Genomic DNA, 54,268 nt, shown 5'->3' on the forward strand with positions numbered 1-54,268 from the left:
GTGTGCAGTTCGGCCTCATCACCGACCGCAAGCTCTGCCCTGACCCGCAGGCCATCGCTGCCCGGTTCCGACAAGAGTTCGAGTCGTTGCTGATGGTGACCTTGATGCTGCCGTGGGGGGATGGGTAGGGCGGCAAGCGACCGAAAAGACCTTGCCGGAAAGGTATCGGCCCCCACTTGGGGGGGGCCGACGGGTGTTGGCGGGCAAGACCGACTGTCCGCGAGCGGCGGAGCAACCGGATGAGCGGGTGGCCTGGAGCCACCGGCCTTCCACACTCGGGTGGACTTGCCCGATGTCAGTATCGGACTTCCAGGGCGGAAGTGGAGCCCCAAAAGTGAGGGGGGCGTGTCATAGATCACGACCTCGCCCCGCGTTCGCCGGAGGCGTTCCTTGTCGCGTCACTGACAAACGAAACTTTCCGCGCTTTCCAGGCTGCCCGAGCCGCTGTAGCGCGCCACCTTCGGGTACGGGCACAACGGGCGGGTGCGGTCAGCGGCCCAGTCGCCCGGCACTTCGGTGTTCGTGCCACCCGGGTTGCCGGCTCCGCGGGCGCTGGCCACGATGCGGTCAGGCGCCACGCCTTGCTCCACCCATTGCACCAGCGGCGTGATCACATCGAACTGGTCGGTGGACGGCCCCCCTGAGCAGTGGCCCATGCCCGGAACACGGAACACGCGCGCGAAGTTGGAGGCGTCGCCGCCATGGTTGGCGCTCAGGGCCTCATACCAGCGCGTGGTGTCGTCCACCGAGAAGATGGCGTCCGACACCCCGTGGTACACGATCATCTTGCCGCCGCGATTGCGCAGTGTGGACAGGTCGCTCGGGTTGGGTGGGGTCATGAAGCTCATGGCCGACTCGGTGTAGCTCAGCGAGGTGCTGTGGATGAACTCATAGAGCGTGTCCACCGGCGTGTTCAGGGCAAAGGCCGGGCCGTTGAAGCCGATCGGATTTTCCGGCGGCGCCTTGAACACGATGCCCACGGCGCCGGAGTCGAGCGCCAGAGGAGCGGTGAACTCCCAAAACCCCACGCCGCTGCCGCGCAGGCCTGGGTCGTAAGGAAAGCTCGCGTAAAAGCGAGTGCCACCGCTGGTCCTCGCACCCTCGAAGATCGAGGCGATCACGGTCTTTTGGTCCGCGCTCAGACAGGTGCCATCACGTGCGCCGGAACAAGTCGGCACGTCGCGCATCAGGTCAAACGCGCTCTGGCAGGCGGTGGTGTCCTGCACGATGCCGTCTTCGGCGCCATCGAGGGCATCGCAGCGATCGAGCACGGCTTGGGAGACGAGCTCACGTTCCGAGGCGGTGAAGGCCGTGGAGAGGTTGGTCGGGTCGGTGGCCACCGTCGCGTAACGCTGAGCGCCCCAGATGTTGGCCACCGCGGCCAGCGGCAGGTTGAAGCCGGGTGCGCCAGCGAGGATCCCGTCATAGTCCTGGGTGTAGCGGGCGGCGGCCACCATCGCGTGGCGACCTCCATTGGAGCAGCCTCCGAAGTACGAGCGATCGGGCGCTTTGCCGTAGACGCGCCGGATGGCCTCTTTGGCCATGGGTGTGAGCTTGCCGACGGCCTGATAGCCATAGTCGAGTCGGGCTTGGGGGTCGCGCCCGAAGGACGGGGTGGGGCCGGCATGACCGGCATCGGAGCTGAGCACGGCAAAGCCTTGGTGCAGTGCATGGGTGAGCGGTCCGCCGCCGAAGCTGCCCGTGGCCGTGACGACGTTGCCATCGAGTCCGCCATTGCCTTGGTGAAAGAAGCGACCGTTCCAGGCCTTGGGCAAGCGCAGCTCGAAGCTGATGGCATAGGTCGCCCCATCGATCGGTCCGATGCGCTCGAACATTCGACCCGTCACACGGCAGTGCTCGGCAACGGCTTGCCCCCCCACAGTCAATGCACCCGCGGCCACCGTCGTGGCTGCGGTGATCGTGGTGTTGGGCAAGCCGGCCAGTGTGGTGGCGAGGGCCTCGCACTCGCCGCCATAGCTGCCTGGAGTGGCCGCAGACAGCCGGGGGATGTCGGGGGCACGGGTGTCGTTGCCGCCGCCGCAGGCGGCCAGGGATGAAACGGCCAGCAGCAAGGCCGATGCCCTTGCGGTGCAATGCGGGGAAGGGTGGCGCATGAGGGTGTCTCCTACTTGATCTGTGACGAGGATCGCCTGGCGTGTTCATTGCCAGACAATTAGTTAACTTAATTAATAAATATCAAAGTAGAAGACGGTGCTTACCCTAGGAGGGTGGCTGAATTCATTCATTCACTTCACCATATGGGCCGTGCCGTGCGGCGGGCACAATCCGGGGCATGCCTTCCAACCGTCCTTCCCGCAACGACATCACCCCGGCTGGCCGGCTCGACGAGGCGCGGCTGCACGACGTGCTGGGCTATCAGATGGCCCAAGCGGCCATCGTCACCGACGCCGTTTTCAGGGACCAGGTGGGGCGTCCCTTCGGCTTGAGGCCGGTGGAGTACACGGTGCTGACGCTGATCGTCGAAAACCCCGGGGGGTCGCTGGCGCGTTTGGCGAGGGCTCTGGCGGTGACGGCGCCGAACATCACGATGTGGGTCGATCGACTGGAATCGCGCGCGCTGGTGCGGCGTGAGCAGAGCTCACGGGATCGTCGTTCGCAGGTTCTGCACGCGACGGCACAGGGCGTCGCGCTGGCTCGGGCAGCCACTCAACGCATTCTCGATGCCGAGCGGCAGGCGCTGGACGCGCACTTGACGGCCGGTGAGAGAGCCATACTGCTGGAGCTGCTGCACAAGGTGGCCTGCGCACGAGCCGAGCGCTCGCGCGGCTGAGTGCGCTCAGCTCAGGCCGAGCAGGCGCTGTGCGTTGGCTTTCAGGATGAGCGGCTTGACCTCGTCGCGGAAGCCGGCTTCCTCGAAGTCTTTCATCCAGCGGTCGGGTGTGATCAGCGGGTAGTCGCTGCCGAAAAGCACGCGGTCTTTCAGCAGGGTGTTGGCGTACTGTACGAGCTGCGCCGGGAAATACTTGGGGCTCCAGCCCGACAGGTCGATCCATACGTTGGGTTTGTGCATGGCCACACTCAGGGCCTCGTCCTGCCAAGGCCACGACGGGTGGGCGATGACGATTTGCATGTCGGGAAAGTGGATCGCCACGTCGTCCAGGTGCATGGGGTTGGAGTACTCCAGCCGCAGCCCGCCGCCGCAACGCATGCCCGATCCGATGCCGGAGTGGCCGCTGTGAAAGATGGCCGGCATCTTGTGCTCGGCAATCACTTCATAGAGGGGCCAGGCCATGCGATCGTAGGGGTAGAAGCCTTGGACCGTGGGGTGGAACTTGAAGCCCTTGACGCCGTGTTCCTCGATCAGCCTGCGTGCTTCGCGCGCGCCCATCTTGCCCTTGTGCGGGTCGATGGAGGCGAAGGCGATCATGATGTCGCTGTTCTTGCGGGCGGCTTCGGCGATCTCCTCGTTGGGGATGCGTCGCCGGCCCAGCTGGGCCTCGGCATCGACCATGAACATCACCAGGCCGATGTTGCGCTCGCGGTAGTAGGCAATGCTCTCGTCGATGGTGGGGCGTCGGCTGGAGCGGAAGTACTTGTCGGCCGCGCGGTCGTATTCCTCGCCGTAGCTGTCATAGGGGTTCCAGCAGGACACCTCGGCATGGGTGTGAATGTCGATGGCGACGAGGTTCTCGGTCTTCACGGATGGGCTCCCGGTGAGGTGGCTTTGATTATAAACATTAACGACTTGGGGTCGCTCTGGACGTGTGAGCCGGCGGTGCTCCGTGGGCGCCAGACACCGGGTCCGATGGTCGATTATCCCTGGGAAATCCCTGATATCTACCGACTTCTGGCGATCTGTTGCCCTTCGATACGAGGGAAAACCCTTGATCTTGAGCCAGGCCAATTGTTTATTCTTCTTAACCAATTGATCGACATCATACCCATGCCCTCCCCACCTTCCGACAACGCCATGCTCGCTGCCCTGGACCTGCTCAAGATCGAGCACGACGGTGCGGTGACCCATGTGCGCCTGAACCGCCCGGCCAAGCGCAATGCCATCAGCGATGCCCTGGTGGCCCAGCTTCATACCTGCTTCATCCACCTGCCCGACAGCACACGAGCCGTGGTGCTCAGCGGCGAAGGCGAGCATTTCTGCGCCGGGCTGGATCTGTCCGAGCTGGCCGAACGTAGCGTGGCCGAGGGCATCGAGCATTCGCGTGCCTGGCATGCGGCGTTCGAGCAGGTCCAGTTCGGTCGGGTGCCGGTGGTGGCCGTGCTGCATGGCGCGGTCGTGGGCGGCGGGCTGGAGCTGGCGGCGGCCGCCCACATCCGAGTGGCCGAGGACTCCACGTTCTATGGCCTGCCCGAGGGGCAGCGCGGTCTCTTCGTGGGCGGGGGAGGCTCGGCGCGCGTGCCGCGGTTGATCGGTGTTGCGCGCATGACCGACATGATGCTCACCGGCCGCGTGCTCGATGCGGACGAAGGGCAGGCGGCAGGCCTGTCGCACTACCGTGTCGGCCAAGGCCAGGGGGTGGCCAAGGCGATGGAGCTGGCGCGCAGGATCGCCAGCAACGCGCCGCTGTCGAATTTTGCGGTGATGCAGGCCCTGCCGCGTATCGCCGAGATGTCGCAGGCCCAGGGCCTGTTCGTCGAGTCCCTCACCGCGGCCATTGCTCAGGGCGATCCGGCCGCGAAGGACCGCATGCGCGCCTTCCTTGAGGGCAAGGCGGCAAAGGTGGGCAAGCCATGACGCGCTACCGCGCCACACCGGTGGGGGGGTGCCTGTCGGCCACCGTGGAGCGGCGAGCCGACGGCAGCGTCGTGCTGCGTTCCACCGAGCCGTTGGAGCCTTATCCGGCGCGCCTGACGGACCGCCTGGAGCACTGGGCCCGGGTGGCCCCCGACCGCACCTTGGTGGCCCAGCGTGAGCGGCGGCCCGATGGCACCCGCGGTGAGTGGCGCCGTTTGAGCTATGACCGGATGCTCGCTCGCGCCCAAGCGGTGGGGCAGGCGTTGGTGCTGCGCGGGCTCTCGCCCGATCGGCCGGTGGCCATCCTGTCGGACAACGACTTGGAGCACCTCACGCTGGCGCTGGGGGCGATGTGGGCCGGTGTTCCCTATGTGCCGGTCTCGCCAGCGTACTCGCTGGTGTCGCAGGACTTCGGCAAGCTGCGCCACATCATGGAGACCGTCACGCCAGGCCTGGTGTTCGCCTCCGATGCGCGATACGGCCGCGCCATCGAGGCGGTGGTCGCGCCGGACGTGGAGGTGGTTCTTACCGAGGGCGAACTCGCCGGGCGCCGCATCACGCCCTTTGCGGCGCTGCTCGATACCTCGCCCGGCGCGCAGGTCGATGCGGCGCACGCCAAAGTCGGGCCGGACACCATCGTCAAGTTCCTGTTCACCTCCGGTTCGACCAAGGCGCCCAAAGGGGTGATCAACACCCAGCGAATGCTGTGCGCCAATCAGCAGATGAAGCGCCAGGCTTTTCCCTTCCTGGCCGACGAGCCGCCGGTTTTGGTGGACTGGCTGCCTTGGAACCACACTTTCGGTGGCAACCACAACACGGGGCTCACGATCTACAACGGCGGCACGCTCTACATTGACGAGGGCAAGCCCACGGCGGCCGGTATCGCCGAGACGTTGCGCAATCTGCGCGAGATCTCGCCGACGATGTACTTCAACGTGCCCAAGGGCTTCGAGGAGATCGCCGCGGCGATGGAAGACGACGCGGTGCTGCGTGAGTCGCTGCTGCGCAGGGTCAAGGCCTTCATGTTTGCCGGCGCTGGCTTGAGCCAGGCGGTGTGGGACCAGCTCGATCGTCTGGCAGAGCGCACGGTGGGTGAACGCATTCCGATCTTCACCGGCCTGGGCATGACGGAGACGGCGCCTTCGTGCACCTTTGCGCTGAGGGCCGGAGAAGTCCGCTCGGGCCACATCGGTCTGCCCTGTCCCGGCGTGGAGGTCAAGCTCGTGCCCGACGGCGATGCCCGCTACGGCAAGACCGAGATCCGCTTCCGTGGACCCAACGTGATGCCGGGCTACTGGCGGCAGCCGGGGCTCAGCGCCGAGGCCTTCGACGAGGAGGGCTACTACCGCACCGGGGATGCCGTGAAATGGGTGGATCCGGCCGACCCGCAAAAGGGCTTGCTCTTTGATGGCCGCATTGCCGAGGACTTCAAGCTCTCCACGGGCACCTTCGTGAGCGTGGGCCCGCTACGGGCGAAGATCATCGCGCTGGGCGCGCCCTGTGTGCAAGATGCGGTGATCACCGGGTTGAACCGCGATGAGATCGGCATGCTGATCTTTCCGCGCGTGGACGAATGCCGCAAGCTCGCCGGTCTAGGGGGGCAGGTGCCGACCCCCGAGGTGTTGCATCACCCGGCGGTGCGAGCGTTCTTCCAGGCGCTCACCGACCGGCTGTGGCGCGAAGGCACCGGCAGCGCCAACCGGGTGGCGCGTGCCCACGTGCTGGTCGAGCCGCCCTCCATTGACAAGGGAGAGATCACCGACAAGGGGTCGATCAACCAGCGCGCCGTGCTGCAGTGCCGTGAGGCGCTGGTCGAGGCGCTGTACCGCGGCGAAGCAGCCGATCCCTATGTGATCTTGCCCCGCAAAGACCGACAGGACAGATCATGAAGATTTTTTCCGGATTGGCAGCACTCGTGACGGGGGCAGGTTCGGGCTTGGGCGCCGAAACCGCGCGTGAGCTGGCGCGGCAGGGGGCCAAGGTGGCTTTGCTCGACATCAACGAGGCGGCAGCGCAGGACGTGGCGGCCGAGATCGGCGGCCTGGCGCTGCGCTGCGACATCACGGACAGCGCGAGCGTGAGCGCGGCGCTCGACGCCGCCCGCCAGGCCCACGGCCCCGCGCGCGTGCTGATGAACGTGGCCGGCATCGGCGGCGCTCGGCGTCTCGTGGGCCGGGACGGCACGCCCATGCCCCTGGAGGACTTCCAGCGCATCGTGAACGTCAACCTGGTGGGCACCTTCAACGTGATCCGCCTGGTGGCGGCGCAGATGCTCCAGCTCGATCCGCTGGACGACGGCGAGCGCGGCGTGATCGTCAACACGGCGTCGGTGGCGGCCTACGACGGCCAGGTGGGCCAGGAGGCCTATGCCGCGTCCAAGGGTGGCATCGTCTCCCTCACGCTGCCTCTGGCGCGCGACCTGGCGCAGTTCGGGGTGCGCGTGTGCACGATCGCGCCGGGCCTCTTCCTCACGCCGCTGCTGCACGAGTTGCCCCAGGATGTGCAGCAGTCGCTGGCCGCCTCCATCCCCTTCCCGAAGCGCCTGGGCAAACCCGAGGAGTTCGCCCAGCTCGCCGCGCACATCGTCACCAACGCCTCGCTCAACGGCGAGGTCATCCGCCTGGACGGCGCCTTGCGCTTGCCTCCGCGCTGAAGCGGCCGTTCGATTCCCTGATGAACCCCCACAGAGGAGACAAACCATGATCGATCGCAGACAGTTTCTGGCCTATGGCGGTGCGGCCGCGGCCACCGGTTTCGGGCTCGCACCCGGGCTGAGCCTGGCCCAAACCCTCGACACCGTGCGTGTGCTGTGCGGCTTTCCGGCGGGCGGCACCACCGATGCGGTGTCGCGCCGCGTGGCCGACAAGCTACGTGGCAGCTATGCGCGCGTGGCCCTGGTCGAGAACAAGCCCGGTGCAGGCGGGCGCTTGGCGGTCGAAGAACTCAAGCGCAGTCCGAACGACGGGGCCCATCTTCTGCTCACGCCGGCGGCGATGATCACGCTGTACCCGCACATCTACCGCTCGCTGTCGTACAAGCCTGAGGATGTGACCCCGGTGTGCACCGCCGGAACCATTGTGTTCGGCTTTGGCGTGGGCCCGGCCGTACCTGAGTCGGTGAAGGACATCAAGAGCTACTTGGAGTGGGCCAAGGCCAATCCGAAGGGGGCGAACTACGGCTCGCCGGGCGCCGGATCGCCGCCGCATTTCATCGGCGCCTTGCTGTCCAAAGAAAGCGGGGTGCCGCTCAACCATGTGCCGTACCGCGGCTCGGCCCCCGGCATCCAGGATCTGCTGGGAGGCCAAGTGGCAGCTTTTTCGTCGCCAGTGGGCGACTACCTGCCGCATTTGGCCAGCGGCCGCCTGCGCCTGTTGGCGACCTCGGGCGCCACGCGCTCGCGCTTTGCGCCCAACGTGCCCACCTACACCGAGCAGGGCTTCAAAGCGCTGGAGATGAACGAGTGGTACGGCTTCTTCCTGCCGGGCCAGGCCTCGGCGGACGTGACGCAACGTGCCGCCCAGGCCATCAAGGCGGCGGTGAGTGCCCCTGACGTGGTCGAGGCCTTCGCCCAGCTGGGCGTGGAGGCGGGCGCGAACACGCCGGCCGAGCTGGCCGCTGCCGTCAAGCGTGAGCATGCTGCCTGGGGACCGATCGTCACGCGCGTGGAGTTCAAGCCGGAGGCTTGATCGCCGATGTGGTCCTACGCCCCACCGCTGCGTGAGCTCCGGTTCGTCCTGGAAGATGTGCTGGAGGCGCCCGCACGGTGGGCGAGTCTGCCCCCTTATGCCGAGGTCGATGCCGCCACGGCTCGGCAGGTGCTGGAGGAGGCCGGCCGTTTCGCCGCCGAGGTGCTGGCGCCGCTGAACGCCGCTGGCGACCGTGAGGGCTGCACCTGGGATGGCGGCGAGGTGCGCACTCCTGCCGGCTTTCGACAGGCCTACCGAGCCTATGTCGAGGCCGGCTGGCCGTCGCTGGCGTGCCACCCCGACTGGGGGGGGCAAGGACTGCCCATGGGCTTGTATCTGGCGCTTAACGAGATGCTGCACAGCGCCAACCATGCGTGGGCCATGTACCCGGGCCTGGCGCACGGCGCCTACGAGTGCCTGCTGGCGCATGGCACGCCCGAGCTGCAGCAGCGCTATCTGCCGCGCATCGTCAGCGGCGAGTGGCTGGCCACGATGTGCCTGACCGAAGCCCAGGCCGGTTCGGACCTGGGTCTGGTGCGCACGCGGGCCGAGCCGGTGGGCGCGCGTGCCGACGCCATCGAATCCGGCGGTGAGGTGAAGGTGAGCGGTAGCAAGATCTTCATCTCGGGCGGCGAGCACGACCTCGCCGACAACCTTGTGCACCTGGTGCTGGTGCGCCTGCCCGAGGCCCCGCCGGGCAGCCGGGGCCTGTCGCTGGCCCTGGTGCCGAAGATCCTGCCCGATGGCCGTCGCAACGCGGTGCATTGCGACGGCATCGAGCACAAGATGGGCCTGCGTGGCAGCGCCACCTGCGTGCTGCGATTCGATGGCGCTACCGGCTGGCTGGTGGGCGAACCTCATCGCGGCCTGGCCGCGATGTTCCTGATGATGAACGCCGCCCGCCTGCTGGTGGGCGTGCAGGGCTTGGGACACCTGGAGATGGCGCGCCAGAACGCCTGGCGCTATGCGCTGGAGCGGCATCAGTCGCGTGCGCCCGGCAGCCGCGAAGGCCCCAGCGCGATCGCCGAACATCCTGCGGTGCGGCGCACCCTGTGGCGCCTGGAATCCCTCGCCCAGGGGCAGCGCCTGCTGGCCATGGCCACGGCCCTGTGGCTGGACGAAGCCGAACACCATGTGGAACCGGCGCTGCGCGGGCGTGCCCGGCGGCTGGTGGAACTGCTCACCCCGGTGGTCAAGGCCTTCTTCACGGACACCGCCCACCAGGCCGTCGATGCGGCACTGCAGGTCTGGGGCGGCCACGGCTACCTGCGCGACCACGGCATCGAGCAGGCCGTGCGCGACAGCCGCATCACGATGATCTACGAGGGTAGCAACGAGATCCAGGCGATCGACCTGCTGCAGCGCAAGCTCTTCGAGGACGGCTGCCATCGCTTTGCCGAAGCGATGGGGGTGATCGATGCGGAGCTGCAGGCCGCTCGCGCCGAGCCGGTGCGGACCGGCTGTCCCGAGCTGGAGGACTTGGCGGCCGCACTGCAGGCGCAGGTGGACGCTTTGCGTGAGGCGACGGCCCGGCTCTACGTGGGCCGGCAGGACGACCCGACCTGGGCCTACCGTGTGGCCGACGATTACCTGCAGGCCTTCGGCTGGGTGCTGATGGGCTGGGCTTGGCTGCGCACGGCGCGCTTTGCCGCACCCCGACGGGCCGACGCCTGGTACGCCACCCAGTTCGACGCGGCGCGCTACGGCCTGGAGTGGCTGCTGCCCGAAGCGGGATGGCGGCTGCAGCAGGTGGGGCGGCGCCAGGCCGTGCTGCCGGCGTCCCGGTCTGGGTGAAGACCATGGTCTGGGACCGGGACTGGGCCCAGTACACTGGCGCGGCCATGACCAGCCCGCCTGTCAGCGACCCCATCCACCACGGCCTCGACGCCAGCTGCCTGAGCCATGTGCTGGGCTACCAGCTCGCCCAGGCCGAGGTGCCCACGCGCAAGATCTTCTTCAAGCACATCGGCGAGCCGCTGCAACTGCGTCCGGTGGAGTTCACCATCCTGATGCTGGTGCTGCACAACGCCGACGTCACGCAAAAGCAGCTCGCCCAGGCGCTGGCCGTGTCGGCGCCCAACACCACCATCTTGCTCGACCGGCTGGAGGAGCGCGAGCTCATCATCCGCGTGCGCAGCGAGGCCGACCGCCGCGCCCAGTACGTGCGCCTGACCCGCAAGGGCCAGGCGCTGGCGAAGAAGGCCCATGAGGTGTCGCTCACGATGGAGCAGGACCTGCTGCGACACCTCAGCGAGGCCGAACGCGCCATCCTGATCGAGCTGCTGCAGAAGGTCGCTCGCCACCGGCGGGTCTGATGGCCCTTTTCTCGGGGCAGCGGGCGGCGTAACCAAACCTTGCTTCCTGTAAACGCTGGTAATTCCCTCGAGTGAGTGTCTTCCGACGCCACTCGGGGATGCGCATACTGCGCGGCACTTAGATCAACAAGGCTTCCAGGGAGGAGCCCGCTCATGACCAACCTGTCCGACCTGGCCGAGGTGGCGCGAGCTGCGCAGGCGGGATTCAGCCAGAACGCGCGGCTGCTGCGCCTGCACACGCCGCTTGGGCCGGACGTGCTGCTGGCCGAGCAGGCGACGATCACGGAAAGCATCGGCCCGAGCGACGGCGTGTGCGGCTTTCGGATCGAACTGACGGCCCTGAGCGTGAGTGCCTCGCTGGCGCTGGACGAACTCATCGGCCGGCCTGTGCGGCTGGACCTGCTCACCGCGGCCAGCCGCACCGAGCCGCGCCCCTTCCACGGCCACGTGACCCATGCCAGCCTGCTTGGTTCGGACGGTGGCTTGGTGCGCCATGCGCTGGTCATCGAACCCTGGCTGAGCCTGCTGGCCCACCGCGTGGACAGCCGCTGCTTCCAGCGCTTGAGCGTCAAGGGCATCGTCGAGCAGGTTTTTGCACGTTACCAGGCCCAGGGCGAGTTGATGCCCGCGTGGCGCTGGGCCCTGGCCGACGAGCCGCACTATCCCGAACGCTCGCTGTGCATCCAGTACCAGGAAAGCGACCTCGACTTCGTGGCCCGGCTGCTGCGTGAGGAAGGGCTGTTCTGGTGGTTCGAGCACCAGGCCGAGGCGGACGACAGCCTCGGGCGGCACACCTTGGTCATTGCCGACCACAATGGCGCGTTGACCCCGGCGCGGCCTGAACACGTGCGCTACACCCAGACGCTGGCCAGCGTGAGCGAAGAGGGCCTGCAGCATTGGGCGCAGATGCGACGCACGCACGTGGCGCAGGTCAGTCTGGCCAGTTGGGACTACCGCAGCGTGGGCTTGCGCCCCGTGCACACGCATGCGGGCGACGCCTGTGCCGCAGCTGACACTCACTGGATCGACGTGCCCGGCCTGTACGCCTACGAAGACAGTTCCCAGGGCGAGCGATTGGCGTGCCGCTGGCTCGAAGCCCTGGCCTCCCGCTCGCATCTTGCACAAGGGCGTGGCAGCGTCCGACATCTGCACGCCGGCGGTCACTTCGTCCTGACCGACCACCCAAGGCATGCCCAAGGGCCTGCCGAAGCCGCCCGCTACGCCGTGCTGCGCGTGGTGCACCGGGCACGCAACAACCTGCGCGCTGACGCGCGCGCGCATGTGGATGTCGAGAAGGGGCAGACGCTGGCCGACGCGGGGGAGTACGACAACGACATCGTGGCCTTGCCGCTGAGCCACCCCGTGCGCGCGGCGGTGCTCGACGACATCGAAGGCAAGGTGCTGCTGCAGCCGCGCCCCACCATCGTGGGGGCCCAGACCGCCGTGGTCGTGGCCGAGGGCGAGGCGCCGGTGCACACCGACCGCGACCACCGCATCAAGATCCAGTTCCACTGGCAGCGCGGCAGCCGCTCCAGCCACCGGCTCGACAGCGACGACGGGCGCGACCACGCCCCGGCCAGCGATGCCAGCGGCACCTGGGTGCGTGTGGCCGAGTCCTGGGCGGGCGACAACTGGGGCACGAACTTCCTGCCGCGCCGGGGCCAGGAAGTGGTGGTGCAGTTCCTCGACGGCGACATCGACCGGCCGGTCATCGTGGGCGCGGTGTACAACGGCCGCGGATGCGAAGACGCCCAGGGCAACCAGGTGGGCACGGGGGCGGCCGGCACCACCGGCAACGCCCCGGCCTGGTTCCCTGGCGGCGCCGCGCCCACCACCACCAATGCCCAGCCCACCCTGCACGAAGGCCACCAGCATGCGGCCGTGCTGTCGGGCTACAAGAGCCAGGAACTGACCCACAGCCAGGACGGCACGGGAGGCTGCAACCAGCTCGTCTTCGATGACAGCGCGGCCCAGGGCCGCATCGAACTGAGCAGCACCACCGCCCACAGCCAGCTGCAGCTCGGCCACCTGCTGGACCAGCGCGACAACCAGCGGCTGCACCCCCGAGGCCATGGCGCCGAGCTGCGCACCCAGGCCTGGGGGGCCGTGCGCGCCGGCGCGGGCCTGCTGCTTTGTGCGCATGCCCGCCCCAGCGGCTCCACACAAGCGACCCACCAGCTCGACACCCGCGAAGCCCAGGCCCAGCTCGGCCGCGGCCAGCAGCTCCAGCGCAGCCTCGCGCAAAGCGCCCGCGAGCACCAGGCCCACACCGAAGCCCAGCCGCAAAGCGACCAACTGGCCAACCACACCGCCTGGCAGGCCGCCCAGGCCAGCCTGGCCGCCACCGACACCGTGGGGGCCAGCGCAGAGGCCCTGATCGACGGTGGCCACGGGAGTGTGAGCGCCTGGCGCCGCCCCGAGCTGCTGGCCTGCGCCCCGGGCGGGCTGGTCTTCACCACCCCGGCGCACCACCTCGCGAGCGCCGGCGCCAGCTTGAGCCTGGTGGCCGGGCAGGACCTGCAACAGCTGGCCCAGCGCCACCACAGCGTGATGGCCGCGCAAGGCATCGTGGCCTACACCTACGGGCGTGCCAGCAACCCGCGGCGCCCCGTGCAAGACACCGGCATCCGCCTGCACGCCGCCAGTGGCAGCGTGATGAGCCGCAGCGCCAGCGCCGCCACGCGCATTGCGGCGCAGGGCCGCATCGACGTGGCCAGCACCCACGCGGGCATCCGCCTGCAGGCGCCCAAACACCTGCTCATGACCGCCGCCGGCTCGGGCCTGAAGATCGAGGGCCCCAACATCACCCTGACCACCCCGGGGCGGGCGCAGTTCAAGGCCACCTTGCGCAGCCTGGAGGGGGCGGGGAGTGCCGAAGCGTCGTTGCAGATGCCCCAGACAGGGACGCTCAAGGCCTGTGCGATGCGCATGGATGAGGCCGCCGAGCAACATGCGGCGGTGGTGTGGCCATGATCGAAGACGAGGTGGAACCGGTGGTGCCGTGGCTGAGCGCCGTGGTCGACGACCACTTGCGCGAGCGGGGAGCGGTGTATGCCTTGATCGACCGCTACGTTGCGTTGCCAGCGCCGGTCGGGGACTCCGTGAATCGATGCCTGCAAGGTCAGCGGCAGACGGCGCAGGTGTTGCGGCACGCGCTATTCGGGCAAGCCACTCATCGTGCACCCGTGCTGCTCAGCTTCCAGGAAGAAGACAGGGAACTGATGGAGCAGTTGATCACGCTCACGGGGCGCCCAAGGCAGGCAGACCCACCGCATTGGCCTGGTCATTGGCTGCTTGCTTCACCGCACGTCTCGATGGTGCAGCTTCGCGCACACTTGCAAACCCTGCTGGACGTGCGCCTTCATGGATATCCGCGCGCTGCGTTTCTACGCTACTACGACCCGTGGGTGCTGGATGTGCTGTGGCACTGGTTGAACGAATCCCAGCGCGCCCGGTGGATGGGACCGATCGAGCACTGGCATTTTGTGCGGCGTGACGGTTCACTGCACAAGCTCAGTGCCCCGCAGGAGCTGCAGGAGCCGCGATCGCAAGACTCCATGCTGGTTCTCGATGACCGTGCATCAGCAGCCTTGCTGCGTGCGGAGGTTGTCAACGCCGCGTATCAGGTGTTGTACGCGTGGCAAAAGCCGGCCGCCGCCTTCGGCTACCCCGCCGTTGATGCGGCTGTGGTCGCTGTCCAGCAACTCGGTCTTCGAGACACGGCCAATCTTGCAGCAGGCGCTGCGGCAATGCTCAGTTGGCCGCAGGTCGGACATGGAGCATTCTGGGACCACCCACAGGTCTTGCGAGCAATCCAGGCCAGCCGTGAGGGAGTTCCCTTGAGGGACTACATCGAAGAGCACCTGGCGCATGTGCTGCTTGCACCGGTGCACGACACAGCCGATCTCACATGAAAGACTGCAAATTCTGCGACAAGAAGGGCCTGCTCATCCTGCCCTTGCGCTACGCGGCCGTGGTGGGAGAGCGAGCCGCTGCCTTGCTGCCGCCCCTGCCCCCGAGCCTCGGCCAGGGCGTGAGCGACATCGCGTTGAGCCGGGCCGTCTACGCACCGCGGTTGCTGCGCGAAGGCTTCCTGTACGTCCTGGTGCAACGCATGGGCATCAAGTCGTGGCAAGCCTACGCCGTCAACGAAGAAGGTTTTCTGTACACGTTTCCGGCGGATCGGCCGCCCAGCCTCAAGCCTGAATTCAACTGTGAGCGCAATACCTGCGGCATCGATGCCAGCTGTGTGGCCATCGAGCAGGTGGACAAGGTCGAGAGGGCGTGGTTTCTGTTCAATCCGGTGGCCCTGACGCCGGCCAAGCTGCGTGAGTACAAGCACAACGCCGCGGCTTACGAAGCCCAGGGGCGTTTGCAGGCCTTCGATCCGAGGGCCTGGGCCAGAGCACGCGCCCATGCGCAGCCTCATACCCTGCGCCCGGACCTGCTTGACACCCACGTCCCCGAGTGGCTGCAGGCCAGAGGCGAGCACGCCAGCGGGACTGAACTGGGCCGCCTGATGCAGGCGCAACTGTTCCCCCATCCCGCCACGCCTCAAGCCCGCAGCGACGGTGCCGCGAACGGGCGGCTGGCCAAGCTGGCCGAGAAACTGCGCAAGCTCGAGGGTGCGGTGTTTGTGGTCCACGATGCCCTGGGTATCGTGCAGGAGCTCAACAACCACCGCAACGCCGCGATCGATCCCCTCAGGCCGTGGCTGCAACAAACCGATCCGGCCACGGGCGCCACCAACGAACGCAAGACCCACGTGCTGGGAGCGATGGACGATGTACGCGAAGCGATGATCCGGGGGGCCATCGGGCGGCAGCAGGACTTCATGGTGCAGCATGAGCGATCCAGCGAGCAGTACATGAAGCGACGGCTGAACACAGCCCGCCAACTGCGCTCCATGGGGCGCGACGGTGATGCACGCGCCGTCGAGGACGACGTCGCTCGAGCCCGTCAAGCCCGGCAAGCCAACTACGAACGCGCCATGGCGCGCGTTCGCGAGCAAGCGCCCCAAGCGTGGCAGAAATATGCCAGGCGCCTGCCCGGGATGGAGCCGTTTCGGCAGGCCTACGAGCGCATGGCTGCTGCGGTGCATGACCAGGTGATCGCCCGAGTCGACGACCATCTGGCCTGGCTGCAAGGGCGCCCCCTGCGCGAAGCGCTGCATGCCTTCGACCGCACCCACCCGGCCTCGGGCCAGGCGTTCGCCGACCAGATCGGGGCGGCCCTGCACGGCATGAACTACACCGAGGCGGGGGCGGCACTGGTCATGCGCTGGGCGGCCGATGAGGGCATCGACGCAGGCAATCTGCTGATGCGGGCCTACTGCCTGAACCAGGAGGACATCGAGGCGGCCGTGCGCGCATCGCTGGCCTCGGCCCGGCAGGCCGCCATGGATGCCACCGCGCAAGGCCGCTCAAGCACCTGGTGGCGCACGCTCGACCTTGCCCAGAGCGGCATGCAGCGGGCGGTGGACGCCTTTGCCAAGACGCAAGAGGCCCTGGCGACACAGCCCAGTTCCCCGTCTTACAACGGGGTGTTCGTCAGCATGGGCGCAGCGGTGTACACGGCCATGGGGCAGGCGCTGTTCAAGCTGGGCCTGAACGGCCAGGCCAATGCGGCGATGGCGCGCTACATGGCCTTGCTGTCCGCCAGCCTGGGGCGGCTGAACGCGAGGGTGAGGTTGTCGGAGCTGGCGCATGCGGCGACCAACCTCACGCCTGACGCACAGCGGGTGCAAAGCCAGGCGGTGCGCCGGGTGCGCGAGGCGCTGCAGCACGAGGTGGCGCAAGGAGCCGCCGGGGACGCCTACAAGCTCAGGGCCGCCGGAGTGATCGCGCTGATCGAGGCGGTGGGGCTGCTCGTGCGGGCGCGGGAGATGGGGCAGGACCAGGCCGGCAGCCGCGAAGTGGCGCTGGTGATGGGCTCCGCGCTGGCACTGGTGGCCGCGGGCTTCGAAGGGTTTGCGGTGGGGGTGGAATGGGTGCAAAAGCACTACCGCAGCGTGACGATGAGCGCGCGCGGTGCGGCCATCAGCCTGGGCGGGCTCAAGCTGTTTGCCGGCAGCCTGGCCGGCTTCGCCGGGGCGATTGGGGCGGCTTATGATTTTGTGGATGCGAGTGAGGCGAGGCAAAGAGGTAGAACCGCCTTGGTGTTCGCACTGCGGGTCCGTGGCACCGCGCAGATGATGAGCGCCTTCCTGGGCGTGGCCATCGGGTTTTCGTTTTGTGGGCCGTTGTTTGAGTATTTGCATAGATTGGCTGTCCAGCGAGGGTTACCGATGGTGGTGTCCAGTAGCGCGGCCGGATTCGCTCGGGCAGCCCACTGGCTGGCGCGCCCTGCGGCAGGCGCCACGGTGGCGCGGGTGGTGATCCTGCTGCGTGTGGTGAGCTGCCTGACGTGGGTGTCCCTGGGGCTGACGGTGTTGATGTTCGTGTTCCTGGAGGATGCCTTGGAAGAGTGGTGCGACCGCAGCGTCTTCCGGCCCAACCCGCGGGTGTCGGACCCATCCTTCACGGCGCTGGAGGTGGAGTTGCAAGAGCTGTATGTGGCCTTCCAGGAGGTGAGCTGAGATGTACCTCGTGGAATGGCATACCCATTCAGCGCAACGGAGGTTGCCTGAGGAGTTCTCCAAGACGTACAAGCAGTTTGCACAAGCGAGACAGCGGCAGGCCCAAGGGCTCAGCAGCGACTTTGATAAGGCCGGAAACTGGCGAGAAAAGGCCTGCGACGACCCTGACGGCGGTCACTCGGTGTACGAGATGAACGACACCTACATCGAGCTGAGGACGCCGTTTGATGAGAAGCGGGGGATGGTGACGGCGGGGGCCTTGAGCTTCTTGGTCCCGATGGTGGGAATCGCCCTGCCGACGTTGTTCGCGCATGACATTCCCGATCTGTATTGGTGGTTCACTGGGCAGCAGGATCGGCTAGATCATGTCTTTACCGGGATAGACATCCTTTTCATGGTGCTGTCCGTGCTGCTGCTGGTCGGGGTGACCATCGCAGCCTTCTACTTCGGCTGGAAATACTGGCGCCTGGAGGCCTTTGTGCAGCGCCGCCTGCTGGTGAGGTTCAACCGCAAGACGCGCAAGGTGTATGTGCACCGGCCGGGGTATGCGGGCGGGGTGGTGGCCTTGGATTGGGAAGAGTGCTTGTCCACAGAGCGCGATCCGAGCAAGCTCAAGCCAAGAAACCGTCCGGATTCGGCGATGCCACTGATTCTGACGTGGCCTCCGGATCGGACGGGCCATGACCTCATGGAGATGATCTACATCGGTCGCTGGCCCCGGCGGGTCAGGGAGTCGTTGCAACTGTGGGAGTTCATCCGCCGCTACATGGAGGAGGGGCCTGAGTCGGTGCCGCAGCCCAAGCGGCTGGGTCGGTTTCCGTGGCCGTGGAAGAGTGTGAGCGCGGCCTTGTCGCTGATTTGGCCTTTGCTGTCGGGGATCTCGCTGCGCTGGACGGTGCCGCTGCTGGTGCTGATCAGTCCGGCCATTGCGATCTTTGCGACGGCGCAGTGGGTGGCGTTGCTGACGTGCTGGGAGCCGGTGTGGCCCAAGGCCATCCGGCAGGCCTGCGAAGACGGTGCCTGGCCATGGCTGCGCGACCGGCTCATCGACCTGGGCGCCTGGGCGATGCTGGCGGCGCTGGTGTGGGTGGTGCTGCGCGGGGTGTATGGCGTGGGGTGATGCGCGGCCGTGCGCTGAACTTTCTGCCGCGACGGGGGCAGGAAGTGGTGGTGCAGTTGACATGCCCCTGACCTTCGACCGCACCCACCCGGCCTCGGGCCAGGCGTTCGCCGACCAGATCGGGGCGGCCATCCATGGCATGAACTACACCGAGGCCGGCGCGTGTCAAGATAGTTGTCGCCTCGTTCACTCAGCCAATGGCTGTTTGATGGTGGCCGGCACGGCGCCCCGTTCATCCACGTTTTCGGCATTCTCTTCAGCCCCATCGTTACTGTGCTGGGCCTTACCTTTTCAGTCTTCGCCGCGATGATGATGCTGGTCTACCCGGCCAAGATCGTCGCTGAGACCGGCAAGCCGGTGCTGGTAGACATGATGACTCCGGCCGACGCTCCTGTTCCGGACGCATGCCCTTCGGCGAGCCAATGATGGAGGCGCAGACTGACCCATGGCGGCGCGAGCCGGGGTATCGGGATGAAGAAGCCATTGCCGCGGTGAAGGCGGCGACCGCGGGTGCGCCGCGCAATGGCTGAAGACCGGGTGGCACCAGGCATCCTGGCCTTCTTCATGGAAGACGCGAAGGACAACAAGTTGCAGGCCTGGCTGAGGCGTTGCCACTTTGGCACCTACGCAGACAAGTATCCGGATGCGCGCACGCAGCTCGAAGAGTACGGCGTGGCGCTGGGCTCAGCCAGTTGAGGAGTTGTCGGGTGCCTTTGATCAAGAATGTGATCCATCGCTTCCATGTGAAGCGCCCGCTCACCGCGCGCGAGCGCGAGCTCCGTCTGGACATTCGTAAGCCGGCGGGCGACGCTCCGCACTACCAGTTGTCGCTGATCCGCCTGAACTCGACCTTTGTCGAATGTGTGGACAAGTGGTATGCGGAGAGAGGGTTTGGGGCCATGGTGGGGGGTGTGCTGTGCGCCGTTGCACTGTGGGGCAGCGTTGCATGGCTCCGGATGGAACTGGAAGCCCAAGAGTCGCTCCTGTTTCTGCTGGGCCCGCTACTTGGGTTGGTGAACCGCACTGGTTCTTGAGGAGGCTCCAAGCTTTGAGTAGATGGTGGAGCCATGAACCAGTCGACTCTGATGCAACGTCAGGGGGTGCCCAGCGACCAGCGCTGTTGTCGCCGCTGCGCCTGCTCGCGTACCGCCGCGCGCACCGCCTGCAGGGCCGGCGAGGGTTGTGCGTCGCTGCGCATCAGCCAGCCCACCGGCTCCTCGGTGCCGGATAGCGCCAGCGGCAAGGGCACCAGCACACCGCGCTCGAGGTCGGCTTCGGCCGCGCCCAACGGCGTGAACCACAGCGCATCGCTCGTGGCGGCGAGTTCCCGCCCCAGCGACACCGACAGGGTCTCGAATACCATGGCCTGCGGCACCACCCCCTGGCTTTGCAGCCAGCTGTCGGCGTTGTGGCGGATCATCGTGTCGGCCAGCGGCAGGATCCAGTCGTGGGCCGCCAGTTGCGCGGGGGTCGGTCGGCGCTTGCGCCGCAACGGGTGGTCGGGCCGCATCGCGACGATCAGCGGCTCGGCGTAGAGGTGCTCGAAGGTCAGGCCCTGCAGGCGATCGGGTTCCGACAGTCGGCCTACCACCGCGTCGAGCTCGCCTTGTTGCAGCCGGGCCAGCAGCTCGCGGTTCGCCCCGGTCTCGATGCGCACCGTGGTGTGGCCGGGCAGGCCCGGCGAGCGCAGGCCGGCGGCCACGATGGCGTTCACCACCGTGGGCAGCGCCCCCAGGCGCAGCACCGGGGGCGTCTGGCCGGGGGCCACGCTCTCCAGCGCCTGGTCCAGTGTGGCCATCACCTGGCGGGCGTGGCGCAGGAAGCTCTGGCCGACCGGCGTGAGACGCGCCCCGCGCCGGCCCCGTTCGAACAGGCGCAGGCCCAGCAGGTCCTCCAGGTCGGCCAAGGTCTTGGTCACCGCGGGCTGGCTGATCGACAGCGCCTGCGCAGCCCGCCCCAGGTGGCCCAGCCGCGCCACGGCCAGGAAGCAGTGCAGGTGGCGCAGTTGCAGTCGGTGGGCTTGGGGCAGCTTCATTCGATAACTCCGTCGAATGAATTATCGAACGAGACTTCAATTTACATAACCAGGGGTGATGCTTAGAGTCTTGACATCCATCACCCCTGACGGCCCCACGAGGAGACTCCCCGATGAGCGAGACCGTGACGCTGCGCCCCCGAGACTGGGACAGCCACCCCCCCTACATCCACCCCGAGTACAAGTCCACCGTGCTGCGCGGCCCCACCAAGCCGCTGCTGCCGATCAAGGAGAGGCTGCGCCAGCTGCGCGCGCCGGTGTACGGCCACGACGCCATCGGTGCGCTGGACCACGACCTCACGCGCAATGCCGCGAAGAACGGCGCGCCGCTGGGCGAGCGCATCGTGGTCACCGGCCGCGTGCTCGACGAGCGCGGCCGACCGGTGCGCAACACCCTGGTCGAGATCTGGCAGGCCAATGCCGCCGGCCGCTACGTGCACAAGGTCGACCAGCACGACGCGCCGCTCGACCCCAACTTCCTGGGCGCCGGCCGCACGCTCACCGACAGCGAGGGCCGCTACAAGTTCTACACCGTCAAGCCCGGGGCCTATCCCTGGGGCAACCACCCCAACGCCTGGCGGCCCAACCACATCCACTTCTCGCTCTTTGGCGAGTACTTCGCCAGCCGCCTGGTCACGCAGATGTACTTCCCCGGCGACCCGCTGCTCGCCCTCGACCCCATCTTCCAGGGCACGCCCGAGCGCGCGCGCGACCGCCTGATCTCGCAGTTCACGCTCGACGTGACCGAACCCGACTTCGCGCTGGGCTATGTCTTCGACATCGTCCTGCGTGGACCGAACGAAACGCCGATGGAGACGCCGCGATGAGCACCCTGCTTGGACAGACCCCTTCCCAGACCGTCGGCCCCTACTTCGCCTATGGCCTGACGCCGCGCCAGTACTTCTACGACCATGCCAGTGCCTACACCCCGATGCTGGCCCAGCCGCAGGCCGAGGGCGAGCACATCACCGTGACGGGCCGCGTGCTCGACGGAGCGGGCCAGCCCGTCAACGACGCGATGATCGAGATCGCCCAGCTCGATGCGCAGGGCCGCGAGGTCGCCAGCGCCGAACAGGCGAAGGAGCGGGGCTTCACCGGCTTCGGCCGTTGCGGCACCGGCACCGACGCGCAACTGCGCTATGCCTTCACCACCGTGAAGCCCGGCGCTGCCGTCGGCGAGGCCCCGCACATCGATGTCATCGTCTTCATGCGCGGCCTGCTCAGCCATGCCTTCACGCGCATCTACTTCGACGACGAAGCGGCGGCCAACGCCAAGGACGCCGTGCTGCAGGCAGTGCCCGCCGAGCGCCGCGCCACGCTGATCGCGCGCCGCGAGGTGCAGCCCGGCGGCGTGGTCTACCACTTCGACATCCGCATGCAGGGGGATCAGGAGACGGTGTTCTTCGACCTGTGAGCAGGCCCTGGGGCCCGACGCCGGGGGCCGAAGGTTCCCACGTGGGAAGGGGGCGAGGCTGGCTAGACTTCGCCCATGTCTGCCACGACCCCCTTCCTGAAGGGGCTGAGGAGGCTCGGAACCTTGCTGTGCATGGCAGGGTTCGCGGCCCAGGCCCAACCCATCGACCGTCCCGATCCTGCTTCGATGACGGCGCGCGTGCAGGCCTGCGTGGCCTGTCACGGCGCGCAAGGGCGGGCCACGCGCGAGGGCTACTTCCCGCGCATCGCGGGCAAGCCCGCGCTCTACCAGTACCACCAGTTGCTGCACTTCCGCGACGGGCGCCGCCGGTACGGGGCGATGAGTCACCTGCTGCAGCACCTGACCGATGACTACCTGCGCGAGATCGCCGGCCACTTCGCCGCGCTGGATCTGCCCTACCCTCCCACACCCGCGATCACGTTGACGCCGACGCAGCGGGCGCGCGGTGAACAGCTCGTGCGCGTGGGCGATGCGGGGCGCGGCATCCCGGCCTGCGCCAGTTGTCACGGGCAGGCCCTGCTGGGCATTGCCCCTGCGCTGCCCGGCCTGCTGGGTCTGCCGCGCGACTACCTCAACGCCCAGCTCGGCGCCTGGCGCGTGGGCACGCGCCGCGCCTTCGAACCCGACTGCATGGCGCGCATCGCCAAGGCCCTGGACGAGCAGGACATCAGCGCCGTCTCGGGCTGGCTGGCCAACCAGCCCTTGCCCGCGCCCGCCCTGCCCGAGCCGGCGCTGACCCGGCCTCTGCCGATCGACTGCGGCGGGGTGCCGGCACCTCAGGAGGCGCGTCGATGAAGCGCCTGCTGGTCTCCCTGGGCGGCCTGCTCATCCTGATGCTGCTGCTGGCCGCAGGGGTCGTCGGCCTGAACCTGCGTGGCGAAGACCCGATCGGCCAGGCCGAGCCGCCGGCGGTGCTCGACGCCGCCCAGGTGGAGCGAGGCCGCTATCTCGCCCTGGCCGGCAACTGCGCGAGCTGCCACACCGAGCGCGGCGGCGCACCCTACGCGGGGGGGCATGGCATCCCCACGCCGTTTGGCACCGTCTTTGCCGGCAACCTCACGCCCGACGAGGCCACGGGCCTCGGGCGCTGGAGCGCCGACCATTTCTGGCGTGCGATGCGCAATGGCCGCTCGCGCGACGGCCGCCTGCTCTACCCGGCCTTCCCGTATGCGCATTACACGCTGCTCACGCGCGAAGACAGCGATGCCCTGTACGCCTGGCTGCGCAGCCTGCCGCCGGTGACGCAGGCCAACAAGCCGCACGAGCTGCGCTTTCCCGTGAACACGCAGGCGGCGCTGGCCGTGTGGCGGGCGCTCTTCTTCTCGCCCGCACGCTTCGAGCCCGACCCCTCACGCGATGCCGCGTGGAACCGGGGCGCCTACCTCGTGCGCGGGCTGGGCCATTGCGCCGCCTGCCATGCCGAGCGCAACGTGCTGGGGGCCACCACCGGTCGCTTCGAACTGGGGGGCGGTCTGATGCCGGTGCAAAACTGGTACGCGCCCTCGCTGGCCCGTGCCGACGAGGCCAGCGTGGCCGATTGGCCGGTCGAGGACATCGTGGCCTTGCTGCGCGACGGTGTCTCGCCGCGCGGCTCGGTGCTCGGGCCCATGGCCGAGGTCGTGTTCCGCAGCACCCAGCACCTGAGCGAGTCCGATCTGCAGGCCATGGCGGTGTACCTGCGCAGCCTGCCACAGCAGCCCCTGCCGCCTGCGCCGCCGGCCTCCGAGGAGGGCGAGGAGCCGCCCCCGCCGCCGCCGTCGCGCGCCGTCGGCCAGCGCCTGTACGAGCAGCATTGTGTGCAGTGCCATGGTGAGCGGGGCGAAGGGGTGCCCGACGCCTACCCGGCTTTGGCCGGCAACCGCACGGTCACGATGGCTTCGCCCGCCAATCTCGTGCGCATCCTGCGCCATGGCGGCTACCCACCCGCGACGGCCGGCAATCCCCGCCCGCATGGAATGCCGCCTTACGGCCACCTGTTCGACGACGAGGAGATGGCCGCGCTGGCCACCTACCTGCGCAGCGCCTGGGGCCACCAGGCCGCGCCGGTGACTGCGCTGGAGGTGTATCGCTATCGCTGAGCGGAGTCGGGCAGGCTCACCAGCGCAACACCCTGGGTCCGAGCAAGGCGCCCAGGCCCGTCGTCAGCAGGATGCCCAGCGTGTACCACACGGCCACGAAGGCGGCCGAGTCCTCGACGCACGACAAGGCATAGCCGGCGGCGCCCAAGGCGCCGGCCCACAGGCCGGCGCTGGCGCCGGCCTCGCGCAGCCGGGTGGGGGCCAGTCGCCGCAGCACCACCAGCGTGGCCGCCAGGGCGGGCAGCGAGAGCAGGAAGACGCTCCACGGGCACGTGGGCCAGGAATGTCCCAACACGGCCTGCGCACGCTGCCCGGCCGGGGTGGCGGCCAGCACCGCCAGACCCAGCGCCAGCATCAGACCCACCACGCCCAGCGCCACCCGGGCCGGGACGCTCACGGCTGCTACCGGCCGGGCCAGCCGCGCGGTGAGCCAGCCGCCCGCCGCGGCCAGCGCGCCGGCGTAGGCCAGCTTGATCCACGGCGCCGCAGTGGCGTACATTGCTGCGGGAATCGCCCCCAGGATGCCCACCGCCAGCAGCGCACTGAGCGTCACACCGGCCAGCGCCACCGGCAGCAGGCGCGGGGCCATCGACACCCGCGGCGCCGGGCCCGCACCGCGGGCCAGCAGGGAGATCAGGTCTTCGGTCTTCATGGCCATTCCTTGGCCAGCATTGCCAGCCGCTTCAATCCACGGTGCACCTGCACTTTGAGGGCCGACACCGACGCGCCGGTGCGTGCGGCCGCCTCGGCCACCGACAAGCCCTCCACCTTGGTCAGCACGATGGCCCGGCGCTGGGCCTCGGGCAGGGCGTAGAGCAAGGTGGAGAGGTCGCGCCGCGCGTCGCCGTCGGTGGCGGCCGGTACGGCCAGCGCCGCCTCGTCCACTTCGTCCAGCGCCTGGTGCCAGGCCTCGCGCCGTCCGCGCCGGCGCCACAGATCGATCAGCTTGTGCCGGGCGATCGCCAGCATCCAGGCGCTCACGGGCCAGCGGGGATCGTAGGTGCCGCGCTGCAGGTGCAGCGCCAGCAAGGTCTCCTGGACCAGATCCTCCACCTCGTCGGGCAGCCTCTGCAGGCGGTGGCGCAGGTAGTCGCGCAGGCGCTGTGCGATCTGCTCCAGGGCAGCCCGGTAGGCCTGCTCGTCGCCGGCCTGCGCGCGCAGCCACAGCGGCCTGAGTTGGGCTTCGAAATCGTCCGGGGCGCGAGCGTCGGTCATGGGCAGCAGGCGGCTGGGGCGCCGGGCCGGGTCGCCAGGCCCTGCGGCGCGCGTCGCATTATCGACCGCTGGCCCGAGCCGCACCCCATCGGGGCCGGGCCAGGCGGGGGCGGCCGCGCTCATGCGCGGCTCCCGGCGCGGTGGCTGGGCCCCAAACGCCGCGCCAGCAGGTGGTCTAGCGACACGGTGCCCGGGCCGCGTGTCATCAGCCACAGGGCCACCGCCGCCCACACGCCGTGGGTGGGCCAGGCGCCGGGGTAGACCAGTGTCTGGATCACCGCGGTCATACCCAGCAGGCCCAGCGCCGCCAGCCGTGTGCCCAAGCCCAGGAGCAGCATCAGGGGCAGCACATGCTCGGCCCCGGCCGCTAGCAGGGCCGCGGCCTCGGGCGCAATCAGCGGCAACCGATATTCCTCGCGGAACAAGGCGACGGCCGAATCGGCCAGGCGGGGCCAGCCCAGCTCGAACCGTCCTTCCAGCAAATCCACGGCCAAACCCTCGACCTTGGTCTGCCCCGAGCGCCAGAACACCCCGGCCAGGGCCACGCGGCCCAGCAAAGCGATCAGCGACTCGGGCACCCGCGCGAAAGCGGCATGCGCGCGCGCGATCCACGCAAGCGGGACACCGGGGCGTGCCGGGGGCGGGGTGCCGTTCATGTTCATGCCGGGACTCCTTCATACAAGGGGGCAGCGCAGGCCCCATGCCGCATCAGCAGGGCCAAGCTGGCGGGCAGGTCCAGCCCTTGCCCGGCCTCGGCCACGGCCTCGCCCAAGGGGCGGCGTCGCTGCAGCGCGAGGGCGAAGCGGGCCGTGGGCAGCGGCACCGGCACGATGACGACCTCCTCGTCTTCGCGCAGCACCACAGCGGCCTCGGGCTGGTCGATGGACACGTCTTCGATGCGGCCTGGGCCCTGGTGGGCCGCCCACAGCGACACCACGGCCCAGCGGGATGCCAGCACCTGCACGTCAGGCCGCAGCGGCAGGACGAGTCCGGGCAAGCGCTCGGGCGTCGTCAGTGCGCTGTGCAGGCGCTGCAAGGGGCAGGCGGGAGCGTCGGCGGCGTGGTAGGCCCGCACGCGGGCGTATTCCAGGCGGGCCAGATCCGGCAGCCAGGGCAGCGTGTACAGGGGCGGCTGATCGGCCAGCCATGGTGCGAACTGCTCGCCATGGTGCGCCACCACCGGCGAGCGCGGAGGCTGGGCGCGCACATAGTCTTTCGCCAAGGCGCGAAAGCAGTCGTCGCCCAGTTGTGCCCGCACCACCGGGAAGGTGTCGGCCAGCGCATCGACGAGGGAGAGGATCACGGTGTTGCGATGCACGTCCAGGCGCGCCGCGGGGTCCGAGCCGTTCCAGGCCCGCAAGCCCGGCACGGTGGCCTGCGGGTCGAGCAGGGCGCGAGCGAAGGCGTTCTGTGTCCGGGCGGCGTGCGTCCTCATGCCATGCCCCCCATCGCGGCCGGGGACCGCCACCTTTGCATTGCCTGGCGGGCCTGCAAGGCTTCGGCCTCGAGCTGGGCCAGCGAGGGCAGGTGCTGGTCGCGTTCCAACAAGGTGGGGATCGGTCCCAGACGCCTGAGCGCGTGTTCGTACAAGTCCCATACGGCAGGCGCCACCGGCGCCCCATGGGTGTCGATCAGCAGCAGGTCACCCGCTGCGTCGCGGTCCACGGCGAAGCCAGCCAGGTGGATCTCGCCGACGGCGTGGGCCGGCAGCGCGTCGATGAAGGCGCGTGCGTCGCGGCCCTGGTTGACGGCGCTCACGTGGGCGTTGTTCACGTCCAGCAGCAAGCCGCAGCCGGTACGGCGCACCGTCTCGGCCAGGAACGCGGCCTCGTCCATCGTCGAGTCCTCGAACGCGAGGTAAGTGCTGGGGTTTTCCAGCAGCAGCCGCCGGCCCAGCCGCTCCTGGGCCTGGTCGATGTGGTCGCACACGCGCGCCAGCGTCTCGGCCGTGTAAGGCAGGGGCAACAGGTCGTTGAACCAGTGCCCGCCATGGCTCGACCAGGCCAAGTGCTCGGAGAACCAGGCGGGCTCGAAACGGTCGATGAGGGCCCGCAGCCTCCCCAGATGGGCCTCGTCCAGCGGATCGGCTCCGCCCAGGGACAGGCCCACGCCGTGCAGCGACAGCGGCCAGCGCTCACGCAGGCGCTCCAGGCGGCGCACAACGGGCCCGCCGTCGACCATCAGGTTCTCGGCATGCAGCTCGAAGAAATCCATGGCCGAGCCGCGGTCGAGCACCTCGGCCAAGTGGCCGGTCTTCAAGCCGAGCCCTACACCACCGGGCGGGCACGGCCGCACGGCAGGGGCGCAAGGGTCGGGGCGGGCCATGGCGCGTGCCGCCTCAGGTCTTTTCCTTGAACGCCTGAAGCTGGCCGTACCCCGTGGGCGAGGTCGGCGAGGCCATCTTCTCGCAGGTGCCCTTGGGCACGAATTTCCAGGCATTGCCCTGGTGATCTCGCTTGGACGTCCCGGCGCAGGTGGTGCCTGGTCCGGCGGCGCAATCGTTCTGGCCCTTGAGGGCCACACCGTAACATTTCTCCTTGCCCACCTCTTGGGCTTGCGCCGGGGCGTGGGTCAGGCTCAGGGCGGCGCCCAGCGCCAGGGCGAGGGCGGCTGCCCCCGCTGGGCTCGTCAGCATGTGCGACATCATCATCTCCTTGCTCGGTGGGGCATCGGTGTCGGCCGATGCGACAGCCGGCGGCCGTCCTGGGTGAGTACGCCGGCGCGCTGGCACGGGTTACGCACGCGGGCTCTTTCTTTTTTTGGGCGTCGCTGTAACCTGCAGGCTGTTTGCAGCGAAAGCAAGCGCCCACGACTTCAAGATCCTTGCCTGCCATGACCGTCTTTTACTGGGTGATGGGTGTGCTCATCGTTGGCACACTCATCCCGTCGGCCCTGTTCCTGCTGCTGTACGCCGTCACAGGCAATGACGTCCTGGCCCGCCGCGCCGGCGCGTTGTGGGCCTATACCCGCACCTTCGCCTTGTTCGGCGTGAACATCCTCATCTGGGGCCATGTCGCGGCCGGGCTGTGGGACATTGCCTTCGGTTGAGGCCTGTCCGTACGATGGGGCTTGCGTCGAGTGTCGATGGGCCCTAGACGAACTTCCCGATCAGCATCGCCAGGAAGCTCAGCAGCACCGCGCTGGCCAAGGGCAGATGCCAGTGCCGGCCGCCCAAACGGAACCGGAAGTCGCCGGGCAGTCGGCCCAGGCCGATCCTGTGCAGCCAGTGACTCACCCCGTTGAAGACGATCAGGGTGACGACGATGACCAGCAGCCAACGCAGCATAGGCACTCAGCCTAGATCCGGCCGTTGGGCACGCCCAAGCGGGCCCGAGGGCGGTTCGATCGGGTGTGCCGCGCGCTCACCCGAAAGGTGGAGCGCATCGCGGCCCATGTCGTCAAGCGTCTCAAAACGTGGCATGCGCAGAAAAGCGGTCAACTGCCGGATCCAGGCTCAGAGCCGGTGGCTGCGGTCGCCATGGGCAAAGCCGATGGGCTCGAAGTGCCGCAGGTCGAAGCCGCGCGCCAACCCGATCACCTTGAAAAGCTCGCCCATCTCGTGCTCGTTGACGAGCTTTTGCACTGCGGCGGCTGCTCGCGGATCGCCTTCGGGCATCAGCTCCAGCAGGCCGCAATTGAGCAGGAAGTGGCCCTGGGAGGTGTAGCCCAGCACGTCCAACCCCGCATCCTGGCCGGCCAGCGCGATGCCGGTGAAGTTCACGTGCGCGGTGATGTCCTTCTCCCCCACGTCCACCAGGGGGTCGGGATCGGCGCGGTGGGCACGGTGGCACATCAGCGTGCCGCCGCGGCGTTGGGGCAGGTAATACTCGTCCTCGGGAAAGCCGTAGTCGATCAGGAAGACCACGCCGCGCGTGAGATGGGCCGCCAGCGTGCGCACGAAGGCCTCGGCCTGGGGGTGGATCTCCGTGACAGTGCCGGGCGCGAAGGCGGCTTGCACTGGCGGGCGCAGATCGGTGGGCCGGTCGCGCCAGACGAAACGGGCGCCGTCCATGCCCACACCGCGCTCCAGCCACTGCTGCCCGTCGAAGTGCAGCAACTGCACCGGCATTGCATCGAGCACCTCGTTGCCGATCACGACCCCGCGCATCGCCTCGGGCAGCCGGTCGTGCCAGTGCACACGCGCCAGGTGCGCGGGCTGCTCGGCCGCCAGGCGCTCGCGCTGGCGCTCGCGCAAGACCCCCGAGAGATCGACGATGTGGTAGGCCGAGACCGCCGGCCCCAGGGCCCCCAGGATCTGGCTGGCCAAGGCGCCCGAGCCGGCGCCGAACTCCCAGACCTCGGCGGTGCCGCTGGCCACCAGGGCCTGGCGCAACTGCCGGGCCAGGGCCTGGCCGAACAGCGGGGTCAGCTCGGGGGCGGTGACGAAGTCGCTGCCGCTGCCGGGCAGGAGCCCGAACTTGCGGCGATCGTTGGCGTAGTAGCCCAGCCCCGGGGTGTATAGGGCGGCGGCCATGAAGCGGTCGAAGCTCCACCAGCCCCCGTCGGCAGCGATGGCCTCGCGCAGGCGCTCGGACAGGGCGCCCGCTACACTGACGGGTTCATTGGTCTGCATCGCGGCATTGTAGGTAGCCGTCCATGTCCGCTCGCTCCATGCCCCCGAAAACCCCTGGCGAAGCCTCGCGTCCCGTGGTCCTGATCACCGGCGCCGCGCGCCGTCTGGGTCGCGCGATCGCCAACGATCTGGCTGCGCAGGGCTGGGACATCGCGCTGCACCACCGCGCCTCGGCGGCCGATGCCGAGCAGACGGCCGCCCAGTGCCACGGCGCCGGTGCTCGCGTGGCGGTGCTGGCGGCAGACCTGGCCGACGAGGCCGCCTGCCAGGCGCTGGTGCCGCAGGCCGTGGCCGCGCTCGGGCGGCTCGATGCGGTGGTCAACAATGCCTCGCTCTTCGAGTACGACGACGCGCTGACGACCCGCTTTGCATCGATGCAGCGCCACTGGAGTGTCAACACCGCCGCCCCGGTGGTGCTGGCCCAGGCGCTGGCGCGGCATCTGGGGGGTGGCGGCCGGCGCGGCTGCGTGGTCAACCTGCTCGACCAGAAGCTGTGGAACCCCAATCCCGACTACTTCGCCTACACGCTGTCGAAGGCGGCACTGGAGTCGGCCACCACGCTGCTGGCCCAGGCGCTGGCGCCGGCGGTGCGCGTGGTGGGCGTGGCCCCGGGCGTGACCCTGCCCTCGGGGCCGATGAGCGATGCAGAGTTCGCCGCCTCGCATCGCATGACGCCGCTGCAGCGCTCGTCCACGCCCGAGGACATCGCCCAGGCCGTGCGCTTCGTGCTGCAGTCCCCGGCGATCACGGGCACCACCTTGCTGGTCGACGGCGGCCAGCATCTGAGCGCCCAAGCGCGCGACGTGATGTTCATCGCGCGTCAGGGTCAGGCTTTCCCCAAGGAATGACATGCAATCCCTGCTGAACCATCCGAGCCTGATGGACTGCCGCCGGCTCTTCCTGCGTAACTACGAGGTGTGGATCAACATCGGTGTGCACGACTTCGAGAAGCGTGGCGAGCAGCGGGTGCTGATCAACGTGGAGCTGTACGTGCCCCTGTCGACCACCACGCCCAAGGCCGACCGGCTGGAGGAGGTGGTCGACTATGATTTCATCCGCCGTACCATTGCCAAGCGGGTCGCGCAAGGGCACATCCACCTGCAAGAAACCCTGTGCGACGACGTGATCGAACTGATGATGGCCCACCCCCAGGTCAAGGCCGCGCGGGTGTCCACCGAGAAGCCCGACGTGTATCCCGATTGCGATGCCGTGGGGGTGGAGGTGTTCCGGGTGAAGGAGATGGCATGAGCACCGTGCTGGACGAGCGCCGCGGCGGCAAGACGGCCGAAAAGCTGGCCTTCGAGGCCAACAAGCTCAGCAAGCGCCTGCACCGTCTGGTGGGCCAGGCGATTGCCGACTTCAACATGATCGAGCCCGGCGACAAGGTCATGGTGTGCATGTCCGGCGGCAAGGACAGCCATGCCCTGCTCGACATCCTGATCAACCTCAAGCAGCGCGCGCCGGTGCATTTCGACCTGGTGGCCGTCAACCTCGACCAGAAGCAACCGGGCTTCCCGGCGCACGTGCTGCCCGAGTACCTGAGGAGCCGCGGCGTGGACTTCCACATCGAGGAGCAGGACACCTATTCCATCGTCAAGCGCCTCATTCCCGAGGGCAAGACCACCTGCAGCCTGTGCTCGCGCCTGCGCCGCGGCATCCTCTACCGCGTGGCGGGCGAGCTGGGAGCCACCAAGATCGCTCTGGGCCATCACCGCGACGACATGCTGCAGACCTTCTTCCTCAACATGTTCTTCGGCGGCAAGCTCAAGGGCATGCCGCCCAAGCTGGTGAGCGACGACGGCAAGCACATCGTGATCCGCCCGCTGGCCTACGTGCCCGAGCACGACCTGGCCGCCTGGGCCGAGCACCGCCAGTTCCCGATCATCCCCTGCGACCTGTGCGGCAGCCAGGAGAACCTGCAGCGCAAGCAGGTGGGGGCGATGCTGCGCGAATGGCAGAAGAAGTACCCCGGCCGCATCGAGAACATGTTCTCGGCGTTACAGACGGTGGTGCCCTCGCACCTGATGGACCGGAACCTCTATCCCTTCGCCAGCCTCCAACCCACCGGCGTGGCCGATGCCGGGGGTGACAAGGCCTTCGACGAGGACGAGGACTGCGCTGCGCCGTCCGCTGCGGTGGTGAGGCTGCAGCTCGACGGCTGAGCCGCCCGGTCGCGGCACGGAGACCCGAGATGCGCTGGACGATGTGGTGGGCGATGGCTGCAGTGCTGCTGCTGGGCGGCTGCGCCGGCATGCGCCTGATCGAAAGCGACGTGAACAGCCACTCGCAGTGGCCCTCCGGCCGGGCTCCCGGCAGCTTCCACTTCGAGCGCCTGCCCTCCCAGCAGGCCCAGGCCGCCCGGCAGGATGCCGTGGAGGCCGCTGCGCTGCCGGCGCTGCAGAAAGCAGGCTTCACCCTGGCCGCGCCCGGCACGACGCCGGAGTATGCGATCCAGGTGGCCAGCCGCCTGACCCGCTACGACCGGGCGCCCTGGGACGACCCCTATCCCTGGGGCTGGAACACGGGCCTGTTCTACGGCGGGCGCTACCACCGGGGCGCCAGCCTGGGCCTGAGCTTCTATGCCCCGCAGCCCTACTATGTCCAGGACGTCTCGGTGCTGATCCGCGACGCGCGCACGCAGCGGGTGCTGTACGAGACCAGCGCCCGCCACGACGGCCGCTGGGCCGACGAGGCGGTGCGAGGCACGCTCTTCGAGGCCGCGATGAAGGACTTCCCGCAGCCGGCGATCAGTCCGCGCCGCGTGCGGATCGAGATTCCCCGCTGAGCCGGGCCTCCTGGTCCGCGAGCTGGTGCCGGGCCAGTTCGCGGAAGCGTCGTGGCGGCCACCCGGTGTGCTGCGTGAAGAAGCGCGTGAAGTACGCCGCATCGGCAAAGCCCAGGGTCAATGCGATCTCCTTCACGCTGAGCTGCGTGTAGGCGAGGTCGCGCTTGGCCTCCAGCAGCAGCCGCTCGTGCAACGCGCCCAGGGCCGAGGTGCGCAGCACCTCGCGGCACACGCGGTTGAGCTGGGTGGTGGTGATGCCCAGTTGCCGGGCATAGAACGACAGGGGGTGCTGCGCCCGGTAGTGCTGTTCCACCAGCGCACGGAAGCGCTGCACATGCTGCAGGCTGCGCGACGGCGGCTGTGCACCGTGTGCGCCGGCGGTCTCCAGGGCCCGGCCCAGGCGCACCAGCACCATGCCGAGCGCGGCCGTGAGGGCCGTCATGCGCCAGGGGGCGTGCCCCTGGGTCTCGGCCGTCAGCGCGCGCACCGCTTCGTCCAGTGCCTGGAAGGCCGGGGCCTGCGGCTCGAAGCTCAGGCACTGCGCACGCGCCAGCCGCGCTTCCAGATCGGGCTCGGCGTGCAGCAGGGCCTGCAGGCGCTGGGCCACCACGGTCACGATGACACCGTCGGTGTCGGTCGAGAAGCGAAAGCCGTGCACCGTCAGCGCCGGCACGAAGACCACGCACGGTGCGACATAGGGCCGCCGCTCGTCGTCGAACACCACCTCGCCCTGCCCGGTGCGCAAGCACAGGATCTGTGCGAAAAGATCATGCCGATGCGGCCGGATCTCCCAGTCGTAGAGCCGGCTGCGCTGGGCGATGGACTCGACGTGCAGGCTCTCGGGAATCAGGGGTTGATCCTGCTCGCCGTAGAGTGCGTAGGTGGGAACCCGGGTGGCCATGCTTGCAGGGGCTGTGGATGTTCGGATTGTGCAAATAATTGTCCGGCGCGTCCATTTCACCCCGGCCAAGGCCTCACTAAGCTTGAGACAAATCAACCCGCCCTGACCTGCCAGGAGACCTTCCATGCGCGTGCAAGTTGCCATCGTCGGCGCCGGCCCTTCAGGCCTGCTGCTCGGCCAGTTGCTGTACCGGGCCGGCATCGACGCCGTCATCCTGGAGCAGCGCAGCCCCGACTACGTGCTCGGCCGCATCCGTGCCGGCATCATTGAGCAGGTCACCCAGGATCTGCTGGACCAGGCCGGAGTGGGTGAGCGCATGCACCGCGAGGGTCTGGTGCATCACGGCATCGAGCTGTGCTTCAAAGGAGCGCGCCATCGCATCGACCTCACCGGCTTGACGGGCGGCAAGTCCGTGCGGGTCTATGGCCAGACAGAGATCACCCGCGACCTGATGGACGCCCGCCGTGCCGAAGGCCTGACCACGGTGTACGAGGCGGCCAACGTCAGCCTGCACGGCTTCGACACCGAGCACCCGCGCGTGCGCTACGACAAGGATGGCGTGACGCACGAGATCGAGTGCGACTTCATCGCCGGCTGCGACGGCTACCATGGTGTGAGCCGCGCCAGCGTGCCCGAGGGCGCGATCCAGACCTTCGAGCGCGTCTACCCCTTCGGCTGGTTGGGCATCCTGTCGGATACCCCGCCGGTCAGCGACGAGCTCATCTACACCCACCACGAACGCGGCTTTGCGCTGTGCAGCATGCGCAGCCCCACGCGCAGCCGTCACTACGTGCAGGTGCCGCTGGGCGAGAAGGTCGAGGACTGGAGCGACGAGCGCTTCTGGGACGAGTTGCGCCGCCGGCTGGATCCGCAGGCTGCACAGTCGCTGGTGACCGGCCCTTCGATCGAGAAGAGCATCGCCCCGCTGCGCAGCTTCGTGGCCGAACCCATGCGCTTTGGCCGTCTGTTCCTGGCCGGCGATGCGGCCCACATCGTGCCGCCCACCGGGGCCAAGGGCCTGAACCTGGCCGCCTCCGACGTGGGCTACCTCTCGCGCGCCTTCATCGAGTACTACCAGGAGCGCAGCAGCGCCGGCATCGACCACTACTCCGAGAAATGCCTGCGCCGCGTGTGGAAGGCCGAGCGCTTCTCCTGGTACATGACGAGCCTGCTGCACCACTTCCCCGACAACGGCGACTTCGGCCGCAAGATCCAGGAGGCCGAACTCGACTACCTCGTGGGCTCGCGCGCGGCCTCCACCGCACTGGCCGAGAACTACGTCGGGTTGCCGCTGGAGGCCTGAGGCGCGTGAGCCCTCGCGACGGGCCGCAGCAGCGCGATCCTCAGTGCACGAAGCCGATCGTCGTCCGGCGCGGCCCGAGGTCGGGCAGATCGCGCACCTCGATGCGACTGCGCCGATCGAGCTTGGCGTTGCCGAAGGCCGTCATCCAGGCGCGGCGCATCTCGCGCGGGGCCAATTCGGCCAGGCGGTCGAGCACGGCCTCCAGCGGCTCGGGCTCGAAGCGTGCGCCCCAGTCGTGCTCGGCTCGGATCGACGCATACAGGCGCAGCGCGATCTTGCGCGCCGCCTCGCGGTCGGGCGCGGGCACGTTGTAAACGTTCATCCGGTTCAGCAGGGGCTCGGGAATGGCCCGCTCGTCGTTGGCCGTGGCCACCCAGATGACCTGGCTGGCATCGATGGGCACCTCGGCAAACTCGTCGGTGAAGCTGCCGGCGGTGTCGTGTTCGAGCAGGCTGTATAGCGACCCCAGCGGGTCGTAGCTCGATTCGGCCGAGGCCTTGTCGATCTCGTCGACGACGATGACCGGGTTCGCGTACTGGCCCTCCACCAGGGTCTCGAAAACCTTGCCGGCGCGGGCGCCCTTCCATTGCGACGAAGCGCCCGAGAGCACCCAGCCGGCGGTGAGCGAGCTCATCGCGACGAACCCCATGCCCGTGCCCAGCAGTTGCGACAGCCGCCGCGCGAAGTGCGTCTTGCCCACGCCCGGGGGGCCCAGCAGCAGCATCGGCGTGATCTCCAGCGCGTCTCGGCTGTCCTCGCACAGCGCGAGCTGGCGCTTCACGTCGTCGAGCACCTCGGCGAAATTGGGCAGTTCGTCATAGAGCGAGGCCATCACCGGCAGGCCCGAGGGCTTGACCTGGAAGCGCTCGGGGCCGCGCTCGATCATGCGCTCGTAGGTGGCACGCAGGTGTTCATGTTCCTTCTGCGGCAGCTTGTCCAGTCGGCGCTCCACGTCGCTGACGCGGTAGACGCTGCGCATGTGCGCGATCGGGATGGTGGCGTCCCGCACGGGGACCAGATCATGCGAGCTCATCGGCAACCTCCACTGCTGCGGCCGGTCGACTCATTGCAACAAAGCCTAGCGGGGCGCAACCACGGAACAAACAGGAAAACCCCCGCCTGTTGCAAGCACGAGCCATGCCCGGTCCGCATGACGTGAAGATTCGCACAAGCCAAAGCCCGACCGTGCTCCAGGGCCTTGTCAGGCCCTGGCCCGGGATGTCTGGCGCGCTCGCTCGCGGGGGCTTCACTTCACCCAGGTGTTGAGCTGGATGATGGGTAGCAGCACCGCCAGCACGATGAGCATGACGACCACGCCCATGCCCACAATGAGCAGCGGCTCCAGGACCGTGGCCAGTTGCATCGCTCGGCGCTGCACCTCCTGGCCGAGCTGAGCGGCCGCCCGGGCCAGCATCGTGGGCAGGGTGCCGGTCTGCTCGCCCAGGCGGATGAACATCGCCAGCAGCCCGGGGAAGCGCTTCTTGGCCCCCAGCGCCGAGGCCAGCGGGGCCCCTTCGCGCACCTGCACCAGGGCGTCGAGCGCGTCGGCACGCATCGCGCGGTTGCCCAGGGTCTCGGCCGCGGCTTGCAGCGCTTTCAGGATGGGTACGCCCGCGCCGGCCAGCATGGCCAGCGTGCCGGCAAAGCGGGCGGCGTTGTAGCCGCGCGAGAGCCGGCCCAGCAGCGGCAGGCGCAGCCAGGCCGCGTCGAAGCTTTCGCGGAAGGTCTCGTGGCGCAGGCCGTAGGCCAGCAGCGCGGCCCCGCCGGCCAGCCCCAGCGCCGCCAGCCAGCCCCAGTGGCGAACGAAGTCGCTGACGGCCAGCATGGCCACCGTGAGCCAGGGCAGGGCGCGCTTGCTGCCGGTGAACACCGAGGCCACCTGCGGCACCACGTAGGTGACCAGGAAGACCACGATGACCACGGCCACCAGCGACACGATCGCCGGGTACAGCGCCGCTGCGACGAGCCGGGCCTTCAGGGCCTGGCGCTCCTCCAGGTCGTCGGCGAGCTTCTCGAGCACCCGGCCCAGGCCACCGCTTTGCTCGCCGGCGGCCACCACGGCCCGGTAAATCTCGTCGAACTCGCGCGGGGCCGTCCCCAAGGCTTTGGCAAACGGGGCGCCGGCGTTGACCTCGCTGCGCAGGTGGGCCACCAGTTCGCGCTGGCGCGGGTCTTCGGCCTCGTCGGCCAGGGCGGTGAGCGCGCGTTCCAGCGGCAGCCCCGAGCTGACCAGTCCGGCCAACTGGCGGGTCCAGATCGCCAGGGCGGTGGAACTGAAGACCTTGCCGCGCAGACGGAGGGTGCCGGTGTCGTTGGCGGCGGCGCTGACGGTGCTCACCGACAGGGGCACGAGCTTCTGAGCGCGCAGCTGAGCGCGCGCGGCCTTGGCGTTGTCGGCCTCGATCAAGCCGGTGCTGGTGCGTCCGGCGGCGTCGAGGGCTTCGAAGCGGTAGGCCGGCATGAGCTCAGTCCCGCGTCACGCGCAGCACCTCTTCCAGCGAGGTGACGCCGGCGCGCACGAGGCGCTCGCCGTCCTCTCGCATGGTGCGCAGGCCACCTTGCTCGGCGGCCACGAAGAGCTGCGATTCGGCGGCGCGGCTGTGGATGAGCGCGCGCACCTTGTCGTCGGCCACCATCAGCTCGTACACGCCGGTGCGTCCCTTGTAACCCGTCATGCCGCATTCCTTGCAGCCCACGGGATGCCAGCGTCCGGACTCGTCCTGGCGCTTGCAGTGCGGGCACAGCTTGCGCACCAGGCGCTGGGCCAACACGCCCAGCAGGCTGGAACTCAGCAGGAAGGGCTCGATGCCCATGTCGATCAGGCGGGTGACGGCCGAGGGCGCATCGTTGGTGTGTAGCGTGGCCAGCACCAGGTGGCCGGTGAGCGAGGCCTGGATGGCGATCTGCGCGGTCTCGAAGTCGCGGATCTCGCCGATCATGATCACGTCCGGGTCCTGGCGCAAGATGGCGCGCAGGGCCTTGGCGAAGGTCAGGTCGATCTTGGCGTTGACCTGGGTCTGGCCGATGCCGGGCAGCTCGTATTCGATCGGGTCTTCCACCGTCAGCACATTGGTGGTGCTGGTGTCGATGCGTCCCAGGGCCGCGTACAGCGTGGTCGTCTTGCCCGAGCCGGTGGGGCCGGTGACGAGCACGATGCCATGGGGCTGGTCGATCAGGCGCGAAAAGCGCGCCAGGGTGTCGCCGCCCATACCCAGGCTTTCCAGCGTGAAGCGCGTGTCGCCCTTGTCGAGCAGACGCAGTACCGCACGCTCGCCATGGGCCGAGGGCAGCGTGGACACCCGCACGTCCACGCCGCGCCCGCCGATGCGCAGCGAGATGCGCCCGTCCTGGGGCAGGCGCTTCTCGGCAATGTCGAGTTCGGCCATGATCTTCAGGCGCGAGATCAACGCGGCATGCAAGGCCTTGTTGGGCTGCACCACCTCGCGCAGCGTGCCGTCCACGCGGAAGCGCACCGAGGAGCTGCGCTCGTAGGGTTCGATGTGGATGTCGCTTGCGCCGTCCTTGGCCGCCTGCGTGAGCAGGGCATTGAGCATGCGGATGATGGGCGCATCGTTGGCGGCCTCCAGCAGGTCCTCGACGGCGGGCAGGTCCTGCATCATGCGCGAGAGGTCCACGGCGCTTTCGACCTCGCCCACGACCGCCGCGGCGCTCGACTCGCCGCCGGCATAGGCCGCGGCGATGCGCTGGGCGAGGCTGGCCTGGGGTTCGTGTTCGAAGCGGTCCACCTGGAAATGGCGCAGCACTTCGGACAGGGCCGGCACGGCGGCCTGGGCATCGGCCCATAGCGTGAGCTGCTGGCCATCGTCTTCCAGCAGCAGGTGGTGCGCCTTGGCAAAGGCGTAGGGCAGGGGGTGGCGGGCGGCCATGGCGGGGGGCGCCTCTCAGTTCACCGGCTGGGGGGTGGCCGGTGCGGGGGCGGGCGGTGTGGCCGCATCGGCCGGTGGCGGCAGCTCGCGCGCGGGCAGCACGGGCGCTTCGTTGACCGGCAGCAGCGCGCGTGGCGGCGGCTGGGTGGCGATCTGCTGCGCGCGGATCTGGTCGTAGCGGTCCAGCGAGAGACGGTTGGAGGCATCCTGGTCGCGCATCACCACCGGGCGCAGGAAGACCATCAGGTTGGTCTTCACGCGCGAGCGGTTCTCGCTGCGGAACAGGCCGCCCAGCACCGGCACGTCACCCAGCACCGGCACTTTGTCCCGGTTGTCGGTGAACTGGTCCTGCATCAGCCCGCCCAGCACGATGATCTGGCCGTCATCCACCACCACGCTCGATTCGATCGAGCGCTTGTTGGTGACCAGCCCCGCCGTGGCGTCGGCCACGCCGCGCGAGACGTTCTGGTTCACCACGCTGGAGACCTCCTGGTAGATCGACAGGCGCACCGTGCCGTTCTCGCCGATCTGGGGCTTGACGCGCAGCGTGATGCCCACGTCCTTGCGCTCGATGGTCTGGAAGGGGTTGACCGCGCCGCTGCCGGTGCCGGTGTTGGTGAACTGACCCGTGACGAAGGGCACGTTCTGGCCGATGGTGATCTTGGCTTCCTCGTTGTCCAGGGTCACGAGGTTGGGCGTGGACAGGATGTTGCCGTCCACGTTCTGCTCCAGGAAGCGGGCCAAGCCAGCCAGCGTGTAGGTGCCCAGGAAATTGCGCACGATGCCCACGTTCAGCCCGGCCGAGGGCAGTGCACCGCTTTGCCCGCCGGTGGCGGCGGCCAGCGAGAGCTGGATGATGTTGTTGCCCCCGGTGCCGAAGTTGGTCCCGCCGATCAGGCCCCATTTGTCGCCTTCCTTGCCCAGCAGCCCCTGCCACTGGAAGCCCACGTCGGCGGCCTTGGTGGCGTTGACCTCAACGATCATCGTCTCGACGTAGACCTGGGCGCGCCGTGAGTCGAGCTGGTCGATCACCGCGCGCAACTGGCGGTACAGCGGGTCGGGGGCGGTGATGATCAGCGAGTTGGTCGCCGGGTCGGCCTGGATGAAACCGCCGGTGGACGGCTGCGCTGCGGCCGCCACCGGGGCGGTGGCCTGGGGGGAGCTGACGCCGCTGCCGCCGCCCATGCCTGCCAGGCTGGCGCCGGTGGGGGTGGCGGGTGCACCGGTGAGCGTGCCGCCGCCCGAGGCGGCTCCCCCGCGGCCATCGCTCGGGAAGGCGGCGCGCAGGACCTGGGCCAGGCGCACCGCGTCGGCGTTCTTCAGATAGACCACGTGGATGTTGCTGCCGCCCGCGCCCGCGGCGCCGGGCACGTCGAGCTTGGCGACGATCGAGCGGATCAGGGCCAGACGGGCCGGGTTGGCTGCACGCACCAGCAGGGCGTTGGTGCGCGAGTCGGCCAGCACGGTCCCCGCCGAGGTGCTGCCGCCGGCCACGGCCTGGGCCCCACCGGGCGCGCCGGGGGCGGGGGGCGGGGCGGCCGTCACGCCCGGGGCGGTCTGCTGGTCGAGCAGGCGCTGCACGAGCACGGCCACGTCGGCCGCCACCGCGTGCTGCAGCGGGATGATCTCCACGTCGGTGGCATTGGGCATGTCCAGCGCGGCGATGATGCGCGACAGGCGCCGCAGGTTGTCGGCATAGTCGGTGATGACCAGCGAGTTGTTGCCCGGGTTCACGTTGATCGTGTTGTTCGGGCTGATCAGCGGACGCAGGATGGTGACGAGGTTGTTCGCGTTCTCGTGCTGGATGCGGAAGATCTGGGTGAGGATGGTGTCGCCGCGTGCGGCCACGCCAGGCCCCGCGGACACCACGCCGGTCTGCAGCTTGGCGTCGGCCTCGGGCACGATCTTGTACAGGCCCTCGACCTCCACCACGGCAAAGCCCAGGCCCCGCAGCGCGGCCAGGAAGCTCACATAGGCCTCCGAGCGGCTCATGGGCTGCTCGCTGTACAGCGTCATCTGCCCCTTCACGCGCGGGTCGATGACGAACTGGCGGCGCAGGATCAGCCCCATCGCGCGGGCCACACCGTCGATCTCGGCGTTGACGAAGTTCAGCGTGACCTGGCCGGCGGCTTCGGCTGCGGGCTGCTGCGACCGCGCGACTGGGGGAGTGCCCAGGGCCAGGAGGCCGGCGGCCAGGGCCGCGCACAGGACCTGGGTGCCACGTCGGGCCAGAGGAGTGCGTTTCATGCTCATCCGATCGAGATGACCGAGCGCGCGCCGTCGCGCCGCCCGATGATGTTCAGGAGATTGTCCAGGGCGTCCTGGAAGCCCTCGCCGGCGCGGGCTTCGCCCCGGAAGCGTACGCCGCTCGGCCCCCAAAGGCCATCACCGCTGAGCTGCAGCGCGCCTTCGCGCGTGGACAGGACGATCTGCACCTGGCCCTGCTCGTTGCTGAACAGGCTCAGGCGGTAGCTGCCCAACTGGCTGAGCGTGACCAGTGGCGAGGAGGCGTTGAGGATGTCGAGGTCGGCACGGCCCTGCACCAGCCAGCGCCCGGCCGTGCCTTCCAGCGTGAGACCGGGACTGGACAGCCGCAGCGCGCCGCCGAGTTTCAGCGTATTCCACGGCGTGCCCAGGCCGCCGAGGAGGGCGCTGGGCCACTGGCCTGTCCAGCCCGACTGGGGCTGCAGTTGCACTGACAGGCGCGACCAGCCGAACTGCACGCGCAGGCCCACCTCGCCGTTCAGACAGCACGCCTGGCGCAGCCGCACCATCGCGCCCAGCCCCGCGGGCCGCAGCGTCCAGTGCAGGTGACCGGGCAGGGCGGTGGCGTCGCGGCTGCCCGGGCCGCCGGACAGCACCAGCACCGCTTGGCCGTTCCACACGGTGCCTTGAGCCTGGGCCAGCAACACGCGCTGACCACTGGCTGCCGCCACCGCCGAGGCCAGCCAGGTGGCCGGGGCGTACAGCAGCAGCGCCAGCAGCGCACCGCAGACGGCCCCGGCCCAGCCCCAGCGGCGCAGGCTGGCCTGGCGGGCCCGCGCGGCGGCGCTGGCGGCCGAGTCCAGGCGGGAGTTCGGGAAACGCGAATGGCCGAAGCGAGAGGCCCCGAACTGCGAGACGCCGAAGCGCGAGGCCGCCTGGCGGGCATCGCGCCAGCGTCCCAGGCGTGCGGTGAGCCAGCTCATGGGGCGTCTCCACCGAGCACCAACACGACGGTGCCGCTGTAGCCGTTGCCGCTGCGGGTGAGCTGCACATCCACTGGCCGCGCTCGCGCGGCGCTTCGTGCCTCGCCCAGCCAGGCCCACAGGACGTCGCCGGGCAGGCCCTGCACGACCAGCGTGGCCTGGGATCCCTGCAGGTTCAGGCGTGCAGCCGGCCCCAATCGTTCGGCGGCGGCCTGCAAGGCGCGTGCGGCCTGGGCGGCCGCCACCGGGGGGGCGTCGCGCAGTTCCCGCGCCTCCTGCGCCAGGCGCAGCATGTGCTGGGTCTGGGTGCTCACGTCGGCCAGGCGCTGAGGGGTGTCGCGCAGCGTGCGCAGGGCCGGCTGCAACCCCACCCACCACAGCAGCGCCAGCAGCACCAGCACGCCGGCCAACCGCACCAGGCGGCGTTCACGTTCGTCCAGCGCGCCCCAGCGCGAGCGCATCTGCTGCTGCCACTGTTGGCGCAGGTCGTCCAGCGTCATGAGCGCCCTCCTGCGGCGCGTCGCACGGTGACCTGCGACCCGTTGCGTTCGACGGTCCAGCCCTCCGGCTCCAACTGCTGCGCGAACTCGGCAAGATCCTCATCGGGCCAGCCGCCTACGGCCAGGGTGAGTTGACCGGGCTCGAAACGCAGTCCTTCGAGCACCCGGCCCTGCGGCCAGGCGCCGGCCACGGCCTGAAGCATGGGTTCGAGATCGGTCTCTCCGGGGCGGCCCGCTCGGGATCGTAGCAGCTCGGTCTCACGCTGCATCTGCACCGGGGCGTCGAGCACGGCGCGCACGTGCGGGAAGGTGGCCTGCAGCAGCGCGGCCTGCTCGGCGCGCAGCGCCTGCAGGTCGTGGCGTTGCTTCCAGGCCCAGGCATTGAGCCCCACGAGCTGGATGCCCAGCAGCGCCGCCAAGCCCAGCCGCACGGGCCGCCAGGCCGGCGCCCTGAAGGTGTGCCAGCCCTTGCGCAGCGCCCGCACGCCGCGGGGGCGGCTGCTCAGATCGAACTGGCGCAGGTTCCAGGCCGACTGCGCCGCCTGCAGCGCCGCCTCCGGACGCGGCAGCACCTCCACCGGCTGGCCCAGCACCTGTTCGGCCGCCGCCACGGCCGCAGGCTCGGCGCTCCAGACGATGGCCGAGGGATCTTCGCCGGCACCGTTCAGCCAATGCCGCATCAGGCTGCCCGTCGGACGCAGCGCCAGCACCCCGTCGGGGCGCGACCACACCAGGCCGAGGGCCCGGTCGTCGGCCGGGTCGACGAGCTCGAAATGTCCCCGCGGAGGATCCCCGGGCTCGGCCTGGGGCACGACACGGTCGACCACGATCCCGGCGGCCTCCAGCACGCCCAGTTGCAGCGCAAGCCAGCCGCGGTGCGTCGCCACCACCCAGGTCGGCGCTGCGGCCGACGCCCCGGGGGCCACGGCCAGGTGAGCGTCCTCCAGGTCTTCCAGCAAGGCTTCCTCGAGCAGCCCGGCCAGGGCGGCACGCATGCGGGCCTGCGGGGCCTTGGGCAGGCTGACCCGGTGCCAGGCGAGATCGGCGGCCGGGGCCACGGCCACGACCGCGTCGGCGCGTGGCATCAGCGCCGGGGCGCAGCGTCCGTGCCGGCCGACCAGGACACCGTCGCGGCTGAGCACGTAGTCGAACTCGGCCGGTGCGCGCAGTGCCGGGGCCGCTTCGCCGGCCGCAGTGCCGCTGCGGGGGCTCAAGCGCGGCCTGGGGGCCAGCGAGATGACGAGCAGACTCATACCGGGAGATCCATCGGTTCGATGCGAGGCCGCGCACACCCAGTCAGGCGCGCCCACCGGGCAAGCATCAAGGCGTTTGAAATCAACGCATTATGCGCATCCCTTCACCCCCGGTGTGAAGAATTGTCGCGGGTTGTCCCTGGCTGGCGTCCGCCGGCCCATGAACGAGGGGGCGCTCAGCGTCCCTCATCGAGCACCAGGGCACGGCGTTCCCGCCACAGCGAGACGACCTGCAGCCCCCGGCGCTCGACCAGCGAGCGCTCTTGGACGGCACGCTGGTCGATGCGCAACTGCCCCACCACTTCGAAAAAGTCCGAACTGACTGCGACCTGCTGGTCCGCCAGGTTCGTTCCCGGCGGCAGCAGGGGGCTGGCCTCGCCCGCGCTGCGAAACGGCGTGCGCTGGCGGTGCTGCACCAGCCGGTCGGCGCTGGCCAGGTCCACGCCCAGCACCGCGGCCAGCACCTCGCGCGAGGCGGTGTTCAGGTTGATCGGCGTGGGTCGCGGCAGCACGGTCAGATAGGGCGCGAGCCGGGCCACCGTGGCGGCGTCCAGTCCCAGCCATCCCAAGTGTTCTGGCGAGGGGGGCATCAAAGGGACGTCGGCGACGGTCTCCTGATCGCGGGTGTGTGCAGCCATCCCTTCGGCCAAGACCTGGGCCGTGCTCGCGTCCACATGCAGCAGCTCACACAGACGTTCCAGCGCCTGCCGGTGCGGCAGCGCGGCATCGGCAGGCTGTGCCAGGTTGGTGAGGTTGAAGCGGCCCTGCAGGTCGCTCAAGCGGCCGGCCAGGAAGGCGTCGGGCGCCGCATCGGTGTCGCCCGGGTTGGCGGCCAGGAAAGTGGACAGCCGAGCCTCGGCCAGCGGTGTCGCCCAAGGCTCGGACAGGTGATCGACCGAGCCCGAGCGGCGGTCTTCGCGCAGGATGAGCCGGGCCCAGTCCAGCGCACCGGCGAGGATCCACGACGATTGGGCGCGGCTGCGCTCGGCCGACTCGATCTGCACCGAACGCCACTGCCGCCACAGCATGCTGCTGGCCAGCGTGGCCACCAGGGTCACGATGATCATCGCCGTCAGCAGCGCGGCCCCGCGGGGTCGTCGTCGGCGCATCATTCGGCCCTCAGACGCAACACGATGTCGCGCGTGACCTCGCCGGACAGGCCCGATTCGGGCGCCAGCGTCAGCACCAGCCGCACCCCCTGGGGCAGGGCCTGGGCGCGCGGGTCGCCGGCCGACTGGTCGCCGGTGGACTGCGGGTTCGTCCAGGCGTTGTTGCGCCAGAAGTAGAGCTGCCACTGCCCCACGCCGGGCAAGGCGGCCAGATCGCCCGGCTCGCCGCCGAGCAGTTGCAACGAGCGCATCCAGGCATCTTGCAGCTCGGCGCGGCGCGTCACCGGCGCGCTGGCCCAGCGGTGCCATTGCCGGCCCCGCAAGGTCCACACCACCATTTGCACGCCGTGCTCGCTGCGCCGCGTCAGCCGTGCGGCGCCGCCGTCGAAACTCAGGGCGGGCACCACCCGGGTGTCGTGCAGCGCGGCGAGGTCGGCTTCCCATTGGGCCAGCACGGTGTTCAGGCGCAGCACCTGGTCGAGCCGGGCCTCGGCAATCTCCTTGGTGCGCACGATGCCGTCCACCCCGCGCCAGGCCAGCCCGGCCACGATGGCCAGGATGGCGACGGTGACAAGCACCTCGATCAGCGTGAAGCCTTGGCGCCGGCGCATCTCAGTAACGGGGCAGGATGGTCGACAAGGTCACCAGTGGCTGCCCCTCGGGCGTGCTGATGCGGGCATCGACGCGGCGAAAGTTGGGGTTCGGCGTGGGCCGGATCTGCAACTGGCCCGCATAGGTCTGTCCGGCCTGCTCGCAGGCGAAGCTGGCATCGCCCACCGACGGGAACTGCCGTGCCAGCACCAGGCTGGCCAACTGATTCTCGGCGCACCACTGCGCGGCCATGTTGTCGCTCAGGCGCTGCGCATTGTGGCTCAGCGCGCCAGCGGCCTTGACGCCGGCCGACAGCGCCAGCGCCACCACCGCCAGCGCCACCAGCACTTCGATCAGTGTGAACCCTTGCAGCAAGGAGCGCTTCATGGGGCAATCGCAAAAGCCCGCAGGCCATCGGTGGCCACGGTCAGTCGCCGGTCCTCCAGCGCGAGCGTCACGCGCTGCGGGCCGATCAGCGGATCCGGCCCGAGTGTCAGCCCGCCGGCCCCATAGACCTCGGCACGCACCCCCTCATGCAGCCAGTGGGTGGGCAGCGCCAGGCTCTCGGGCAGGCCGACGAAGCGAAAGCCTGCGTCCGTCGGCACCCAGCGCACGGCCACGCCGGAGGCCCGGGACTCGACCCGCGCCGACTCCAGCAGCGCCGCCAGACGCTCGGCCTCACGTTCCAGTGCGGTGGCCTGCGGGTCACGCACCGCCAGGCTGACCGTGCCCACCACCACCGCCATCAGGCTCACCACGATCAGCAGTTCCAGCAGCGTGAAGCCACGCCCGACGGCCTCGGCGCGAAGCCCTCGCACGCCCGGCGATTGCGAGGCTGCGAGCAAGCGGCGCGCGAAGGAGGGATGTTTCACTGCCAGGAGCCGATGTCCGCGTTCAGGCCGTCGCCGCCGGCTTGGCCGTCGGCCCCAAAGCTGAACACATCGATTTCGCCGCGCACGCCGGGGTTCAGGTACTGGTAGGGGCGTCCCCAGGGGTCGTTGGGCAGCTTGTCGAGGTAGGGCTTCCAGTTCGGCGGGATCGGGGCCGTGGTGGGCTTGGCCACCAGCGCCTGCAGGCCCTGCTCGGCCGTGGGGTAGCGCTGGTTGTCCAGGCGATAGAGCTTGAGCGCTTGCATCAGGTTGTTGACGTCGGTGCGGGCGGCCGTCACGCGGGCGTCGTCGGCGCGGTCGAGCACGTTGGGAACGATCAGTGCGGCCAGGATGCCGATCACCACCAGCACCACCATCAGCTCGATCAGCGTGAAGCCGCGACTTGCGGCAGGGGCAGTGCGGCCGTGCCGCAGGGTCAGGATGGAAGTCATGGAGCTTGCAGTTCAGGTCTACCGGACGGGAGGCGGGGGGCGCCGGCGGCGCCGCCCCCGCAGCATAGCGCGAGCACCACACCCCCGGCGACAGGACTGCCGCCGGGGAGTCTTGTGAATCATAATGGCCCGATGTTCGCCAAACTCGGTGCCTTCGTCGTCTGGGCCCTGGCTGCGGCCAGTGCGGTGTTCTGGGCGCTGCGCCTGGGCAGTTCGCCGCTGCCCGTGCCGCCGCATGCCGGCACCGTCGTGGCGCAGTCCTCCGGCAGCGCTGCCTCGGTGTTGCGTCTACTGGGCGGCGGCCCCCGCCCATCCGGCCCGGCCGCCCCCGCCCCCAGCGCGCTGAGCAGCCGCTTCAAACTGCTGGGCTTGATGGCGCCGGCGCCCGGCAGCGCGGGCCCCGGTGTGGCGCTCATCGCAGTGGACGGCAAGACGCCGCGCGCCTACACGGTGGGCAGTGCCGTCGATGGCGAACTCGTGCTGCTCAGCCTGGGCCATCGCAGCGCCGCCCTCGGCCCGCGCGACGGGCCGGCGGCTCTCACGCTGGAGCTGCCGCCGCTGCCGGCCGCACAGACCGGCACCCTGCCGGTGGCGCGCCCCGAGGGGCAGGCGTCCTGAGCCTCGCCCATCGCCACACGCTGCCCATGGACACGCCGGCCCTCTCCCCCGCCGAGCGTCCCGGGCGGGCGCAGTGGCTGGCGGTGCTGCAGCCGCACCCGCCGTTCTCGCAGATGCAGCCGGCCCATGTCGAGCAGCTGCTCGACGCCGCCACCTTGCTGCGTTGCGTGCCCGGCCAGGTACTGCGCCGCCCCGAGGACGGGCCCGTCCACACCCTGTATGCCGTGCTGGCTGGGGCGGTGACCGGCCGACGGGGCCTGGCCGACCTGGAAACCACCGGCTTCCAGTACGACAGCGGCGATGTCTTTCCGGTCGGTGCGCTCATGGGCGGGCGGCCGGTCACCGCCACCTACACCGCCACCGAACCAGGCTGGTGCCTGCTCATCCCGCGCGAGGCCGTCGATGCGGTGGCCTCGGCCAGTGCGCCGTTTGCCGACTTCCTCAGCGGGCGCATCCTGCAGTACCTGACCCTTTCGCGCCGGGCCGTCCAGGCCGATGCGGCCTCGCGCACCCTGGCCGAGCAGTCTTTCGAGACGGCGCTCGGGCACCTGGTGCGCCGGCAGCCGGTCACCTGCCGGCCCGACGCGCCACTGGCCGAGGCCCTGCGCAGCATGCACGATCAGCGCCTGGGCTCGCTGCTGGTCACCGACGGCGCCGGCCGGCTGCAGGGCATCCTCACCCGTCAGGACGTGCTCGGCCGCGTGGCGCTGGCGCAGCGGCCGCTGTCCACACCGATCGCCGAGGTGATGACCCGGCCGGTGCACACGCTGACCGTGCACGACACGGCCCAGGACGCGGCCCTGCTGATGTCGCGCCATGGGATCCGCCATGTGCCGGTGCTCGACGGCGAGCGGCTGGTTGGCCTGGTCAGCGAGCGCGACCTCTTCGCGCTGCAGCGCCTGTCGCTCAAGCAGCTCAGCTCCGACCTGCGCCACGCCCGCGACCTGGCGGCGCTGCAGGCGGTGGCTCCCGACATCCGCCGCTTCGCGCGCAGTCTGCTGGCCCAGGGCCTGCGCGCGCGCCAGCTCACCGAACTCGTCAGCCATCTCAACGACGTGCTGGCCGCGCGCCTGGTGCATCTGATGGCCCAGGCCCACGGTCTGGACATGGAGCGGGCCTGCTGGATCGCCCTGGGCTCCGAGGGTCGCGGCGAACAGACCATCGCCACCGACCAGGACAACGGCCTGGTCTTCGACAGCGACGACCCGCACCGTGACCGGGCGCGCTGGCTGGCCTTCGCCAAGGACGTCAACCAGGGGCTGGCGGCCTGCGGCTATCCGCTGTGCAAGGGCGGGGTGATGGCGATGAACCCCCAGTGGTGCCTGAGCCCGCGCGAATGGTGTGCTCGCTTCGACCACTGGATCGAGCATGGCGCCCCCGAAGATCTGCTGCACGCCAGCATCTTCTTCGACTTCCGCGCTCTGGCCGGCCAGGGCGCACTGCTCGACCCCATGCACCAGCTCGTGCATCGCCGCGCCCGTGCGGTGCCGCGCTTCTTGCGCCAGATGAGCGAGCTTGCGCTGCGTCACCGCGTGCCGCTGAACTGGCTGGGGGGCCTGGACACCGCCCGCGACGGTGCTCACGAGTGGATCGATCTCAAGATGCAGGGAGCGGCCATCTTCGTGGCCGCGGCGCGCATCTACGCGCTGGCCCATGGCGTGACCGCCACCGGCACACGCGCGCGCATCGAGCAGGCCGCCCCGGCCATGGGCGTGGAGCCCCAGGAAAGCCAGGCCTGGATCGCCGGCTTCGAGTTCCTGCAGACCCTGCGCCTGCGCGTGCAGATCGGCGCCGACGAGATGCCCGAGCAGCCCAACCGCATCGACGTGAACCAGCTCAACGACATCGACCGCCGCATGCTCAAGGAAACCTTCCGGCTGGCGCGGCGGCTGCAGCAGCGGCTGCAGTTGGACTACCTGCGCTGAGGCCTGTTTACAAGCCCATCGGCCGGCTGGGCCCCGGATCCTCGCCCTCGGCCACTTCGGTCAGCAAGGCTGCGGCCGCGTGGATCAGCGGCCAGGCCAAGGAGGCCCCGGTGCCGTCGGTGCTTTCCAGCCCCAGTTCGAGCAGCGGGCCCTGCCGGAAGTATTCGAGCGCCAGGCTCAGCCCCGGGCGGCTGTGGCTGCGCGAGAACACCGCATAGTCCACCACCGGGGCCGCGATGCGCGAGGCCACGGCCAGGGCGGCACAGGCCGGCAGGCCGTCGACGATGATGAGATGGCGCTTGCCCGCGGCCACCAGCATCGCACCGACCATCATCGCGATCTCGAAGCCGCCCATGGCGGCCAGCATCTCCACGGGCTCGCTCACGCTGCGGTGACGTTCCAGCACTGCCTGCAGCACGGCCACCTGGTGGCCCAGCAGCTCGGGGGGAGCCTGCGCCGCCGGCTGCACGAGCTGTGTCAGCGGCAGCAAGGCCAGACGCGAGAGCAGCAAGGCCGCGCTGGCCTCGCTGCCCACGCCCAGTCCTGCGCAGGCCAGCACGTTGCCGGGCAGGGCATTGGCGATCTCCATGCCGGCCCGGATCGCAGCCTGGGCCTGGTCCAACGACATCGCCGCGCCCACCCGCGAGTTGCGCGTGCCGTGGGCGATCTTGCGCGACAGCAGCAGCGGGTGCCGCCCCAGGGGCTCGGCCAGACCGGCATCGACCACGGTGAGCCCCAGGCCCTGGATGTGGGCGAACACCGCCAGCGGCGTGCGCAGCGTGATGAGGGCCTGCACCTGCTCGGTGCTGGGCGTGGTGTCGGGCGCGGTGATGCCGTCCACCGCCAATCCGTGGTCACCGGTGAACACGACGAGCTGCGGCGTGTGCAGCCGTGGCTTGAGGGTGTTCTGCACCAGGCCCAGGCGCACCGCCAGGGGCTCGAGCTCGCCCAGACTGCCCGCGGCGGTGTTGCGCGCAGCCAGCTTGTCGTGCAGCGCCTGCTGCAACGGGGGATGGTAGGTGGGGGCGATCAGCGAACGGTGCAGGCTCATGGCAGGCCGCCGGAGGGAGGGTGCTCTGCCTGCGACGGCCGGCCCCATTCTTCCAGCGGCCCACCGGGGGTGCAATGGGGCGGCGGTCCCCCAAAACGGGGGTTCAGCGCAGGAACAGCCGGTACGCCGGGTTGTCGGTTTCCTCCACGCACGGATAGGCCAGTGTGTCCAGGAACTCCCGGAAGGCCTTCTTGTCCCCCTTGGGCACCTGGATGCCCACCAGGATGCGGCCGTAGTCGGCCCCCTGGTTGCGGTAGTGGAACAGGCTGATGTTCCAGCCCGGATGCATCGTGGACAAGAACTTCATCAGCGCGCCCGGCCGCTCGGGGAAGATGAAGCGAAACAGCCGCTCGTCGCGTGCCAGCTCCGAATGCCCGCCCACCATGTGGCGCAGGTGCTGCTTGGCCAGCTCGTCATGGGTCAGGTCCAGCGTCGGAAAACCATGCTTCTGGAAATGCGCCGCGATGCGGGCCGATTCGCCGCGCCGGCTCGTCGTCAGGCCCACAAAGATGTGGGCTTCGTCGGCCCCGGAGATGCGGTAGTTGAACTCGGTGACACTGCGCTCGCCCAGCAGGGCGCAGAAGCGCTTGAAGCTGCCTCGTTCCTCAGGAATGGTCACGGCGAAGAGGGCCTCGCGCTCCTCGCCCACCTCGGCGCGCTCGGCCACGAAGCGCAGCCGGTCGAAGTTCATGTTCGCGCCGCAGGTGATGGCCACGAAGGTTCGACCCTTGCAGCGGTGGGTTTCCACATACTGCTTGATCGCCGCCACGCTCATCGCACCCGAGGGCTCGAGGATGCTGCGCGTGTCCTGGAACACGTCTTTGATCGCCGCGCACACCGCATCGGTGTCCACCACCACGTAGTCGTCCACCAGCTGGCGCGTGAGGCGGTAGGTCTCCTCGCCCACCAGCTTGACCGCCGTGCCGTCGGCGAACAGGCCCACGTCGGGCAGCTGCACCCGCTTGCCCTGGCGCACCGAGCGCACCATGGCGTCGGAGTCTTCCATCTGCACGCCGATCACTTTGATTTCCGGACGCACGGCCTTCACGTAGCTGGCGATGCCCGAGATCAGGCCGCCGCCGCCGATGGCCACGAAGATCGCGTCGATCGGCCCCTGGTGCTGGCGCAAGATCTCCATCGCGATCGTGCCCTGGCCGGCGATCACGTCGGGGTCGTCGAAGGGGTGCACGAAGGTCAGGCCCTTCTTGGCCTCCAGCTCGCGCGCGTGCGCGTAGGCGTCCGAGAAGCTCTCGCCGAACAGCACCACCTCGCCGCCCAGGGCCCGCACCGCGTCGATCTTCACCTGCGGCGTGGTCACCGGCATCACGATCACCGCCCGGCAGCCCAGGCGGCGTGCGCCCAGGGCCACGCCCTGGGCATGATTGCCGGCCGAGGCGCAGATCACCCCGCGCCTGAGCTGGGCCGGGCTCAGGTGGGCCATCTTGTTGTAGGCTCCGCGCAGCTTGAAGCTGAACACGGGCTGGTTGTCCTCGCGCTTGAGCAGCACCTGGTTGCCCAGACGCTGTGAGAGCTGCTCGGCCGGCTCGAGCTCGGTCTCCACGGCCACGTCATAGACGCGCGCGGTCAGGATCTTCTGCAAGTAGTCGGCCGGCGACAGGTGCTTGCGGCGCCGCGCCGGGGCGGTCGCACGGGGGGACTTGGGGGTGGCTCGTGCCATCAGGCTCCTCCTGGGAAGCCGTCGAATATACGCGAGCCCCGCCGCCGTTTTGCGGCGCAACACCTCTGACACGGCAGCGTGCGCCCAAGAAAAAGGCCCAAGGCTGTGAAGCCTTGGGCCCAATCCACCAAAGGAGGAGGGTGGAGGAGACAAACGTTGCAATGCCGCGATCAGCGAACATCACATGTATGAAAGTTTAACGCCGAACGATGATGCGCTGCAATAACAAATTCACGCTTTGGCCTAGAGGAGTCTCTCCACGTTCGACTGCATGGCCGGCGCGCGGCGCACACAATGCACACCGTTTCACACTTGGAATGCAACGACATGGAATGCACGATCAACTGGATGCCTGCCAGCGGCATGGCCTTCTCGGCCGAGACGGGCAGCGGCCACCTGCTGAGCATGGACGGCGCCCCCGAGGGCGGCGGCCGCAACCTGGCGCCGCGCCCGATGGAAACCCTGCTGGCCGGTGCGGGCGGCTGCACCGCCTATGACGTGGTGCTCATCCTCAAGCGCGGCCGCCACGACGTGCGGGGCTGCCAGGTCAAGCTCAGCGCCGACCGTGCCGAGACCGACCCCAAGGTCTTCACCCGCATCCGGATGCATTTCGTGGTGACCGGCCGGGGCCTGCCCGAGACGGCCGTGCAGCGCGCCATCCAGATGTCGCACGACAAGTACTGCTCGGCCACCATCATGCTGGCCAAGACGGCCGAGATCACCACCAGCTACGAGATCGTCGAGGGCTGAGCTCAGACGTGATGGGCGGTCGTGGTCATCACCTTGGCCGCGCCGCGCATCAGCCATTGCACCGGCGCCGGCAGCGGCACGGCCCCGGCGGCTTCGGCATCCAGCGCATGGCGGGCCTCGTCGTCCTTCATCTGCTGCACGATGGCCCGTGAGGCCGCGTCCTGCGCCGGCAGGCGGTCGAGGTGGCTTTCCAGGTGCTGCTCCACCTGGCGTTCGGTCTCCACCACGAACCCCAGGCTGACCCGGTCACCGGCCAGGCGCCCCGCCACCAGCCCGATGCCGAAGGCGCCGGCATACCACAGCGGGTTGAGGAGGCTGGTGCGGTCGCCCAGTTCGGCCAGGCGTTGCTCCGTCCAGGCCAGGTGGTCCACCTCCTCCCGGGCGGCGGCCTCGAAATGGGCACGCAGGGCCGCATCGCGCGTGGCCAGGGCCTGGGCGGTGTACAGGGCCTGGGCACAGACCTCGCCCACGTGGTTGACCCGCATCAGGGCGCCGGAAAGCCGGCGCTCGCGCTCGCTCAGAGTCACGGCATCGGCCGGCCCCGCCGGGCGTGGGCACGGGCGGGCCGCACGGTGGGCACCGAACACGGTGCGCAAGGCGCCGTCGGCGGCGCTGAGCAGGGCATCGACGGGAGACAGGGCAGGGCGGGCGTTCATGACTTCTTCGGGCAGGCAGGCCGGACCAAGTGCACAGCATAGTGCCTTCCGGGGCTGCGGGGGCAGCCCCAGGCGGGCCCAGGGCGACGGCCCCCGGAACCCGCCCGCCCCGTCGCAGCCTGTTGCACTCAGGCAACAAACGCCCCCGTTTTCTGACCGCAAGGCTGGCGGCTGCCGCGGGCGTCTGGTGGAATAGCGCCAACTTCCGCTGAGGAGGTTGGCTCGGACAGCCTGGTCCAAGACAACAACGGGCGACCCGAGACCTCTTGTTCAACCTAGGAGATAGTTGCAATGAAAAAATCTCTTCTCGCTCTCGCCGTGCTGGGTGCCTTCGCTGGTGCCGCCGTGGCTCAGTCTTCCGTGACCATCTACGGCAAGCTGGACATGGGCCTGGTCAAGGCCAACGATGGCAACTCCATCCTGACGGGCGGCCCCTCGAATGACGAGCTCCAGCTGGCGCAGCAAGCCGGTTCGCGCCTGGGCTTCCGTGGCACGGAAGACCTGGGTGGTGGCCTGCGCGCCAACTTCGCCATCGAGCACCGCTTCACGCCGGACAACGGCGCCGCTGACAGCACGTTCTGGCAGGGCTTCTCGTGGGTGGGCGTCTCCGGTGGCTTCGGTGAAGTGCGCCTGGGTCGCGACTACTCGCCCTACTTCTGGACCAACATCGCCGCCGATCCCTGGGGCTATGACACGGTCGGCCAGATCGGTATGCTGCACACTGCCTCGGCCGTGGCTGTGGTGTCTCGCTACGGCAACCTGATCAGCTACCGCACTCCCAACATGGGTGGTCTGACCGCTCAGGTGGCCGTGGGTCTGGCTGAGCAGACCAACGACACCAAGGACAACATTGGCTTTAACATCGAGTATCGTGGCGGTCCGATCTATGTTGGCTTTGGCTACCACCAAGGCGATTCTGCCGCCGGTATCACCGCACTTGCTACCGGGCTTGGCCAGACTCCGACGACTCTGGGTGTCGTCGCCGGCGACAAGGGCACCAGCATGGG

Annotated in this window: 55 protein-coding genes (1 of these 55 cut by a window edge); 28 read left to right on the forward strand and 27 right to left on the reverse strand. The window is 69.2% G+C overall.

The genetic code is table 11. From position 1 onward, the window contains the following. Window positions 1–398: 398 nt before the first annotated feature. The gene (locus ACK4ZD_RS07200; RefSeq protein ID WP_409660048.1) at window positions 399–2,114 is read right to left on the reverse strand and encodes a tannase/feruloyl esterase family alpha/beta hydrolase; all 1,716 of its coding nucleotides are present in this window, start codon (window positions 2,112–2,114) and stop codon (window positions 399–401) included. Between the two features lie 179 nt (window positions 2,115–2,293). On the opposite strand from ACK4ZD_RS07200, the gene ACK4ZD_RS07205 reads away from it, so the two are divergent. Continuing rightward, on the forward strand, window positions 2,294–2,791 hold the full coding sequence (locus ACK4ZD_RS07205; RefSeq protein WP_409660050.1) for a MarR family winged helix-turn-helix transcriptional regulator: 498 nt from the start codon (window positions 2,294–2,296) through the stop codon (window positions 2,789–2,791). Between the two features lie 6 nt (window positions 2,792–2,797). Here ACK4ZD_RS07205 and ACK4ZD_RS07210 read toward each other — a convergent pair whose 3' ends face one another. Beyond that, window positions 2,798–3,661 (reverse strand): amidohydrolase family protein, encoded by an 864-nt coding sequence (locus tag ACK4ZD_RS07210; RefSeq protein WP_409660052.1) that lies wholly within the window; start codon window positions 3,659–3,661, stop codon window positions 2,798–2,800. Window positions 3,662–3,904: 243 nt separating this feature from the next. Here ACK4ZD_RS07210 and ACK4ZD_RS07215 point away from each other — a divergent pair, with 243 nt between their 5' ends. From ACK4ZD_RS07215 to ACK4ZD_RS07275, 13 genes are all read left to right on the forward strand, one after another. Further along, window positions 3,905–4,711 carry a crotonase/enoyl-CoA hydratase family protein gene (locus tag ACK4ZD_RS07215; RefSeq protein ID WP_409660053.1) on the forward strand — a complete coding sequence of 269 codons (807 nt, stop codon included), beginning with the start codon at window positions 3,905–3,907 and terminating at the stop codon, window positions 4,709–4,711. Beyond that, entirely contained in the window at window positions 4,708–6,600 is a 1,893-nt protein-coding gene (locus tag ACK4ZD_RS07220; RefSeq protein WP_409660055.1) for a feruloyl-CoA synthase, read from the forward strand. The genes ACK4ZD_RS07215 and ACK4ZD_RS07220 overlap by 4 nt, the downstream gene beginning before the upstream one ends. Beyond that, entirely contained in the window at window positions 6,597–7,364 is a 768-nt protein-coding gene (locus ACK4ZD_RS07225) for an SDR family NAD(P)-dependent oxidoreductase (protein WP_409660057.1), read from the forward strand. Before ACK4ZD_RS07220 ends, ACK4ZD_RS07225 begins: the two co-directional genes overlap by 4 nt. A gap of 46 nt (window positions 7,365–7,410) precedes the next feature. Further along, complete coding sequence (locus ACK4ZD_RS07230) at window positions 7,411–8,397, forward strand: Bug family tripartite tricarboxylate transporter substrate binding protein (protein WP_409660058.1); 987 nt, start codon at window positions 7,411–7,413, stop codon at window positions 8,395–8,397. Window positions 8,398–8,403: 6 nt separating this feature from the next. Further along, window positions 8,404–10,191 (forward strand): acyl-CoA dehydrogenase, encoded by a 1,788-nt coding sequence (locus ACK4ZD_RS07235; protein ID WP_409660060.1) that lies wholly within the window; start codon window positions 8,404–8,406, stop codon window positions 10,189–10,191. Between the two features lie 47 nt (window positions 10,192–10,238). Beyond that, on the forward strand, window positions 10,239–10,712 hold the full coding sequence (locus tag ACK4ZD_RS07240) for a MarR family winged helix-turn-helix transcriptional regulator (RefSeq protein ID WP_409660062.1): 474 nt from the start codon (window positions 10,239–10,241) through the stop codon (window positions 10,710–10,712). Between the two features lie 153 nt (window positions 10,713–10,865). Further along, on the forward strand, window positions 10,866–13,685 hold the full coding sequence (locus ACK4ZD_RS07245) for a type VI secretion system Vgr family protein (RefSeq protein ID WP_409660063.1): 2,820 nt from the start codon (window positions 10,866–10,868) through the stop codon (window positions 13,683–13,685). Next, window positions 13,682–14,626 carry a DUF4123 domain-containing protein gene (locus ACK4ZD_RS07250; RefSeq protein WP_409660065.1) on the forward strand — a complete coding sequence of 315 codons (945 nt, stop codon included), beginning with the start codon at window positions 13,682–13,684 and terminating at the stop codon, window positions 14,624–14,626. The genes ACK4ZD_RS07245 and ACK4ZD_RS07250 overlap by 4 nt, the downstream gene beginning before the upstream one ends. Beyond that, complete coding sequence (locus tag ACK4ZD_RS07255; protein ID WP_409660067.1) at window positions 14,623–17,289, forward strand: T6SS effector BTH_I2691 family protein; 2,667 nt, start codon at window positions 14,623–14,625, stop codon at window positions 17,287–17,289. The genes ACK4ZD_RS07250 and ACK4ZD_RS07255 overlap by 4 nt, the downstream gene beginning before the upstream one ends. Before the next feature lies 1 nt (window position 17,290). After that, window positions 17,291–18,409: a DUF6708 domain-containing protein gene (locus ACK4ZD_RS07260; RefSeq protein ID WP_409660069.1), complete on the forward strand. Its 1,119-nt coding sequence runs from the start codon at window positions 17,291–17,293 to the stop codon at window positions 18,407–18,409. Window positions 18,410–18,583: 174 nt separating this feature from the next. Then, entirely contained in the window at window positions 18,584–18,835 is a 252-nt protein-coding gene (locus tag ACK4ZD_RS07265) for a hypothetical protein (RefSeq protein ID WP_409660071.1), read from the forward strand. 111 nt (window positions 18,836–18,946) lie between these two features. Continuing rightward, entirely contained in the window at window positions 18,947–19,105 is a 159-nt protein-coding gene (locus ACK4ZD_RS07270; protein ID WP_409660073.1) for a hypothetical protein, read from the forward strand. An 11-nt stretch (window positions 19,106–19,116) separates the two neighbouring features. Continuing rightward, a complete protein-coding gene (locus ACK4ZD_RS07275) occupies window positions 19,117–19,443 on the forward strand; it encodes a hypothetical protein (protein WP_409660075.1) in 327 nt (108 codons plus the stop codon). Between the two features lie 59 nt (window positions 19,444–19,502). Here ACK4ZD_RS07275 and ACK4ZD_RS07280 read toward each other — a convergent pair whose 3' ends face one another. Continuing rightward, window positions 19,503–20,444, reverse strand: coding sequence for a LysR substrate-binding domain-containing protein (locus ACK4ZD_RS07280; protein ID WP_409660076.1), 942 nt, complete (start codon window positions 20,442–20,444; stop codon window positions 19,503–19,505). Window positions 20,445–20,557: 113 nt separating this feature from the next. Between ACK4ZD_RS07280 and pcaH the strand changes: the two genes are divergently transcribed. The 4 genes from pcaH to ACK4ZD_RS07300 all read left to right on the forward strand — a co-directional run bounded on the left by pcaH (window position 20,558) and on the right by ACK4ZD_RS07300 (window position 23,957). Next, on the forward strand, window positions 20,558–21,271 hold the full coding sequence (gene pcaH, locus ACK4ZD_RS07285) for a protocatechuate 3,4-dioxygenase subunit beta (RefSeq protein ID WP_409660078.1): 714 nt from the start codon (window positions 20,558–20,560) through the stop codon (window positions 21,269–21,271). Next, entirely contained in the window at window positions 21,268–21,858 is a 591-nt protein-coding gene (gene pcaG, locus ACK4ZD_RS07290) for a protocatechuate 3,4-dioxygenase subunit alpha (protein ID WP_409660080.1), read from the forward strand. Before pcaH ends, pcaG begins: the two co-directional genes overlap by 4 nt. 75 nt (window positions 21,859–21,933) lie before the next feature. Then, window positions 21,934–22,674, forward strand: coding sequence for a c-type cytochrome (locus ACK4ZD_RS07295; RefSeq protein WP_409660081.1), 741 nt, complete (start codon window positions 21,934–21,936; stop codon window positions 22,672–22,674). Continuing rightward, window positions 22,671–23,957 (forward strand): c-type cytochrome, encoded by a 1,287-nt coding sequence (locus ACK4ZD_RS07300; protein ID WP_409660082.1) that lies wholly within the window; start codon window positions 22,671–22,673, stop codon window positions 23,955–23,957. The genes ACK4ZD_RS07295 and ACK4ZD_RS07300 overlap by 4 nt, the downstream gene beginning before the upstream one ends. Window positions 23,958–23,973: 16 nt before the next feature. On the opposite strand, the gene ACK4ZD_RS07305 is transcribed toward ACK4ZD_RS07300, so the two are convergent. The 6 genes from ACK4ZD_RS07305 to ACK4ZD_RS07330 are packed head-to-tail and all read right to left on the reverse strand — an operon-like array spanning window position 23,974 to window position 27,816. Beyond that, window positions 23,974–24,609 (reverse strand): DUF1109 domain-containing protein, encoded by a 636-nt coding sequence (locus tag ACK4ZD_RS07305; RefSeq protein ID WP_409660084.1) that lies wholly within the window; start codon window positions 24,607–24,609, stop codon window positions 23,974–23,976. Next, on the reverse strand, window positions 24,606–25,295 hold the full coding sequence (locus ACK4ZD_RS07310) for a sigma-70 family RNA polymerase sigma factor (protein ID WP_409660085.1): 690 nt from the start codon (window positions 25,293–25,295) through the stop codon (window positions 24,606–24,608). Before ACK4ZD_RS07310 ends, ACK4ZD_RS07305 begins: the two co-directional genes overlap by 4 nt. Continuing rightward, the gene (locus ACK4ZD_RS07315) at window positions 25,292–25,828 is read right to left on the reverse strand and encodes a DoxX family membrane protein (protein ID WP_409660175.1); all 537 of its coding nucleotides are present in this window, start codon (window positions 25,826–25,828) and stop codon (window positions 25,292–25,294) included. Before ACK4ZD_RS07315 ends, ACK4ZD_RS07310 begins: the two co-directional genes overlap by 4 nt. A 2-nt stretch (window positions 25,829–25,830) precedes the next feature. Beyond that, window positions 25,831–26,607 carry a putative DNA-binding domain-containing protein gene (locus ACK4ZD_RS07320; RefSeq protein WP_409660087.1) on the reverse strand — a complete coding sequence of 259 codons (777 nt, stop codon included), beginning with the start codon at window positions 26,605–26,607 and terminating at the stop codon, window positions 25,831–25,833. Beyond that, window positions 26,604–27,497, reverse strand: a complete 894-nt coding sequence (locus tag ACK4ZD_RS07325) for a DUF692 domain-containing protein (protein ID WP_409660089.1) — start codon at window positions 27,495–27,497, stop codon at window positions 26,604–26,606. The genes ACK4ZD_RS07320 and ACK4ZD_RS07325 overlap by 4 nt, the downstream gene beginning before the upstream one ends. 13 nt (window positions 27,498–27,510) lie before the next feature. After that, window positions 27,511–27,816, reverse strand: a complete 306-nt coding sequence (locus tag ACK4ZD_RS07330) for a DUF2282 domain-containing protein (RefSeq protein WP_409660091.1) — start codon at window positions 27,814–27,816, stop codon at window positions 27,511–27,513. Window positions 27,817–28,004: 188 nt separating this feature from the next. Between ACK4ZD_RS07330 and ACK4ZD_RS07335 the strand changes: the two genes are divergently transcribed. Further along, window positions 28,005–28,220, forward strand: a complete 216-nt coding sequence (locus ACK4ZD_RS07335) for a hypothetical protein (RefSeq protein WP_409660093.1) — start codon at window positions 28,005–28,007, stop codon at window positions 28,218–28,220. A 43-nt stretch (window positions 28,221–28,263) separates the two neighbouring features. On the opposite strand, the gene ACK4ZD_RS07340 is transcribed toward ACK4ZD_RS07335, so the two are convergent. Both ACK4ZD_RS07340 and ACK4ZD_RS07345 read right to left on the reverse strand, forming a co-directional pair. After that, window positions 28,264–28,458: a DUF2905 domain-containing protein gene (locus tag ACK4ZD_RS07340; RefSeq protein WP_409660095.1), complete on the reverse strand. Its 195-nt coding sequence runs from the start codon at window positions 28,456–28,458 to the stop codon at window positions 28,264–28,266. A 168-nt stretch (window positions 28,459–28,626) separates the two neighbouring features. After that, window positions 28,627–29,745 (reverse strand): class I SAM-dependent methyltransferase, encoded by a 1,119-nt coding sequence (locus ACK4ZD_RS07345; RefSeq protein ID WP_409660097.1) that lies wholly within the window; start codon window positions 29,743–29,745, stop codon window positions 28,627–28,629. 23 nt (window positions 29,746–29,768) lie between these two features. On the opposite strand from ACK4ZD_RS07345, the gene ACK4ZD_RS07350 reads away from it, so the two are divergent. The 4 genes from ACK4ZD_RS07350 to ACK4ZD_RS07365 are packed head-to-tail and all read left to right on the forward strand — an operon-like array spanning window position 29,769 to window position 32,530. Further along, entirely contained in the window at window positions 29,769–30,593 is an 825-nt protein-coding gene (locus tag ACK4ZD_RS07350) for an SDR family oxidoreductase (RefSeq protein ID WP_409660098.1), read from the forward strand. A 1-nt stretch (window position 30,594) separates the two neighbouring features. Then, window positions 30,595–30,993, forward strand: a complete 399-nt coding sequence (locus ACK4ZD_RS07355; RefSeq protein ID WP_409660100.1) for a dihydroneopterin aldolase — start codon at window positions 30,595–30,597, stop codon at window positions 30,991–30,993. Further along, window positions 30,990–31,907 (forward strand): tRNA 2-thiocytidine(32) synthetase TtcA, encoded by a 918-nt coding sequence (gene ttcA, locus ACK4ZD_RS07360; RefSeq protein WP_409660101.1) that lies wholly within the window; start codon window positions 30,990–30,992, stop codon window positions 31,905–31,907. Before ACK4ZD_RS07355 ends, ttcA begins: the two co-directional genes overlap by 4 nt. A 29-nt stretch (window positions 31,908–31,936) precedes the next feature. Beyond that, window positions 31,937–32,530 (forward strand): DUF4136 domain-containing protein, encoded by a 594-nt coding sequence (locus ACK4ZD_RS07365; RefSeq protein ID WP_409660103.1) that lies wholly within the window; start codon window positions 31,937–31,939, stop codon window positions 32,528–32,530. Here the strand turns inward: ACK4ZD_RS07365 and ACK4ZD_RS07370 are convergent. Next, window positions 32,493–33,431, reverse strand: coding sequence for a helix-turn-helix domain-containing protein (locus ACK4ZD_RS07370; RefSeq protein WP_409660105.1), 939 nt, complete (start codon window positions 33,429–33,431; stop codon window positions 32,493–32,495). The two genes, ACK4ZD_RS07365 and ACK4ZD_RS07370, sit on opposite strands and share 38 nt — an antisense overlap. 124 nt (window positions 33,432–33,555) lie before the next feature. Here ACK4ZD_RS07370 and pobA point away from each other — a divergent pair, with 124 nt between their 5' ends. Continuing rightward, window positions 33,556–34,734 carry a 4-hydroxybenzoate 3-monooxygenase gene (pobA, locus tag ACK4ZD_RS07375; RefSeq protein WP_409660107.1) on the forward strand — a complete coding sequence of 393 codons (1,179 nt, stop codon included), beginning with the start codon at window positions 33,556–33,558 and terminating at the stop codon, window positions 34,732–34,734. A gap of 40 nt (window positions 34,735–34,774) precedes the next feature. Here the strand turns inward: pobA and ACK4ZD_RS07380 are convergent, their stop codons facing one another. The 12 genes from ACK4ZD_RS07380 to gspG all read right to left on the reverse strand — a co-directional run bounded on the left by ACK4ZD_RS07380 (window position 34,775) and on the right by gspG (window position 46,583). After that, window positions 34,775–35,767 (reverse strand): AAA family ATPase, encoded by a 993-nt coding sequence (locus ACK4ZD_RS07380; protein WP_409660109.1) that lies wholly within the window; start codon window positions 35,765–35,767, stop codon window positions 34,775–34,777. A 213-nt stretch (window positions 35,768–35,980) separates the two neighbouring features. Continuing rightward, window positions 35,981–37,195 carry a type II secretion system inner membrane protein GspF gene (gspF, locus tag ACK4ZD_RS07385; RefSeq protein ID WP_409660111.1) on the reverse strand — a complete coding sequence of 405 codons (1,215 nt, stop codon included), beginning with the start codon at window positions 37,193–37,195 and terminating at the stop codon, window positions 35,981–35,983. A gap of 4 nt (window positions 37,196–37,199) precedes the next feature. Then, the gene (gspE, locus tag ACK4ZD_RS07390) at window positions 37,200–38,621 is read right to left on the reverse strand and encodes a type II secretion system ATPase GspE (RefSeq protein ID WP_409660113.1); all 1,422 of its coding nucleotides are present in this window, start codon (window positions 38,619–38,621) and stop codon (window positions 37,200–37,202) included. A gap of 15 nt (window positions 38,622–38,636) precedes the next feature. Next, window positions 38,637–40,874, reverse strand: a complete 2,238-nt coding sequence (gene gspD / locus ACK4ZD_RS07395; RefSeq protein ID WP_409660114.1) for a type II secretion system secretin GspD — start codon at window positions 40,872–40,874, stop codon at window positions 38,637–38,639. After that, window positions 40,871–41,809: a type II secretion system protein N gene (gene gspN, locus ACK4ZD_RS07400; protein ID WP_409660116.1), complete on the reverse strand. Its 939-nt coding sequence runs from the start codon at window positions 41,807–41,809 to the stop codon at window positions 40,871–40,873. The genes gspD and gspN overlap by 4 nt, the downstream gene beginning before the upstream one ends. Next, the gene (gene gspM / locus ACK4ZD_RS07405; RefSeq protein ID WP_409660118.1) at window positions 41,806–42,309 is read right to left on the reverse strand and encodes a type II secretion system protein GspM; all 504 of its coding nucleotides are present in this window, start codon (window positions 42,307–42,309) and stop codon (window positions 41,806–41,808) included. Before gspM ends, gspN begins: the two co-directional genes overlap by 4 nt. After that, entirely contained in the window at window positions 42,306–43,562 is a 1,257-nt protein-coding gene (gspL, locus tag ACK4ZD_RS07410; protein ID WP_409660120.1) for a type II secretion system protein GspL, read from the reverse strand. Before gspL ends, gspM begins: the two co-directional genes overlap by 4 nt. A 176-nt stretch (window positions 43,563–43,738) precedes the next feature. Then, on the reverse strand, window positions 43,739–44,674 hold the full coding sequence (gene gspK, locus ACK4ZD_RS07415) for a type II secretion system minor pseudopilin GspK (protein WP_409660122.1): 936 nt from the start codon (window positions 44,672–44,674) through the stop codon (window positions 43,739–43,741). Continuing rightward, window positions 44,671–45,282 (reverse strand): type II secretion system protein J, encoded by a 612-nt coding sequence (locus ACK4ZD_RS07420; RefSeq protein ID WP_409660124.1) that lies wholly within the window; start codon window positions 45,280–45,282, stop codon window positions 44,671–44,673. The genes gspK and ACK4ZD_RS07420 overlap by 4 nt, the downstream gene beginning before the upstream one ends. A 1-nt stretch (window position 45,283) precedes the next feature. Then, complete coding sequence (gene gspI, locus ACK4ZD_RS07425) at window positions 45,284–45,649, reverse strand: type II secretion system minor pseudopilin GspI (protein WP_409660125.1); 366 nt, start codon at window positions 45,647–45,649, stop codon at window positions 45,284–45,286. After that, entirely contained in the window at window positions 45,646–46,080 is a 435-nt protein-coding gene (locus tag ACK4ZD_RS07430) for a prepilin-type N-terminal cleavage/methylation domain-containing protein (protein WP_409660127.1), read from the reverse strand. Before ACK4ZD_RS07430 ends, gspI begins: the two co-directional genes overlap by 4 nt. Before the next feature lie 50 nt (window positions 46,081–46,130). After that, window positions 46,131–46,583 (reverse strand): type II secretion system major pseudopilin GspG, encoded by a 453-nt coding sequence (gene gspG, locus ACK4ZD_RS07435; RefSeq protein ID WP_409660129.1) that lies wholly within the window; start codon window positions 46,581–46,583, stop codon window positions 46,131–46,133. Window positions 46,584–46,715: 132 nt separating this feature from the next. On the opposite strand from gspG, the gene ACK4ZD_RS07440 reads away from it, so the two are divergent. Continuing rightward, window positions 46,716–47,201 carry a type II secretion system protein N gene (locus tag ACK4ZD_RS07440; protein ID WP_409660130.1) on the forward strand — a complete coding sequence of 162 codons (486 nt, stop codon included), beginning with the start codon at window positions 46,716–46,718 and terminating at the stop codon, window positions 47,199–47,201. A 26-nt stretch (window positions 47,202–47,227) separates the two neighbouring features. Beyond that, window positions 47,228–49,126, forward strand: coding sequence for a DUF294 nucleotidyltransferase-like domain-containing protein (locus ACK4ZD_RS07445; protein ID WP_409660132.1), 1,899 nt, complete (start codon window positions 47,228–47,230; stop codon window positions 49,124–49,126). A gap of 7 nt (window positions 49,127–49,133) precedes the next feature. Here the strand turns inward: ACK4ZD_RS07445 and ACK4ZD_RS07450 are convergent, their stop codons facing one another. Both ACK4ZD_RS07450 and ilvA read right to left on the reverse strand, forming a co-directional pair. After that, a complete protein-coding gene (locus tag ACK4ZD_RS07450; protein WP_409660134.1) occupies window positions 49,134–50,177 on the reverse strand; it encodes a nicotinate-nucleotide--dimethylbenzimidazole phosphoribosyltransferase in 1,044 nt (347 codons plus the stop codon). Window positions 50,178–50,280: 103 nt separating this feature from the next. Next, the gene (ilvA, locus tag ACK4ZD_RS07455; RefSeq protein ID WP_409660136.1) at window positions 50,281–51,855 is read right to left on the reverse strand and encodes a threonine ammonia-lyase, biosynthetic; all 1,575 of its coding nucleotides are present in this window, start codon (window positions 51,853–51,855) and stop codon (window positions 50,281–50,283) included. A gap of 327 nt (window positions 51,856–52,182) precedes the next feature. On the opposite strand from ilvA, the gene ACK4ZD_RS07460 reads away from it, so the two are divergent. Then, the gene (locus ACK4ZD_RS07460; RefSeq protein ID WP_409660137.1) at window positions 52,183–52,605 is read left to right on the forward strand and encodes an OsmC family protein; all 423 of its coding nucleotides are present in this window, start codon (window positions 52,183–52,185) and stop codon (window positions 52,603–52,605) included. A 2-nt stretch (window positions 52,606–52,607) separates the two neighbouring features. Here the strand turns inward: ACK4ZD_RS07460 and coq7 are convergent, their stop codons facing one another. Then, entirely contained in the window at window positions 52,608–53,261 is a 654-nt protein-coding gene (coq7, locus tag ACK4ZD_RS07465) for a 2-polyprenyl-3-methyl-6-methoxy-1,4-benzoquinone monooxygenase (RefSeq protein WP_409660139.1), read from the reverse strand. A 291-nt stretch (window positions 53,262–53,552) separates the two neighbouring features. Between coq7 and ACK4ZD_RS07470 the strand changes: the two genes are divergently transcribed. Next, window positions 53,553–54,268 carry the 5' portion of a porin gene (locus tag ACK4ZD_RS07470; RefSeq protein WP_409660141.1) on the forward strand. It continues 331 nt past the right edge of the window, so only the first 716 of its 1,047 coding nucleotides appear in the window; it begins with the start codon at window positions 53,553–53,555; its stop codon lies off the right edge, out of view.

This window comes from Caldimonas sp., assembly GCF_046291045.1.
Classification (GTDB): Bacteria; Pseudomonadota; Gammaproteobacteria; order Burkholderiales; family Burkholderiaceae_C; genus Caldimonas.

Coding starts and splice junctions, on each gene's coding strand:
- ACK4ZD_RS07200 (WP_409660048.1), bottom strand. CDS start 2,114: ATGCGCCACCCTTCCCCGCATTGCACCGCAAGGGCATCGGCCTTGCTG.
- ACK4ZD_RS07225 (WP_409660057.1), top strand. CDS start 6,597: ATGAAGATTTTTTCCGGATTGGCAGCACTCGTGACGGGGGCAGGTTCG.
- ACK4ZD_RS07300 (WP_409660082.1), top strand. CDS start 22,671: ATGAAGCGCCTGCTGGTCTCCCTGGGCGGCCTGCTCATCCTGATGCTG.
- ACK4ZD_RS07310 (WP_409660085.1), bottom strand. CDS start 25,295: ATGAGCGCGGCCGCCCCCGCCTGGCCCGGCCCCGATGGGGTGCGGCTC.
- gspK (WP_409660122.1), bottom strand. CDS start 44,674: ATGATGCGCCGACGACGACCCCGCGGGGCCGCGCTGCTGACGGCGATG.
- ttcA (WP_409660101.1), top strand. CDS start 30,990: ATGAGCACCGTGCTGGACGAGCGCCGCGGCGGCAAGACGGCCGAAAAG.
- ACK4ZD_RS07280 (WP_409660076.1), bottom strand. CDS start 20,444: ATGAAGCTGCCCCAAGCCCACCGACTGCAACTGCGCCACCTGCACTGC.
- ACK4ZD_RS07350 (WP_409660098.1), top strand. CDS start 29,769: ATGTCCGCTCGCTCCATGCCCCCGAAAACCCCTGGCGAAGCCTCGCGT.
- gspG (WP_409660129.1), bottom strand. CDS start 46,583: ATGACTTCCATCCTGACCCTGCGGCACGGCCGCACTGCCCCTGCCGCA.
- ACK4ZD_RS07215 (WP_409660053.1), top strand. CDS start 3,905: ATGCCCTCCCCACCTTCCGACAACGCCATGCTCGCTGCCCTGGACCTG.
- gspF (WP_409660111.1), bottom strand. CDS start 37,195: ATGCCGGCCTACCGCTTCGAAGCCCTCGACGCCGCCGGACGCACCAGC.
- ACK4ZD_RS07355 (WP_409660100.1), top strand. CDS start 30,595: ATGCAATCCCTGCTGAACCATCCGAGCCTGATGGACTGCCGCCGGCTC.
- ACK4ZD_RS07440 (WP_409660130.1), top strand. CDS start 46,716: ATGTTCGCCAAACTCGGTGCCTTCGTCGTCTGGGCCCTGGCTGCGGCC.
- ACK4ZD_RS07370 (WP_409660105.1), bottom strand. CDS start 33,431: ATGGCCACCCGGGTTCCCACCTACGCACTCTACGGCGAGCAGGATCAA.
- ACK4ZD_RS07330 (WP_409660091.1), bottom strand. CDS start 27,816: ATGTCGCACATGCTGACGAGCCCAGCGGGGGCAGCCGCCCTCGCCCTG.
- ACK4ZD_RS07335 (WP_409660093.1), top strand. CDS start 28,005: ATGACCGTCTTTTACTGGGTGATGGGTGTGCTCATCGTTGGCACACTC.
- ACK4ZD_RS07220 (WP_409660055.1), top strand. CDS start 4,708: ATGACGCGCTACCGCGCCACACCGGTGGGGGGGTGCCTGTCGGCCACC.
- ACK4ZD_RS07315 (WP_409660175.1), bottom strand. CDS start 25,828: ATGAACGGCACCCCGCCCCCGGCACGCCCCGGTGTCCCGCTTGCGTGG.
- ACK4ZD_RS07445 (WP_409660132.1), top strand. CDS start 47,228: ATGGACACGCCGGCCCTCTCCCCCGCCGAGCGTCCCGGGCGGGCGCAG.
- ACK4ZD_RS07295 (WP_409660081.1), top strand. CDS start 21,934: ATGTCTGCCACGACCCCCTTCCTGAAGGGGCTGAGGAGGCTCGGAACC.
- ACK4ZD_RS07340 (WP_409660095.1), bottom strand. CDS start 28,458: ATGCTGCGTTGGCTGCTGGTCATCGTCGTCACCCTGATCGTCTTCAAC.
- pobA (WP_409660107.1), top strand. CDS start 33,556: ATGCGCGTGCAAGTTGCCATCGTCGGCGCCGGCCCTTCAGGCCTGCTG.
- ACK4ZD_RS07325 (WP_409660089.1), bottom strand. CDS start 27,497: ATGGCCCGCCCCGACCCTTGCGCCCCTGCCGTGCGGCCGTGCCCGCCC.
- ACK4ZD_RS07460 (WP_409660137.1), top strand. CDS start 52,183: ATGGAATGCACGATCAACTGGATGCCTGCCAGCGGCATGGCCTTCTCG.
- gspE (WP_409660113.1), bottom strand. CDS start 38,621: ATGGCCGCCCGCCACCCCCTGCCCTACGCCTTTGCCAAGGCGCACCAC.
- pcaH (WP_409660078.1), top strand. CDS start 20,558: ATGAGCGAGACCGTGACGCTGCGCCCCCGAGACTGGGACAGCCACCCC.
- ACK4ZD_RS07255 (WP_409660067.1), top strand. CDS start 14,623: ATGAAAGACTGCAAATTCTGCGACAAGAAGGGCCTGCTCATCCTGCCC.
- coq7 (WP_409660139.1), bottom strand. CDS start 53,261: ATGAACGCCCGCCCTGCCCTGTCTCCCGTCGATGCCCTGCTCAGCGCC.
- gspI (WP_409660125.1), bottom strand. CDS start 45,649: ATGAAGCGCTCCTTGCTGCAAGGGTTCACACTGATCGAAGTGCTGGTG.
- ACK4ZD_RS07380 (WP_409660109.1), bottom strand. CDS start 35,767: ATGAGCTCGCATGATCTGGTCCCCGTGCGGGACGCCACCATCCCGATC.
- ACK4ZD_RS07250 (WP_409660065.1), top strand. CDS start 13,682: ATGATCGAAGACGAGGTGGAACCGGTGGTGCCGTGGCTGAGCGCCGTG.
- pcaG (WP_409660080.1), top strand. CDS start 21,268: ATGAGCACCCTGCTTGGACAGACCCCTTCCCAGACCGTCGGCCCCTAC.
- gspD (WP_409660114.1), bottom strand. CDS start 40,874: ATGAGCATGAAACGCACTCCTCTGGCCCGACGTGGCACCCAGGTCCTG.
- ACK4ZD_RS07230 (WP_409660058.1), top strand. CDS start 7,411: ATGATCGATCGCAGACAGTTTCTGGCCTATGGCGGTGCGGCCGCGGCC.
- ACK4ZD_RS07345 (WP_409660097.1), bottom strand. CDS start 29,745: ATGCAGACCAATGAACCCGTCAGTGTAGCGGGCGCCCTGTCCGAGCGC.
- ACK4ZD_RS07240 (WP_409660062.1), top strand. CDS start 10,239: ATGACCAGCCCGCCTGTCAGCGACCCCATCCACCACGGCCTCGACGCC.
- ACK4ZD_RS07245 (WP_409660063.1), top strand. CDS start 10,866: ATGACCAACCTGTCCGACCTGGCCGAGGTGGCGCGAGCTGCGCAGGCG.
- ACK4ZD_RS07450 (WP_409660134.1), bottom strand. CDS start 50,177: ATGAGCCTGCACCGTTCGCTGATCGCCCCCACCTACCATCCCCCGTTG.
- ACK4ZD_RS07305 (WP_409660084.1), bottom strand. CDS start 24,609: ATGAAGACCGAAGACCTGATCTCCCTGCTGGCCCGCGGTGCGGGCCCG.
- ACK4ZD_RS07320 (WP_409660087.1), bottom strand. CDS start 26,607: ATGAGGACGCACGCCGCCCGGACACAGAACGCCTTCGCTCGCGCCCTG.
- ACK4ZD_RS07205 (WP_409660050.1), top strand. CDS start 2,294: ATGCCTTCCAACCGTCCTTCCCGCAACGACATCACCCCGGCTGGCCGG.
- gspN (WP_409660116.1), bottom strand. CDS start 41,809: ATGAGCTGGCTCACCGCACGCCTGGGACGCTGGCGCGATGCCCGCCAG.
- ilvA (WP_409660136.1), bottom strand. CDS start 51,855: ATGGCACGAGCCACCCCCAAGTCCCCCCGTGCGACCGCCCCGGCGCGG.
- ACK4ZD_RS07260 (WP_409660069.1), top strand. CDS start 17,291: ATGTACCTCGTGGAATGGCATACCCATTCAGCGCAACGGAGGTTGCCT.
- gspM (WP_409660118.1), bottom strand. CDS start 42,309: ATGACGCTGGACGACCTGCGCCAACAGTGGCAGCAGCAGATGCGCTCG.
- gspL (WP_409660120.1), bottom strand. CDS start 43,562: ATGAGTCTGCTCGTCATCTCGCTGGCCCCCAGGCCGCGCTTGAGCCCC.
- ACK4ZD_RS07420 (WP_409660124.1), bottom strand. CDS start 45,282: ATGCGCCGGCGCCAAGGCTTCACGCTGATCGAGGTGCTTGTCACCGTC.
- ACK4ZD_RS07235 (WP_409660060.1), top strand. CDS start 8,404: ATGTGGTCCTACGCCCCACCGCTGCGTGAGCTCCGGTTCGTCCTGGAA.
- ACK4ZD_RS07365 (WP_409660103.1), top strand. CDS start 31,937: ATGCGCTGGACGATGTGGTGGGCGATGGCTGCAGTGCTGCTGCTGGGC.